Raw genomic sequence first — 56,448 nt, 5'->3', positions numbered from 1 at the left:
GCTGCCGCAGCTGGCGGAGGATGCACTGATCAACACGGAATTACTGCAACCCAAGGTTGCCGTGTCGATCGATGCACGCAACCTGCCCAGCCACCTCACGCGCTTCCCCGAGCTACTCGAAGAAGCCCGTGCGCGGAACATCCAGTGTGACGTGGTGTTCCTGGATGCCGACGAAGACATGCTGCTCAAGCGCTTCTCGGAAACCCGTCGTCGCCATCCACTGACCAATGCCAACCGTTCGCTGGCAGAAGCGATCCGCGTGGAGAGCGAACTGCTGGGGCCAATTGCTGACCTGGCAGACCTGAAGATCGACACCACCAGCCTCAACCTGTACCAACTACGGGACTCGATCAAGCTGCGCCTGCTCAACCAGCCCGAGCCCGGCACAGCCTTTTTGGTCGAGTCGTTTGGTTTCAAGCGCGGCATGCCAGTCGATGCCGACCTGGTGTTCGATGTACGCTGCCTGCCCAATCCCTACTGGAAGCCCGAACTGCGTGAGCACTCCGGCCTCGATCAACCGGTCGCCGACTACCTGGCCGCACAGCCAGACGTCGAGGACATGTTCAATGACATTTCCAGCTACTTGCTCAAGTGGCTACCCCGCTTCGCCGCCAGCAACCGCGCCTACGTCACCATTGCTATCGGCTGCACCGGCGGCCACCACCGCTCGGTCTACATCACCGAACGCCTTGGCCAGTTGCTGCAGCAATCCCTGAAAAACGTCCAGGTCCGCCACCGCGACCTCTAAGCCCAAGGATCCGCCCCACGATGCCCGCCCGCGAAATCACCATCATCAACAAGCTGGGCCTGCATGCCCGGGCGGCAGCCAAGTTCGTCGGCGTTGCCGGCCGCTTCCCCTGCCAGGTACGGGTTGGCCGCGCACCGGACAAGCTGGTGGATGGCAAGAGCATCATGGCGGTGATGATGCTGGCGGCCGGCAAAGGCACACAGGTTCACCTGCTTACCGAAGGTGAGCAGGACAACGACGCCATGGATGCGCTGGTCGAGCTGATCAACAACTTCTTCGACGAAGGCGAATAAGCCGCTTCGATCCAGGTTGACTGTACCGGCGATGAGGTCAGATCAGGACATCGCGGTGTCCATCACCATCATCAGGCAGAACCCGATACAAAGCCCCAGGCTAGCCAGGCGATGGTGGCCGTTGCTGCGTGATTCCGGGATGATTTCCTGGGTAACCACCAGCAGCATCGCCCCCGCCGCACAGGCCAGGCCCAGCGGCAGCAGCAGCTCGGCGATGTTCACCAACCAGGCACAGATCACTGCGGCTACCGGCTCGACCAGCCCAGAAGCGGCACCGATCAGGAAGGCTTTGAAGCGCGGCATGCCCGCCCCCGCCAGCACCAGCGCAATGACCAGCCCTTCAGGCACATCCTGCAAGGCGATGCCCATGGCCAGGCTGTCGGCGTCGGCCATGCCACCACCGGCCGATACGCCAATCGCCATGCCTTCGGGGATGTTGTGCGCGATGATCGCGATGACAAACAGCCAGATGCGCGCGGCAATCACTGGCTGATTGCCGGTGCCGACCAGTGCTTCCGGCGAGGCACCTGACACCTTGAGGTCAACCAGAAACAGGCACAGCGCACCGAACATCAGGCCAAAGCTGATCAGGCCACCCGCGCCCCAAGGGCTGAAACCGATGGATTGAGCGGCGTCCAACCCCGGAATGATCAGGGAAAACGCGGTGGCCGCCAGCATTACGCCAGCGCCGAAGCCCAGCAGCGTATCGGCCAGTGCCACCGGCATGTTGCGAATGACCAGTACCGGTACCGCGCCCAGCGCCGTCCCCAGGGCGCATAATGCGCCGCCTTCCAGCGCACGCAACATGCGCGGTTCCAGGTCCAGCCAGGCAAGGCCACGCGCCACCAGCAGCGCGGCGCCAGCCAGCAAAAGCAAAGTCCCAAGCGCCAGCCGAAACAGGCGCACACTGCTGACAGACATCACCTCAGAGCGCATACCGGTCCGACTCACTTCAGGGCTTCGAGGTAACGGCGTTCCACTTCGGCCCAGTCAATCACGTTGTAGAAGGCACCGATGTATTCCGGACGACGGTTCTGATACTTCAGGTAGTAGGCATGTTCCCACACGTCCAGGCCGAGGATTGGCGTGTTGCCGAGCATCAGCGGGCTGTCCTGGTTGCCACTGCTCTCGACAACGAGGGTTTTCTGCGGCGTTACGCTGAGCCAGGCCCAGCCGCTGCCAAAGCGGGTCAGCGCAGCCTTGGTGAACGCCTCCTTGAAGGAATCGAAACCACCCAGTTGCGAGGCGATGGCCTGCGCCAGCTGGCCGTGTGGCTCACCACCACCTTGCGGCGACATCACCGTCCAGAACAGGCTATGGTTGGCGTGCCCCCCGCCATGGTTGGTCACAGCGCCACGCAGGCTTTCCGGTAGCTGCTTGACTGCACCAACCAGCTTCTCCACGGGCCATTCGGCCCATTCGGTGCCTTCGATGGCGGCATTGAGGCCGTTGACGTAGGTCTGATGGTGCTTGGTGTGGTGAATTTCCATGGTCTGCGCGTCGATGTGCGGCTCCAGCTCATCGTAGGCGTAGGGCAAAGCAGGCAAGGTATGCGGCATGTCATTGAATTCCGTAGGCATGGTTTCTGTGCGCCACGTCTGGCTGGGCAGCGAACGCGCTGGCCCCGGTGCCGTGGCGGTTGAGCAGACGCTCGGTACGTGGGTACTGGCCGTATTCGGCGATAAAACTCAGCAGCTGGGTGTAGGTGCGTCCACTGTGACGCAGGGCTGCGTCACGCAGCCCCTGGGGTAAACGCGCCTCCTGGCTGGCCTGCAACAGCCGCTGGTGAGCGGCGCACAGGTAGTCGGCGCTCTCGTGCGGCTGGTTGAGGCGCAGGTGCAGGTCGGCCAGGTTGTGATGGGCGATGACGAATGCAGCCACCGCTTCGTCGACGTCATGCCAGCGCTCGAACAGCACCTGCGCCAGCGCCAGGGCTTGCAGGTAGTGTTCCCGGGCGTCGACCAACCCGCCTTGTTCGAACAGGCGGTTGGCGGTTTCCGTAGTGCGTTTCCAGTGCTGCATGGTTGTCTCCTGAGCGGCGACGCAGTGTCAGATACCGCCAGCGGTGAGTTTTTCCGGGTCCAGCAGTGCTTCCAGCTGGTCGCGTGACAGGTCGGTGTGCTCCAGCGCCACGTCGATGATCGGGCGGCCCTGCTTGTAGGCGGTCTTGGCGATTTCGGCGGCCTTGAGGTAGCCGATGATCGGGTTCAGCGCAGTGACCAGAATCGGGTTGCGCGCCAGGGCTTCCTTGAGCTTGCCCTCGTTGACCCTGAACGTGGCGATGGCCTTGTCGGCCAGCAGACGGCTGACGTTGGCCATCAGCTCGATGCTTTCCAGCAGGTTGCGGGCGATCACCGGCAGCATCACGTTCAGCTCGAAGTTGCCGGACTGGCCAGCGACAGCGATGGTGGCGTCGTTGCCGATCACCTGGGCAGCAACCATGGCGGTGGCCTCAGGAATCACCGGGTTGACCTTGCCAGGCATGATCGAAGAGCCCGGTTGCAGGCCTTGCAGCTCAATTTCGCCCAGGCCGGCGAGCGGGCCGGAGTTCATCCAGCGCAGGTCGTTGGCGATCTTCATCAGCGCCACAGCAGTGGTCTTGAGCTGGCCAGACAGCGCCACGGCAGTGTCTTGCGAGCCGATCAGGGCAAACAGGTTCTGGCCCGGGGTGAACTCTACCTGGGTCAGGCCGCTGAGCTGGCGGGCGAAACCGGCCGCGAACTGTGGGTGGGCGTTGATGCCGGTACCCACGGCCGTGCCACCCTGGGCCAGCGCCTGCAAGCTCGGCAGGGTCGCCTCGATGTGCGCCTTGGCAGCGTTGATCTGCGCGGCCCAGCCATCCAGCACCTGGCTCATGCGCACCGGCATGGCGTCCATCAAGTGGGTACGGCCGGTTTTCACGTACTGATGCACCTGCACCGACTTGGTCTCGATCACCTGCACCAGGTGGCTCAGGGCCGGAAGCAGTTGTTCGTGCAGGGCCAGTGCAGCACTGACGTGAATGGTGGTCGGGATGATGTCGTTGCTGCTCTGGCCACAGTTGACGTGGTCGTTGGCGTTGACCGCATCACCCAGTACACGGCTGGCCAGGGTGGCGATCACCTCGTTGGCGTTCATGTTCGAGCTGGTGCCGGAGCCGGTCTGGAACACATCCACCGGGAAGTGCTGGATGAAGTCCTCGGCCAGCAGTTGCTCGACCGCCTTGACGATGGCATTGCCCTGCGCGGCAGACAATTGCTCCAGCTCGACGTTGGCCTTGGCGGCAGCCGCCTTGGCCAGCAACAGCGCGCGAATGAACTGGGCCGGCATGCGCTGGCCGCTGACCGGGAAGTTGTCGACCGCGCGCTGAGTCTGGGCACCGTACAGGGCCTGGGCCGGCACCTGCAGTTCGCCCATGCTGTCACGCTCGATACGGGTATCACTCATCATCAAATCCTTGCATCAGTTCATCGGGAGAAATCGACGGCAGCAGGCGGCAATTGGCCAACTGCAGGGCGTAGGGCTGCCAGCGCTGGTTCTGTTCCTGGCGATCGAGATTGCGAAGGTCCAGCAAGGGGCGCCAGGCCTGGTCCAGGCACAGGCAGCGCCAATGCCAGGGCAGCATGCGGTCGCAGGCGGTATCCAGTAACAGGCGCAAGGAGGTCAGGGCCACCGTCCATGGCGAAGTCTCGGTGCAGCACACCAGGTAGCGGCCCTCGGCCAGGTAATGCTCGATCAGGCGCGGCTCGTCGGGTTCGAGCGCACAGCGGATGCGCCGGCTGAGCCAGCGCCAGTTTTCCAGGTAGGGCAGTTCGCGGAGGACGGGTTTCATGAACATCATCGCCGGGTTACTGGATAATGATATTCATTATTAGGTGATAAATAGAATCACTTCAAGAAAAAGGTGATGAAACAAAAACCCGGCGCAGGGCCGGGTCTTCTGATTTGCCAAGGTATCTGGAACGAATCAGCTACCTGCGACAGTCATTCGCTCGATCAGTACCGAACCCGTGTGAATGTTGCTACGGGTTTCGAGATCACTCCCGATCGCGACAATTTGCTGGAACATATCCTTCATATTGCCGGCAATGGTCACTTCCTGCACCGCGTGCTGGATCTCGCCGTTCTCAACCCAGAACCCTGCCGCACCACGGGAATAATCCCCGGTCACCATGTTCAGGCCATGCCCCATCAGCTCGGTGACCAGCAGGCCACGGCCCATGCGGCGGATCAGTGCTGCCTGGTCTTCGACACCATGGCTGACGTACAGGTTATGCACGCCACCGGCGTTGGCAGTACTTGGCAAGCCCAGCTTGCGCCCGGAATACGTGCCCAGCAGGTACGACACCAGCTCGCCTTTGTCGACGAACGGCTTGGCATAGGTGGCCAGACCGTCACCATCGAATGCGGCGCTGCCCAGCGCTCGCGGAATGTGCGGGCGCTCGTCGAGGGTTAGCCAGGAGGGGAACAGGCGCTGGCCAATGGTCCCTTCAAGGAATGACGATTTGCGGTAAAGATTGCCGCCGGAAATGGCCGAGAGGAAGCTGCCGAACAGGCCGCCGGCCAGCTCGGCGGAAAACAGCACCGGCACCTCGCAAGTGGGCACCGGGCGCGCGCCCAGGCGGCTGGCGGCACGCTGGGCAGCGCGTACACCGATACTGCGCGGATCGGCGAGCAGGTTGCCTTGGCGGTTTACGTCATACCAATAGTCGCGCTGCATCTGGCCGTCGCCTTCGGCGATCATGACGCAGCTCAGGCTGTGCCGGGTCGAAGCGTAGCCCCCGATGAAGCCATGGCTGTTGCCATACACGCGGCAGCCCTGGTGGGTATTGAGGGTGGTGCCATCGGCATTGAGGATGCGCGGGTCGGCATCGAACGCCGCAGCCTCGCAGGCCAGGGCCATCTCGATGGCCTTCTCGGGCTCAATGTCCCAGTCGTGATAAAGGTCCAGGTCCGGGATGTCCCGGGCCATCAACGCGGCGTCCGCAAGGCCCGAGCATTCGTCCTCGGAAGTATGCTTGGCAATGGCCAACGCCGCAGCGACGGTTTCGCGGATCGCGTCCGGGCCACTGGCCGAAGTGCTGGCCGAACCTTTGCGCTGGCCAACGTAGAGGGTAATGCCAAAGCCCTGGTCGCGATTGAACTCAACGGTCTCGACCTCACGCTGGCGTACCGTGGTGGACAGGCCCTGCTCCAGCGACACGGCCACTTCGCAGGCACTGGCCCCTTGGCGGCGAGCCTCGGCGATGATTGCCTCGACCTGCTCCTGCAATGCTGGCAGGTCTTTCGGACCTACGCTCTGGACTGCACTCATGGTTCTCTCCACTCAAATTCTGCGTTCGGCGAGGGTCATTCTACGACCGGGCCGGACAAGCGGCCCCCGACTGGTTATCATGGCGGCGATTTCTAGCGGACTGCCACCATGGTTGATTCAAACGACGACGCCTTCGACGGCGAAAAAAGCAAAACCCAGATCAAGCGCGAACTGCATGCGCTGGTCGAACTTGGCGAGCGCCTGACCACGCTCAAGGCCGATACCCTGGCACGCCTGCCGTTGACCGACGAGCTGCGCAAAGCACTGGCTGAAGCCAGCAAGCACACCGCTCATGGCGCCCGTAAGCGCCACATGTCGTTCGTCGGCAAGCTGATGCGCGTACAGGACCTGGATGCCATCCACGCCTTGCTCGAACAGATGGACAGCTCGACTCGCCAGTACAACGAGCGATTCCACAACCTGGAGCGCTGGCGTGACCGGCTGATCGACGGTAACGACGAAGACCTCGAGCGTTTCGTCAACGAGTACCCCGAAACCGATCGCCAGCAAATGCGTTCGCTGGTGCGCCATGCTCAACACGAAAAGGCCCGGAACAAGCCACCTGCCGCTGCGCGCAAGGTGTTCAAGTACATCCGCGACCTCGACGAGTTGCAGCGCGGGTTGCGCTGAACCCTTGGGGGCCGCTTTGCGGCCCCCAAAAGCCATCACGCCCCGGTACCGCCCACGGTAATCGCATCCAGCTTCAAGGTAGGCTGCCCTACCCCCACCGGCACCGACTGCCCGTCCTTGCCGCATGTGCCCACTCCGCTGTCCAGCGCCAGGTCGTTACCGACCATCGACACCCGGCTCATCGCCTCAGGACCATTGCCGATCAGGGTTGCGCCTTTCACAGGTGCAGTAATCTTGCCGTCTTCGATCAGGTAGGCCTCACTGGTCGAGAACACGAATTTGCCGCTGGTGATGTCCACCTGGCCGCCGCCCAGATTGGCGCAGTAGATCCCTTTTTTCACCGATGCGATGATTTCCTGCGGGTCGCTTTCGCCAGCCCGCATGTAGGTATTGGTCATGCGTGGCATCGGCAGGTGTGCGTAGGATTCGCGGCGCCCGTTGCCGGTCACCGCCATGCCCATCAGGCGTGCGTTCAGCTTGTCCTGCATGTAACCCTTGAGCACCCCGTTCTCGATCAACGTGGTGCACTCGGTCGGGGTACCTTCGTCATCGACGCTCAGCGAACCACGGCGGCCCTCAAGCGTGCCATCGTCAACGATGGTGCACAGGCTCGATGCCACTTTCTCGCCGATACGGCCGCTGAAAGCCGAACTGCCCTTGCGGTTGAAGTCACCTTCCAGGCCATGGCCGACAGCCTCGTGCAACAGCACACCCGACCACCCCGAACCTAACACCACCGGCAAGGTACCGGCCGGAGCCGGAATCGCTTCCAGGTTCACCAGGGCCTGACGCAGCGCTTCACGGGCATAGCCCATCACGCGCTCTTCAGTGAAGAAGCGGTAGTCGGTACGCCCGCCACCGCCCTGCCCGCCGCGCTCGCGGCGGCCGTTCTGCTCGACGATGACGCTGACGTTGAAGCGCACCAGCGGACGCACGTCGGCAGCCAGGCTGCCATCGGCCGCCGCAATCAGGATACGCTCCCAAACCCCGGCCATGCTCACACTGACCTGCTGAATTCGCGGGTCCAGGGCACGGGTGGCGGCATCGACACGCTTGAGCAGCTCGACCTTTTCGGCACGGCTCAGTACATCCAGCGGGTTGTCCGCCGCATACAGGGCCGTGACGTCCTGGCTGCGGAAGGCCTGCACCGTACCGTTTTGACCGGCACGGGAAATGGAACGGGCGGCGCGCGCCGCCGAGGTCAGCGCCTCGAGGTTGATTGCATTGCTGTAGGCGAACCCGGTCTTTTCACCGGACTGGGCACGCACGCCCACGCCCTGGTCGAGGTTGAAACTGCCCTCTTTGACGATGCCGTCTTCCAGGGCCCAGGTTTCCGAGATCTGGCCCTGGAAATACAGGTCGGCGGCGTCGATGCCGGGGCCAGCCAACTCACCCAGCACGCTCTGCAGGCTGTCCAGGGTCAAGCCGCCTGGGGCCAGGAGCTGCTCACTGACGGTGGATAACATCTGGCTCATAGTCACTCCGCGGTGTGCGCAGGCCGCAACGCGCCCTGCGAGAAAAAGCGCCGGTGCGATACCACCGGCATGCGCGCCCGAATGGACGCTTGTTCTTCAATGTCGCGCTCGGCAAGCAGTACCGCTTCGCCTTGCGCCTGTTCTGCAACGATGCGCCCCCAAGGGTCGACAATCGCCGCATGCCCATGGGTTTCCCGTGGGCCTGGGTGGGTGCCTCCCTGCGCCGCAGCCAGCAGGTAGCACTGGGTCTCGATGGCTCGGGCGCGTACCAGTACCTCCCAATGGGCCGCGCCTGTCACTGCCGTAAAGGCAGCCGGCGCAGTGATCAGCTCCGCGCCGGCAGCACGCAGTGCGCTGTACAGCTCGGGGAAGCGCAAGTCGTAGCACACGCTCAACCCCAACCGCCCGACCGGCGTGTCAGCCACCACCACCTGAGCACCATGGGCGTAGTCGTCCGACTCACGGTAACGGCCACGGTTGTCGACAACATCCACGTCAAACAGGTGCAGCTTGTCATAACGTGCCGCGATCTCGCCGTGTTCATCGATCAACAGCGAGCAGGCATGGGCCTTGGCCTCGGGCTGGCCGACCGGTGGCAAGGGCAAGGTGCCGGCAACAATCCATAACTTGAGGTCACGGGCGGTGCGTTTCAACCATGGCAGGATCGGCCCTTCACCCAACGCTTCGGCACGGCCGATGGCAGCGGCATCCTTACGGCCCATGGCAGCGAAATTTTCTGGCAGCACGGCCAGCCGTGCGCCGCCCATCGCGGCCTGCTCCAACAGGGCACCGGCACGTTGCAGGTTGGCCAGCACATCGTCCTGGCTGACCATCTGGATTACCGCTGCCTTCATGGGCACTCCTAGCGGGATTTCTCGAAAGGTTTCACAAAGGTGATTCTAGGCTCTTTAACCGGTCCTTCGACACGGTAGTGCACACTGGCAAAGCGCGAAACACGGTCACCGATCAACCGATCGACCAGGAACAAGGCGCCACCTACGGCCGGCGCGCCGACAATCAGTGCCGCCAGCGGCAGGTTGTTGGTCACCGGCAGGCTGACCTGCAGGTTGGCATCAATCCGGTCGCGCACCATGTCCAGGGTCCCATCCAGCTCGAAATTGCTCGACGGGCCGGTCACGCTGATGGGCTCGCGGGTCACATACACCCCGTCACTGGCCACCAGCAGGCCCTTGACCCGGTCATAGGCCAGGCCTTTCTCGAACAGGTCGGAGAAGTCCAGACGCAGGCGTCGGCCAATGGAGTTGAAGTTGAGCAGGCCGAATACCCGCAACGCCTGGGCGCTCCCTTCAACCTCGACGAACTGGCCGGTACGCAGTGCCGCGTCCATGCTGCCCGAGAAGCGCTCCAGCCCGACCGCAGCCGGCGAACCCGGCCAGCGGCCATCCACATCCAGGCGGAAATCGCGGCTGGTCACGGTCGGGGCAAAGCCCCAGGCCTTGAGTACATCGGCCAGGTTCTTGCCGTCCAGGCGCCCTTTGTACCAGCTGCTGGTCTTACCCGTTTCGCCTTCCCAGCCACCGCCGCCGTCGATACGCAGGCCTTTGAAGTCGAGGTCGATATCACTGGCGGTAACACCACGCGCGGTGGGTCGCAACTTGATCGATGCACTGCCGAACAAGTCGTCGCCGCGGTACAGCTTGTCGATGCTCAGGTCCAGCGCCGGGACCTTGCGCGGGTCGAACGAGGCCAGCGGATCGGGGCCATCCTCAGCTTTCGCCTGGGCAGGGTCGGCCGCCGGCAAGCGCAAGGTTTGCATGCGCACCACCATGGGCGATCCTTTGGCATCCGGCACGCGTGCGTTACCTATCACTTCCTTGCTGTCAAGGCGCAGGTCCCAAGCCTGGCCGCCTCGTGCCAGCCTCACCACTGCCTGATTCAGGTCCATGCCAAAGGCTTTCAACTGGCCAATGCTCAGGTCTACGCTTTGCAGGTTTTGCCGCGCGCTGCCACCGGGGTCGTCACCCGCCAAGCGCGCTGCCTGCTCTTGCCAAGGTGCCAGGTCCAAAGCCTCCAGGCGGCCACGTACCCGCAGGCCTTGACCGGCCGGCAGTTGAGCGTTACCGGCGCCGAGCAGCAACTCACCGCGCCCCTGGGCCAGTGCGTTGGCCGGCGCGGCATAGGCAAAGCGGGCAAGGTCGGTGTAGACAGCATCGAAGCGGCGCTCCGGCCCCTGCAGGCTCATACTGAAACGGCTGTCGCGGGTATCCGCCACCGTTTTGCCGAACGGTGCCGGCAGGTCGATCGCCAGGCCCTTGAGGTTGGAGGTGACGCTCAGGCTGTTTTCCCGGCTACCCAGGCTGACCTGTAGCTGGTAAGGCAAGTCGCCGGAGGCCGGCAGGGCCTGCTTGAACTGCAGCCACTCGGTCAACGCCTTGAGCGACACCTGGCCATTGGCATTAATGCGGGTCTGCATCTGGCCAGCCTGGCCTTCAGCAGTGATTTGCGCCGTTACCGGCTTGCCGAAGGCTTGCAGGCTGATGCCCTTGCCGCTCAGGCCTTTGTCGAAATCAAAGCTGAAATCACCCTTCAGGCGGTTCAACTCCAGGCTCGGCGGGGCGACTTTCAGGCGCGCATCGTTGGTGGCGAAGTCCACCTGTACTTTCGGTAGCGGCCCATGGGCCAAGGGGATATCGAGCTTGACCTTGCCCTTCAGCGGCCCTTCACCCTCCCAGCCGGCGAAAATCTCACCGGTACCGATTGGCGCTTCCTTGAGAATCTTCAGCCCATCGCCCAGGGTGCCGTCGAAGTCTCCATCCAGGTACAGGTGGCTGTGCTGATCACCGTCGACATGCGGTATATCGACCGTCACATCGCTGACCTTGGTGTCGAGCAGCACGCCGCGTTGGGCCTTGATGCGCACACCGCTGTCCTCGATGAACACATCGCCATCCACGTGCTGCACCTGCGGCCAGCCAGGCTGGAAGTCCAGGGCGGCATCGCGCACCTTGAAGAACAGGCTGATACTGCGTGCTTCAGGAGCCGCGCCATGATTCAGCGAGCCCTGGTACTGGAAGTAGCCTTCATCCACCGTGCCCTTGACGATGGCGCTGCGCAACCACTCGTCGAGGGCCGGGCTGAGCACCTCGGGCAAGTACTTGGCGGTATAGCGCCCATCGCCTTCGGTCAGGCCGACGCGCAGGTCCATGTAGTCCTCGCGGCCTTCCTCGAACAACAGGCGAATCAGGAAATCACCGGCGATCTTGCCCTCTTCGCCAAGCACCTTGAGGTACGGCGCAATCAGGGTGAAACCGTCTTTGTCCAAAGCCCAGGTCAGGCGTGCATTGGCCTTCTGGTAGTGCCAGGGCTTGGCGAAGATCGGGTACAGATGCAGCATGAACGCCTCGGTATCCAACCGCAGCTCACCATGGCCCAGGTCACCGCTGATGCTGCCGCTGACGTTACCGGCAGCCGGGGCATTGTGATAGGCATCGAAACCGACCTTTTCCAGGTTGGCCTCGAACTGCAGGCGTTTGTCGCCCTCGGCTTTCGGCCGGGCCTCCAACCGCACATTGCGCAGCGCGCCGGTGACTTTCAGGCCATCGACCACGGCCATGACTTTGTCAGGCAACGGCGCCAAAGCATCGATCAGCGGGGTCAAGGGCGTGAGATCGAGCCGGTCGGCCTGCACCCGCCAGTTTTCATCGGCTGCGTTCTCGCCCGGGCGCTGCTGCAACTGCAAGTGCGACTCCCAGCGGGCCTTGTCGATGTCCATGGCCAGGGAGTCGACCACCACATCGAAGCCTTGATCCCGGCGCTGGAACCAGGCGCCCAGGGCCAGGTTGCTCAGCGTGGCAGCTTTGCGCCCGGTATAGGCACCCCGCAGTTCAGGCGCATTAAGCCGCACCACAGCCTGCTGCAACTGCCCTTTTCGCCAATCGACCCAGAACTCCCCACCCGCCCGCAACACGTCAGCTTGCCACTCACCGAGCAGGCGTGGTGGCAACCAGCGCGCCCAGTCACTTTGCGGCAGGCTCAGGTAGGCCTCCACCTGGCCATCACGCCAGGCCTTGGCTGACACACGGCTTTGCAGGTTCAGCGACAGAGGCTGGCCATCAGGCAAGGTGGCGCGCAACTCCAGCACTTGCCGCGAAGCACCCGCCTGCAGGCCGGCGCTGACATAGGTAAGGGTGAGCGGGTCACGCTGCCAGGGGTGCAAGGTGACTTGGCTGTCGAACACATCGACGCGGCCCAATTGACGCAGGCGCTGCAGCAGGTCGGCGGGGTCGAGTGGTGCATCGTCTTTTTTCGGCAGGCCTTCGAGGTTCCAGGCGCCCTGCTCGTTCTCGCGCAAGATCAGTTGCAGGCCGCCCAGCTGAATACGCGCCAGGCGCACTTCACGGGCGGTAAGGCTGGCCCAGACATCAGGCACCACCTTCACGTCATCCAGGCGCAACGCCGTAGCGCCTTCGCCCAGTTGCAGGTCGCGCACCCGCAGCACCGGAGCCAGCCCGCTCCAGCGGCCCTCGAGGGCACCGACATGCACCGGCAGGCCCAGCGCCTGCTCGGCCTTGCTTTCCACATCGGCGCGGTACTCGGCCACCAGCGGCACCAGTTCGCGACCGAGGCTGACATACAGCGCCACCAACACCGCCAACAGGGCGCATAAGCCCAGCCCCCAGCGGGTCAAGGCGACAAGAACGCGGGTCAGACGTCCCATGGCCATGGCCCTCCAAGTCGTTTATCCATGATGGCTGGTAGCGGCAGTTTTGCCAGCCCGACCATCCTGCGGCGTGTTCTGGAAAGCCTCAGAGCAGCACCACGTCGTATTGTTCCTGCGAATACATCGACTCGACCTGGAAGCGAATGGTTCGACCGATGAAAGCCTCCAGCTCAGCGACGTTGCCAGACTCTTCATCCAGCAGGCGGTCGACCACCTTCTGGTTGGCCAGTACACGGTAGCCCTCAGCCTGATAGGCTCGGGCCTCACGCAGGATCTCTCGGAAGATCTCGTAACAAATGGTCTCGGGGGTTTTCAGCTTGCCGCGCCCCTGGCAGGCCAGGCACGGCTCACACAGCACCTGCTCCAGGCTTTCACGGGTGCGCTTGCGGGTCATCTGCACCAGGCCCAGCTCGGTAATACCGATGATGTTGGTCTTGGCGTGATCGCGCTCCAGCTGTTTTTCCAGGGTGCGCAGCACCTGGCGCTGGTGCTCTTCATCTTCCATGTCGATGAAGTCGATGATGATGATGCCGCCGATATTGCGCAGACGCAGTTGCCGGGCGATGGCGGTGGCGGCTTCCAGGTTGGTCTTGAAGATGGTCTCTTCCAGGTTGCGATGGCCGACGAACGCGCCGGTGTTCACATCGATGGTGGTCATCGCTTCGGCCGGGTCGACCACCAGGTAGCCACCCGACTTGAGCGGCACCTTGCGCTCCAGCGCACGCTGGATCTCGTCTTCAACGCCGTACAGGTCGAAGATGGGGCGCTCGCCCGGATAGTGCTCGAGGCGGTCGGCGATTTCCGGCATCAGCTCGCCAACGAACTGCGTGGTTTTCTGGAAGGTTTCCCGCGAGTCGATACGGATCTTCTCGATCTTCGGGTTGACCAGGTCGCGCAGCGTGCGCAGGGCCAGGCCCAGGTCTTCGTAGATAACCGTGGGCGCGCCGCAGGTCTTGATCTGGGTACCAATCTGCTCCCACAGGCGACGCAGGTAGCGGATGTCCTGCAGAATTTCTTCAGCGCGTGCGCCTTCAGCGGCGGTGCGCAGGATAAAGCCACCGGCATCTTTGATGTTTTCGCTTTCCATGCAGCCGCTGACCACCTGCTTGAGGCGATCACGCTCGGCTTCGTCTTCGATCTTCAGCGATATGCCAACATGGCTGCTGCGGGGCATGTACACCAGGTAGCGCGAAGGGATCGACAACTGGGTGGTCAGGCGCGCACCCTTGGTGCCGATCGGGTCCTTGGTCACCTGCACTACCAAGGCCTGGCCTTCGTGGACCAGGGCGGTGATGTTCTCTACCGCCGAGCCTTCGCGCTGGGAAATTTCCGAGGCATGGATGAACGCTGCGCGCTCCAGGCCGATGTCGACGAAAGCCGCCTGCATGCCTGGCAGCACGCGCACCACCTTGCCCTTGTAGATATTGCCAACAATGCCACGGCGCTGGGTGCGCTCGACGTGCACCTCCTGCAGTACCCCGTTTTCCACCACCGCCACGCGTGACTCCATCGGGGTGATGTTGATCAGGATCTCTTCACTCATGGCCGGCTCTCGTCAAAGGTCTTTTGTAATGATGGATGGCGTATGCATTGCTGGCTACCGCAGGTTTGTTACCTCTGGCGTATGCGCCGGCGATTGCCAGCAGGCAACGCCGAACTGGCCAAGCAAATCGGCCGTTTCGCTGAGGGGCAGGCCGACCACCGCCGAGTAGCTGCCGGACAGGCCAGTGACGAACACCGCGCCCAGGCCCTGGATGGCGTAGCCACCCGCCTTGTCCGCCGGTTCGCCGCTGGCCCAGTAGCGCTGCGCTTCATCGTCGCTGATCGCACGGAAGCGCACCTGGCTGGTGACGCACAGGCTTTGAACGCGCTGGCCATCGGTGAGGGCGACGGCGGTCAGTACCTGATGCTCGCGGCCTGACAGGTCGGCCAGCATAGCCAAGGCATCTTCGCGGCTTTCCGGCTTGCCGAGAATACGACCATCGAGCACCACGGCGGTGTCTGCGCCCAGGACGACAGCCGTTCCCTCGACACTGGCCAGGCCGGCGGCAGCCTTGGCCCGGGCCAGGCGTTCGACGTAGGCCGGGGCGCTTTCGTCGGGCAGCGGGGTTTCATCGACGGGGGCACTGACGACGCTGAACGGCACACCGATCTGGGTCAGCAGTTCACGACGACGGGGCGAGCCGGAGGCCAGGTATAGCGGGTTCATGCAGACATCTCCCTGTCAGTGTCGACGTCGCCGTCAGTTGATATGCAAGCGTCGGCGCAGGTCGCGCAGGGCAAAGCTGATCCAAGGCCAGAGCAAGGCACTGATGACCGCCGACCAGACCAGCGCCAGGGTAGGCAGGCGATTACCGGTCAGTGCGCTGAGCCACAGCTGGATCAACTGCGCGATGCCGAAGATCACCAGGATGACCAGGCTCTGCTGCCACATGGGGAACATGCGCAAGCGCTGTTGCAGCGACAGCACCAGGAAGGTTATGAGGGTCAGGATAAGTGCGTTCTGCCCCAGCAAGGTGCCATACAGCACATCTTCGGCCAAGCCCAGCACGAACGCCGTGGTCATGCCAACCTTGTTCGGCACGGCCAGGGTCCAGAACGACACCAGCAAGGCCAGCCACATGGGCCGGAACACTTCCATGAACTGCGGCATGGGCGAGACGCTGAGCAGCAGGCCGATAGCAAAAGTCAGCCAGATGACCCAGCCGTTGTTGCGGCGCGATGCAGGCATCATTGCCTCCGGGTGTGAGCGGGTGCGGCAGGCGCGGCAGCCGGCGTGGCAGGGGCAGCAGCCGGAGCTGCTGGCTGAGCGGCCGGCGCGGCGGGTACGGCCGTCGTGGCCGGTACAACGGGCGCGGTGCTGGCTGGCACGCCCTGCTCGCCCGGGCTTACCGGCTGGCCAGGGGCCGAGGCGCCCTTACGGTCAGCTTCTTCCTGGGCGATAGCTGCATCGGTAGCACGCTGTTCCGGGGTACGCCGGTCACTGAACACCAGCAGCATGTAGCGGCTGCGATTGAGCGCGGCGGTGGGGATGGCGCGCACGATGGCGAACGGCTGGCCGGAATCGTGAATCACTTCGTTGACCGTGGCCACCGGGTAACCTGCCGGGAAACGCTGACCCATGCCGGAGCTGACCAGCAGGTCGCCTTCCTTGATGTCGGCGGTATCGGCCACATGGCGCAGTTCCAGGCGCTCCGGGTTGCCCGTGCCGCTGGCAATGGCGCGCAGGCCGTTACGGTTGACCTGCACCGGAATGCTGTGGGTAGTGTCGGTCAGCAGCAGCACCCGCGAGGTGTAAGGCATCAGTTCGACCACCTGGCCCATGAGGCCCCGGGCATCAAGCACCGGCTGGCCGAGGAACACGCCGTCACGCTCGCCCTTGTTGATCAGGATGCGGTGGGTGAACGGGTTGGGGTCGACACCGATCAGCTCGGCCACTTCGACCTTTTCGTTGACCAGCGCCGAAGAGTTCAGCAACTCGCGCAGGCGCACGTTCTGCTCGGTCAGGGCCGCCAGCTTCTGCAGGCGCCCCTGCAGCAGCAGGGCCTCGGTCTTGAGCTTTTCGTTTTCGGCGATCAGTTCGTTGCGGCTGCCGAACTGGCCGGCCACACCTTGCCACGCACGCTGCGGCAGGTCGGTGATCCAGTACGACTCCATCAGTACCACGCCCATCTGGCTGCGCACGGGTTTGAGCACGTCAAAACGCGCGTCGACAACCATCAACGCGACCGACATCACCACCAGAACGAGCAGGCGAACGCCCAGCGAAGGGCCCTTGGAGAAAAGCGGTTTAATGGGCCGTTCCTCGTGGACGACTCAGGAGGTCATTGGACATGGGACAACGCACCAGCCTGGTTGCGGGTTGACGGATACGGCGCCCTGAACGGGCGCCAGCCCAGCACATACAGGTAGCACTGTGCGTACTACCTGTAAACCGGGCGCTCGCGAACAGCAAGTGGGATCACTCGCTGGAGAGCAGGTCCATCGCGTGCTTGTCCATCATCTCCAGAGCGCGACCGCCACCACGGGCGACACAGGTCAGCGGGTCTTCGGCGACGATCACCGGCAGGCCGGTTTCCTGGGCCAGCAGCTTGTCGAGGTCACGCAGCAGCGCGCCACCACCGGTCAGCACCAGGCCACGCTCGGCGATGTCCGAAGCCAGCTCGGGCGGCGACTGCTCCAGGGCGCTCTTGACCGCCTGGACGATGGTCGCCAGCGATTCCTGCAGCGCTTCGAGCACTTCGTTGGAGTTCAGGGTGAAGGCACGCGGTACGCCCTCGGCCAAGTTACGGCCACGCACGTCGACTTCGCGCACTTCGCCGCCCGGGTAGGCAGTACCGATTTCCTGCTTGATGCGCTCCGCGGTGGACTCACCGATCAGGCTGCCGTAGTTGCGGCGCACGTAGGTGACGATGGCTTCATCGAAGCGGTCGCCGCCAACGCGGACGGATTCGGCATAAACCACGCCGTTCAGCGAGATGAGGGCGATTTCAGTGGTACCACCACCGATATCGACGACCATCGAACCGCGGGCTTCCTCAACCGGCAGGCCGGCACCGATGGCGGCAGCCATGGGTTCTTCGATCAGGAACACTTCACGGGCACCGGCCCCCAGGGCCGACTCGCGAATGGCGCGGCGCTCTACCTGGGTCGACTTGCACGGCACGCAGATCAGCACACGCGGGCTTGGCTGCAGGAAGCTGTTCTCGTGAACCTTGTTGATAAAATATTGCAACATTTTTTCGCACACGCTGAAGTCGGCGATGACGCCGTCCTTCATCGGACGAATGGCAGCAATATTGCCAGGCGTACGGCCCAGCATGCGTTTGGCTTCGGTACCGACGGCGACAACGCTTTTCTGGTTGCCATGGGTACGGATGGCAACAACCGAGGGCTCATTCAGGACGATACCGCGCTCACGCACGTAAATAAGGGTGTTGGCAGTACCCAGGTCGATGGAAAGATCGCTGGAAAACATGCCACGCAGTTTCTTGAACATGGGAAAGTGACCCTGGGGAAAGCGTGGGTAAAAAAGTGCGGCAAACTCTAACAATGGCAGGGATTTTGGGCAAGGAGCCAATATGTTAAATTGGCTGTTTTTCCGAGCACGCCAGCAGAAATTCGCGGCCGTTAGACCGTCAGAAAGCTGACATGTTCCTCACTGCGGACCCAAATTCCGTTCTTTGTTTCCCCTGGAGATCCCCATGGCGCTTGAACGCTGCGACGTGGAAAAGATCGCCCATTTGGCCCGCCTGGGCCTGAATGATGGCGAACTGCCACGCATTACTGACGCCCTGAACAGCATTCTCGGGCTGGTTGACCAGATGCAAGCGGTCGATACCACTGGCATCGAACCCCTGGCCCACCCCCTGGAGGCCAGCCAGCGCCTGCGCCCCGACCAGGTCACCGAAAGCAACCAGCGTGATGCCTACCAGGCAATCGCGCCATCGACCGAAAGCGGTCTGTACCTGGTTCCCAAAGTCATCGAGTAAGGGATAGAGCCTGCCATGCATCAATTGACCCTGGCCGAGATCGCCCGCGGACTCGCCGACAAGTCGTTTTCTTCCGAAGAGCTGACCGGCGCCCTGCTGGCGCGCATCAAGCAGCTCGACCCTCAGATCAACAGCTTCATCAGCGTCACCGAAGACCTGGCCCTGGGCCAGGCGCGTGCCGCCGACGCCCGTCGCGCCGCTGGCGAAACCGGCGCGCTGCTGGGTGCCCCCATCGCCCACAAGGACCTGTTCTGCACCAACGGCGTGCGCACCAGCTGCGGCTCGAAGATGCTCGACAACTTCAAGGCGCCGTATGACGCCACCGTGGTCGCCAAGCTGGCCGAAGCCGGTATGGTCACCCTGGGCAAGACCAACATGGACGAATTCGCCATGGGGTCGGCCAACGAATCCAGCCACTACGGCGCGGTGAAGAACCCGTGGAACCTCGAACACGTTCCGGGCGGCTCGTCGGGTGGTTCGGCCGCTGCCGTGGCTGCACGCCTGCTGCCGGCCACCACCGGCACCGACACCGGCGGCTCGATCCGCCAGCCGGCAGCACTGACCAACCTCACCGGTCTCAAGCCGACGTACGGTCGCGTTTCGCGCTGGGGCATGATCGCCTACGCCTCCAGCCTCGACCAGGGTGGCCCGCTGGCCCGCACTGCCGAGGACTGCGCCCTGCTGCTGCAAGGCATGGCCGGTTTCGACGCCAAGGACTCCACCAGCATCGAAGAGCCGGTGCCGGACTACAGCGCCAACCTCAACGCCTCGCTGCAGGGCCTACGCATCGGCCTGCCGAAGGAATACTTCGGCGCCGGCCTCGACCCGCGCATCGCCGACCTGGTCCAGGCCAGCGTCAAGGAGCTGGAAAAGCTCGGCGCCGTGGTCAAGGAAATCAGCCTGCCGAACATGCAGCACGCCATCCCGGCCTACTACGTGATCGCTCCGGCTGAAGCCTCCTCCAACCTGTCGCGCTTCGACGGCGTGCGCTTCGGCTACCGCTGCGAAGCACCGAAGGACCTCACCGACCTGTACAAGCGCTCCCGTGGCGAAGGCTTCGGCGTTGAAGTACAGCGCCGTATCATGGTTGGTACCTACGCCCTGTCGGCCGGCTACTACGACGCCTACTACGTGAAGGCGCAGCAAATCCGCCGCCTGATCAAGAACGACTTCATGGCCGCCTTCAACGACGTCGACCTGATCCTCGGCCCGACCACGCCAAACCCGGCCTGGAAGCTTGGCGCCAAGAGCAGCGACCCGGTCGCCGCCTACCTGGAAGACGTCTACACCATCACCGCCAACCTGGCGGGCCTGCCGGGCCTGTCGATGCCGGCCGGCTTCGTCGACGGCCTGCCGGTCGGCGTGCAGTTGCTGGCGCCGTACTTCCAGGAAGGTCGCCTGCTCAACGTCGCGCACCGCTACCAGCAAGTGACCGACTGGCACACCCGCGCCCCCAACGGCTTCTGAGGAATTCACACATGCAATGGGAAGTTGTGATCGGGCTGGAAATCCACACTCAGCTCGCCACCCAGTCGAAGATCTTCTCCGGCAGCGCCACCACCTTTGGCTCCGAGCCGAACACCCAGGCCAGCCTGGTTGACTTAGGGATGCCTGGCGTACTGCCGGTGCTGAACCAGGAAGCCGTGCGCATGGCGTGCATGTTCGGCCTGGCCATCGATGCCGAAATCGGCAAGCGCAACGTGTTCGCGCGCAAGAACTACTTTTACCCGGACCTGCCCAAGGGTTACCAGATCAGCCAGATGGACCTGCCGATCGTCGGCAAGGGCCACCTGGACATCGCCTTGGAGGACGGCACCATCAAGCGCATCGGGGTCACCCGCGCGCACCTTGAGGAAGACGCCGGCAAGAGCCTGCACGAAGACTTCAGCGGCTCCACCGGCATTGACCTGAACCGTGCCGGCACACCACTGCTGGAAATCGTCTCCGAGCCGGACATGCGCAGCGCCAAGGAAGCCGTGGCCTACGTCAAGGCCATCCACGCACTGGTGCGCTACCTGGGCATCTGCGACGGCAACATGGCCGAAGGCTCGCTGCGTTGCGACTGCAACGTGTCGATCCGCCCGAAAGGCCAGGCCGAATTCGGCACCCGCTGCGAGATCAAGAACGTCAACTCGTTCCGCTTCATCGAGCGCGCGATCAACAGCGAAATCCAGCGCCAGATCGACCTGATCGAAGACGGCGGCAAGGTGGTGCAAGAAACCCGCCTGTACGACCCGAACAAGGACGAAACCCGCTCCATGCGCAGCAAGGAGGAAGCCAACGACTACCGTTACTTCCCCGACCCGGACCTGCTGCCGGTGGTCATCGAGGACAGCTTTCTCGAAACCGTCCGCGCCGGCCTGCCGGAACTGCCCCCGCAGAAGGTCGAGCGCTTCCAGAGCCAGTACGGCCTGTCGGCCTACGACGCCAACGTGCTGGCGTCCAGCCGCGAACAGGCCGACTACTTCGAAGAAGTGGTCAAGATCGGTGGCGATGCCAAGCTGGCCGCCAACTGGGTCATGGTCGAACTGGGCAGCCTGCTGAACAAGCTGGGTGTCGAAATCGACCAGGCGCCCGTCAGCGCCGCACAACTGGGTGGCATGCTGCTGCGCATCCGCGACAACACCATCAGCGGCAAAATTGCCAAGACCGTGTTCGAGGCCATGGCTGCCGGTGAAGGCGACGCCGACAGCATCATCGAGAGCAAAGGCCTGAAGCAGGTCACCGACACCGGTGCGATCGACAAGATGCTCGACGAGATGCTGGCAGCCAATGCCGAGCAGGTCGAACAGTACCGCGCGGCCGATGAAGCCAAGCGTGGCAAGATGTTCGGCTTCTTCGTTGGCCAGGCAATGAAAGCGTCCAAAGGCAAAGCCAACCCGGGGCAGGTGAACCAATTGCTCAAGGCCAAGCTCGAAGGGTGATTGTTTTACCCCTGTAATGCTGCGAGGGCTTCGCCCTCGTTCGCGGCTAAAGCCGCTCCTACAGGTACGGCGCCGCTCTCAAGGGCTGCGCCGTACCTGTAGGAGCGGCTTTAGCCGCGAATGGCCGCACTGGAGAGCACCTGACTTGCTAAAACGATCCCTCGGCACCCTGGCCCTCTTCGCTTTCCTGGCCGGCTGCGCCAGCCACGACATCGACCCACGCGGTTATGACAAAACCGGAACCGCCTCCTATTACGGTTCACGCCACCACGGCAAACGCACCGCCAGCGGCGAACCCTTCAACCAGCATGGCCTTACCGCCGCCCACCGCAGCCTGCCTTTCGGCACCCGCGTGCTGGTGACCAACCTGGCCAACCAGCGCAGTGTGGTGGTACGCATCAACGACCGTGGCCCACATACCCGCGGCCGGCTGATCGACCTGTCACGCGCCGCCGCAGAAAAAATCGGCATGCTCCGTAGCGGAACAGCGCGCGTGCGAGTACAAGGGCTTAGCGACTGACGCGACAGGAGTCCGACCATTTTCGACCTGGCTACCCTACCCACCTTCAGCCTCCTGCAACTGGGCATCGCCCTGGTGTTGCTGGTGGGCGGCGCCGAGTTGCTGGTGCGCGCCGCGCTGCGCCTGGCCCAGCGTCTTCACGTACGCCCGCTGATCATCGGCCTGAGCCTGGTGGCCTTCGGCAGTACCGCGCCACAACTTACCGTAAGCTTGCAGGCTGCCTACCAGGGCGCGCCGGATGTGGCGGTGGGCAGCGTAATCGGCAGTAATATCTTCAACGTGCTGGTCATTCTTGGCCTGGCCGCGCTGATCATTCCCCTGCGCGTGTCGCGCCAACTGGTGCGCCTGGACATTCCGCTGATGATCATCGCCAGCGGCCTGGTCTATGCGCTGTCTGCCAACGGCCACTTGGGCCGGGTTGAAGGAGGGCTGTTGCTGCTGGGTCTGGGCGGTTACCTGGCGATGCTCTGGCACCAGTCACGCCACTATGCCCGTACCTACCCTGCCCCGGACAGCGCAAAAACCGGTGCCGGGCGTTTCTGGTCCGGCACGCTGCTGCAGGTGCTGGCCGGCCTTGGCTTGCTGAGCCTGGCGGGCCACCTGCTGCTGGAGGCCGCTGTGGAGGTTGCCACCGACCTGGGCCTGTCCGAGCGCATCATTGGCCTTACCGTTGTCGCCATCTGCACCTCCCTGCCTGAACTGGCCGCCGCACTGATTGCCGCCCTGCGCGGCGAACGGGAAATTGCCGTGGGTACAGTGATCGGCAGCAACCTGTTGAACCTGCTGGCTGTATTGGGCCTGACCGCACTCGTCACGCCCGAGCCCCTGTCGATCTCACCCAACGCGCTGTCTTTCGACCTGCCGGTGATGCTTGGCGTTGCGGCACTGAGCCTGCCGGTGTTTTATTCCGGCTATCGCGTCACCCGTGCCGAAGGCCTGGTATTCCTTTGCCTGTACCTGGCTTATGGCCTGCACGTAGCGGCCTTTACCATGGGCATGCCGCTGGCTGGTCGTCTTGAGCATTTGATGCTGTTCTATGTACTGCCGGTACTCGCCATGGTGTTGCTGTTCACCACCGTGCGCGCCTGGCGCCGCCAACACTAAGGAAAACAACATGGCTGATAGCAACAAGACCGGCGAACAGATTCGCCGCCAGGTAATGGGCGATGCATTCGTCGACCGCGCACTGGGCAATGCCACCGACTTTACCCAGCCGCTACAGGACTTTGTCAATGAACATGCCTGGGGCAGCGTATGGGCCCGCGCGGGGCTACCACTGAAGACCCGCAGCCTGATTACCCTGGCCACGCTGACGGCACTCAAGTGCCCGCAAGAGCTCAAGGGGCATGTGCGCGGGGCATTGAACAATGGCTGTACGGTGGAGGAGATTCGCGAGGCATTGCTGCATTGCGCAGTGTATGCGGGAGTGCCGGCGGCGATTGATGCCTTCAGGGCGGCACAGGAAGTGATCGACAGCTATCAGTAGTTGCCTGTACCGGCCTCTTCGCGGACAAACCCGCCAAGAGGCCGGCACTGTCTTACCTGGCTTGGCGAGCCTTCTTCATCTTGAAGGCCACCCACAGCACCAGGATCCACCCCGGGATCAGCATCACCGAGATGCGGATCGGCGGCGTCAGGTACATCACCACCAGAATCAGCACGATGAACGCCAGGCACAGGTAGTTGGTCAACGGGTGCCCCCAGCTCTTGTAGAACGGGGTAATGCCGGCGGCCAGCTTGGCCTTTCGGAATTTCAGGTGGGTAATACTGATGCTCGCCCAGTTGATGACCAATGCCGACACCGCCAGGGCCATCAGCAAGCCAAAGGCCTCACCCGGCATCAGGTAGTTGATCACCACGCACAGGCCGGTCGCAAAGGCCGAAACACCCAATGCAGTCAGCGGCACACCGCTGCGGCTCACTTTCAGCAATTGACGCGGCGCGTCACCCTGGCTGGCCAGGCCGAACAGCATGCGGCTGTTGGCATACACACAGCTGTTGTACACCGACAGCGCGGCCGTCAGCACCACGATGTTGAGGATGGTCGCCACCAGGTCGCTGTCCAGCTCGTGGAAGATCATCACGAACGGGCTGCCGCCCTGCACCACCTTCTGCCACGGGTACAGCGACAGCAGTACCGCCAGGGCACCGATGTAGAAGATCAGGATGCGGTAAACCACCTGGTTGGTGGCCTTGGGAATGCTCTGGCGAGGGTTGTCAGCCTCGGCAGCGGTGATGCCCACCAGCTCCAGGCCACCGAACGAGAACATGATCACCGCCAACGCCATCACCAGGCCAGTGACACCGTTAGGGAAGAAGCCGCCGTACTGCCACAGGTTGGCCACGCTGGCATCCGGGCCGCCATGGCCGCTGCTCAACAGCCAGGCGCCAAAGCCGATCATGCTGACGATAGCCACCACCTTGACCAGGGCGAACCAGAACTCCATCTCGCCGTAGACCTTTACCTGGGTCAGGTTGATGAGGTTGATCACCACGAAGAAGATCGCTGCCGTCGCCCAGGTCGGGAACTCTGGCCACCAGTACTGCACGTAGATGCCCACCGCAGTCAGTTCGGCCATGCCGACCAGCACGTACACCACCCAGTAGTTCCAGCCCGACACGAAGCCGGCGAACTCGCTCCAGTACTGGTGGGCGAAGTGGCTGAAGCTGCCGGCAACCGGCTCTTCCACCACCATTTCGCCCAACTGGCGCATGATCAGGAAAGCCATCAGGCCGGCGATGGCATAGCCCAGCAGGACGGAAGGGCCTGCCAGCTGGATGGTCTGGGCGATGCCCAGGAACAAACCGGTGCCGATGGCCCCGCCCAGCGCGATCAACTGGATATGGCGATTCTTCAGCCCGCGCTGTAACCGCTCGGGCGTGCTCTGGTCTTGCATGAAGTGTCCTTTAGCTCAGTGAGGCTGTGTTTTTGTGTTGTTTGCAGTCAAGGATCTAGATCCATCCGCCCCACTGCAAGATGAAAATGCCGATATTGGTGGTGATCGCCGCCATTAGCGTGGTAATCACGATGATCGACGCTGCCAGCTCATGGTTACCATTGGCCGCTCGCGCCATCACATAGCTGGCGGCTGCGGTCGGGCTGCCGATGTACAGGAACAGGATACCCAGCTCCGCCCCCCGGAAACCGCACAACCATGCACCGAGGGTACCGAGCAGTGGCAGCCAGACCATCTTCACCAGGCTGGCATCGATGGCCAGCCTGCCACTGTCGCGCAACGCCGCCAGCGACAGTGTGCCGCCAATGCAGATGAGCGCCAGCGGCAGGGTCATCTGCGCCAGGTAATCGCCCGAGGTCAGCAGCCAGTTGGGCAGCGGCACCTGGCCGTAGGCCATGGGCGTGGCGACCAAAACGCTGATGATCAACGGGTTGCTGAAAATGCTCTTGCAGATGCTCCACGGGTCGGACTTGAGGTCCGGGCTGTACACCGCCAGTACCACTGCCGACAGCGAGTTGTACATGAGGATGACCAGGCCGGCGAGCACCGCCCCCAAGGAGATACCATAGTCACCGTACAGGCTGGCGGCCAAGGCCAGGCCGATCACGCCGTTGTTGCCGCGAAACGCGCCCTGGGTATAGATGCCTCGCTCTGCCAGCGGGCTGCGCCAGATGGCCAGGCCCCAGGCGATGGCGAAACCGACCAGAGTGGCGACGATGAAGTAGAGGATGACACCCGGTTTTACCGCTGAGGCCAGGTCGGCGTGGTAGATGCCGAGGAACAGCAGCGCCGGCATGCAGACGTTGAACACCAGTTGCGAGGCGACGCGGTTGAAGTTGTCATCGATCAGATGGATGCGTTTGAGCAGTACGCCCATGAACAGCATGGCGAAGACCGGTGCCGTGATGTTCAGCGTCTGGATAAGAAGGGCGAGCATGCGCAAGCGATCCTGGAGGGGGGTTGCCGTTAGGGGGCTAATGATACGCCAACGGCTGGGATTTGCGGGGATCGAGCGCGATAAAAGGAATTGTCTTTGAGATTATCCAATGCCTGTACCGGCCTCTTCGCGGGCGTGCCCGCGAAGAGGCCGGTACAGGCCCTGCAAGAATCAGCGCCGAACCGGCCGCTTCTGCAATTTGCGCTGCAAGGTACGCCGGTGCATGCCCAGCGCCCGTGCAGTGGCCGAGATGTTGCCCTCGTGCTCATTCAATACGCGCTGGATATGCTCCCACTGCAGGCGGTCGACCGACATCGGGTTTTCTGGCACCAGGGTATCCAGGTCGGTGTGCTCCGACAACAGCGCCGCCAACACGTCATCGGCGTCGGCCGGTTTGCACAGGTAGTTGCAGGCGCCCCGCTTCACCGCCTCCACCGCCGTGGCAATACTCGAGTAACCGGTCAGGATCACCACGCGCATTTCCGGGTCCAGCTCCAGCAGCTTGGGCAGCAGCACCAGGCCCGAGTCGCCGTCCATCTTCAGGTCCAGCGTGGCGTAATCCGGCAGGTCCTGCTGGGCCAGGATCAAGCCCTCCTCGGCAGAACTGGCAGTGCTCACGCGGAAACCGCGGCGGCTCATGGCCCGGGCCATGACCCGGGTGAAGGTGGCATCGTCGTCCACCAGCAGCAGGTGCGGCAGCTCTTCGCTTTCGACCTGGTTTTCTTCGCTCATCATTCATCTCCTCGCTTGCCATAGGGCAGGCGCAGTTCGGTCAGGGTGCCACCCTGTTCATGACTATAGAGTTTCACCGAACCGCCCGCACGGGTCACGCTGGCCTTGCTCAAGAACAGGCCAAGGCCGAAGCCTTTGCCCTTGGTGGTAATGAAGGGTTTGCCGATGGCTTCGGCAATGGCCGGCGGCACGCCCGGGCCGTGGTCACGGATGCTGATGACGATGTCGTGGGCATCCCAGTCCAGGCGCACTTCCAGGTCATCGGGGCAGGCATCGGCGGCATTGTTCAACAGGTTCAGCAACGCCTGGGTCAGGTCCGGTGGCGGCGTCAGGCGCGGCACTTTGCCGTCGCGCAGGCGCTGGAAGCGGTAACTGGCTTCCGGGCGCATCAGGTGCCAGCGGTTCAGCGCCTCGTCCAGCCAGGCAGTCACGTCCTGCTCCACGATCGCCAGGCGGCGGTTGGCTTCGGCGGCGCGCACCAGCTGCTGCAAAGTCTCTTTACACAGTTTTACCTGGTCCTGAAGGATCTGCAGGTCTTCTTGCAGCAACGGGTCAGCGTGGTCTTGGCGCATTTCATTCAGTAGCACGCTCATGGTCGCCAACGGCGTGCCCAGTTCATGGGCGGCGCCAGCGGCCTGGGTGGCCACGGCCAGTAGCTGCTCGTCTCGCAGGCTTTCTTCCCTGCGCTCGGAACGCAGTTGCTCCTGGCGGCGCAGCTCTTCGGCCATGCGCGCAGCAAAGAAGGTGATCACCGCAGCGGCCAGGGCAATACTGAGCCACATGCCGTACACCTGCATCTTGTCCCGCGCCATCGGCAGGCCTTCGAGCGGGTAGAACTGTACCAGCAGCAGGCTGTAGGCCGTCAGGGCGATGCCCGAAAGAATCAGCGAATACAGCCACGGCAAAGTCACCGCAGCAATCGCCAGCGGTACCAGGTAATACGACACGAACGGGTTGGTCGAGCCACCGGAGTAATACAGCAAGGCACTGTGGATCAGCAGGTCGCAGGCCAGCTGCAGGGCATATTCCATTTCGGTGACCGGCAGCGACAGGCGCAGGCGCAGGGCCGTGAAGGCGCACAGCAGCGAGGACAAGGCCAAGGTGCCAGCCAGCGACAGCCAAGGTAAAGGCAGCAGTTCGGTCCAGTAGGCAACGCCCACGGAGCCTGCCTGGGCAGCCAGGACCAGGACCCGAATGACGGTCAGGCGCCAGAGGTTCTGGCGGGTAGCAGACAGCGGTTGTTCGGCGGCGAGCATGAGCTCTCCTGATGAGTGCTCCAGAAAAATCGGCTGGAGTATACCGAAGCCGGGCGCCTCGCTGCAGCGATGCGGCAAAGCGCCACACTTTGTCACAGGTTCATGATGGCACTTTTGAACCCACTACACTGTTGCCGGTCACATGGGCCATGCGTGGAATGGATGACCAGACCCCACGCCTTTTATTGCCAAGGAGTACCACATGCAAATCCCTCGTCGCGGCGCCGCCCTTGTCCTGTCTTGCGGCCTGCTCGCCAGCCTGCCGGTGCTGGCTGCCGATGAACCGCGTTACAACCAGGTATCGCTGCGTGCCGAAGTCAGCAAGGAAGTGGCGCGTGACCTGATGGTCGTGACCCTGTACAGCGAAGCGCAGAACACCGACCCGGGCAAGCTCGCCAAGCAGATCACCGAAACCATGAACAAGGCCGTGCAGCAGTCGCGCCAGGTCAAGGACGTGAAGATCAGCCAGGGCAGCCGCAACAGCTACCCGGTCTATGACAGCAAGGGCCAGAAGATCACCGGCTGGCGCGAGCGCGCCGAGCTGCGCCTGGAAAGCGCCAACTTCCCGGCCCTGTCCCAGCTTACCGCCGACCTGCTGCAAGAACTGAAAATGGGCGGCATGGACTTCTCCATTGCCCCGGCCACACGCAAGGCCAGCGAGGATGCACTGCTCAAGGACGCAGTCGATGCCTTCAAGGCGCGTGCGCAACTGGCCACCGAGGCGCTGGGCGGCAAGGGCTACAAAGTGGTCAGCCTGAACCTCAACAGCAGCGGCTACCCGCGCCCGTACCTGCGTAGCGCACCGATGGCAATGAAGGCCATGGGGGCTGACGAGGCGGCGCCAGCGCCGGATATCGAGGCGGGTACCAGTGAAGTGAGCATGAATGCCGATGGCTTGATCGAAGTGCAGATGCCGTAAAAGCTACGAACTCGCTGTGGGAGCGGCCTTGCCGGGGCGCTCCCACAAAGACCGCGCCCACCTTCAATTTTGCGATTTCAGACATTTCCTACGCACCACTAAGGTGCTTCCTACATTTAATCCCGCCTCGAAACATCCTGCAAAATGCCATCATTTTGCCTGCGCAAACGTTTAACTTCGTCGAAAGTTATACCGATGCGACATCCATGTACGAACGTACCACCTTTCTGGCGCCAACTATCCTTCTACCTGTTGCATTGGGAACATCCCCTGCATAAGTATCCGCAGGTCGGCTCACGAGGCCACCTCATCCGAAAAATGACAACAATGAGGCCACCATGCTCAAACACGCAGTCATTCCGTTCCTGCTGGGTGCAGGCTTGCTCACCGGCGCACCGTCGGCGCTTGCCGCGTCCAACCTGGTGTTCTGCTCCGAAGGCAGCCCGGCCGGTTTCGACCCGGGGCAATACACCACCGGGACCGACTTCGACGCCTCGGCCGAGACCGTGTTCAACCGCCTGACCCAGTTCGAACGCGGCGGTACAGCAGTCATCCCGGGCCTGGCGACCAAATGGGAAGTGTCCGACGACGGCAAGACCTACACCTTCCACCTGCGTGAAGGCGTCAAGTTCCACACCACCGACTACTTCAAGCCCTCCCGCCCCTTCAACGCCGACGACGTGCTGTTCACCTTCAACCGCATGCTCGACAAGGACCACCCGTTCCGCAAGGCCTACCCCACCGAGTTCCCGTACTTCACCGACATGGGCATGGACAAGAACATCGCCAAGGTTGAGAAACTCGACGAGCACACGGTGAAGTTCACCCTCAACGAAGTCGACGCCGCGTTCATCCAGAACCTGGCCATGAGTTTCGCCTCCATCCAGTCCGCCGAATACGCTGACCAGTTGCTGAACAACGGCAAGGCGGCCGACATCAACCAGAAGCCGATCGGCACCGGCCCGTTCGTGTTCAGCAAGTATCAAAAAGACGCGCAGATCCGCTTCAAGGGCAACAAGGACTACTGGCAACCCGATGACGTGAAGATCGACAACCTGATCTTCGCCATCACCACCGACGCCTCGGTGCGCATGCAGAAGCTGAAGAAGAACGAGTGCCAGGTCACCCTGTTCCCCCGCCCGGCCGACATCGAGCCGCTAAAGGCCGACAAGAACCTGCAAATGCCACAGCAGGCCGGCTTCAACCTCGGCTACATCGCCTACAACGTGATGGACAAGATCAAGGGCAGCAATGAGGCCAACCCGATGGCGCAGCTGAAAGTGCGCCAGGCGCTGGACATGGCGGTGGACAAGAAGAAGATCATCGAGTCGGTCTATCAGGGCGCCGGCCAGTTGGCCGTCAACGCCATGCCGCCGACCCAGTGGTCGTATGACGACAGCATCAAGGATGCGCCATACGACCCCGAAAAGGCCAAGCAACTGCTCAAGGAAGCCGGCATCAAGGAAGGTACTGAAATCACCCTGTGGGCCATGCCCGTGCAACGCCCGTACAACCCCAATGCCAAGCTGATGGCCGAGATGTTGCAATCGGACTGGGCCAAGATCGGCATCAAGGCAAAAATCGTCAGCTACGAATGGGGCGAGTACATCAAACGCTCCAAAGGCGGCGAACAGGGCGCGATGCTGATTGGCTGGAGCGGCGACAACGGCGACCCGGACAACTGGCTGGGCACCCTTTACGGCTGCGATGCGGTCGATGGCAACAACTTCTCCAAATGGTGCTTCAAGCCCTACGACGACCTGATCAAGCAGGCCAAGGCCACCTCCGACCAGGCCAAGCGCACCGAGCTGTACCAGAAAGCACAGCACATACTCAAGGAGCAGGTACCGATCACCCCGATCGCCCACTCCACCGTGTACCAGCCAATGAGCGCCAAGGTGAAGGACTTCAAGATCAGCCCGTTTGCGCTGAACTCCTTCTATGGCGTCAGCGTGGAAAAATAGGGTAACTGCGGCACCCGCACAATAGCGGGTGCCTTCCCCCATCACCTCTTCATGTCGTCCTGCGGCTACCCGCCGCGGGGTAGGCGAACTGTTGCCGTCATTCGTACCCCGAGGCGGTGCAAACAGATGAAAAAGGACTCGCCATGCGCCACGCTACTTGCCTATCGACCCTGCTAGCCCTCGGACTGCTCAGCCAATCCCCGGCCCTGCTGGCCAACAACCTGGTGTTCTGCTCCGAAGGCAGCCCTGCCGGCTTCGACACCGCCCAGTACACCACCGCCACCGACAACGACGCCGCCGAACCGATCTACAACCGCCTGGTGGAGTTCGAGCGCGGCGGCACCGCCGTACACCCTGCCCTGGCGACGCACTGGGAGGTATCGGACGATGGCCTGCAGTACACCTTCCACCTGCGCGAAGGGGTGAAGTTCCACAGCAACAAGGCCTTTAGCCCGAGCCGTGACTTCAACGCCGACGACGTGCTGTTCACGTTCAATCGCATGCTCGACAAGGGCCATCCGTTCCGCAAGGCCTACCCCACCGAATTTCCCTATTTCATCAGCATGGGCCTGGACAAGAACATCGCCAAGGTGGAGAAACTCGACGAGCACACGGTGAAGTTCACCCTCAACGAAGTCGACGCCGCGTTCATCCAGAACCTGGCCATGAGTTTCGCCTCCATCCTCTCTGCCGAATACGCCAACCAACTGATGGCCAGCGGTCGCCCCAGCGACATCAACCAGCAGCCCATCGGCACCGGGCCGTTCGTGTTCCAGCGTTACCAGAAGGATTCGCAGATCCGCTACAAGGGCAACAAGGATTACTGGGCACCGAATGAAGTGAAGATCGACAACCTGGTGTTCTCGATCAACATCGACCCCTCAGTGCGTATCCAGAAGCTGCGCCGCAACGAATGCCAGGTCACCCTGCACCCACGCCCGGCCGACCTGCCGGCACTCAAGGCCGACAACAAGCTGCAGGTGCTGCAGCAGCCGGGCTTCAACCTCGGCTACATCGCCTACAACACCCAGCACCCGCCATTCGACCGCCTGGAAGTACGCCAGGCGATGGACATGGCGGTGAATAAGACAGCCATCATCCAGGCGGTGTATCAGGACTCCGGCCAACAGGCGGTCAACGCCATGCCGCCCACCCAGTGGTCCTATGACGAAAGCCTCAAGGACGCACCCTACGACCCGGAAAAGGCCAAACAGCTGCTCCAGCAGGCAGGGGTCAAGCCTGGCACCGAGATAACCCTGTGGGCCATGCCCGTACAGCGCCCGTACAACCCTAACGCCAAGCTGATGGCTGAAATGCTCCAGGCCGACTGGAGCAAGCTCGGCTTCAAGGTGCGCATCGTCAGCTATGAATGGGGCGAGTACATCAAGCGCATGAAAAGCGGCGAGCACGACATCGCCCTGATCGGCTGGACCGGTGACAACGGCGACCCGGACAACTGGCTGGGCACCCTCTACAGCTGCGATGCCATCGGCAGCAACAACTACTCGCTGTGGTGCGACCCGCAGTACGACAGCCTGGTCAAGCAAGCCAAGCAGGTTACCGACCGCACCCAGCGCACCGCCCTGTACCAGCAGGCCCAGCAGCGGTTGAAGCAACAGGTGCCGATTACCCCGGTTGCGCATTCCAAGATTAACCAACCGCTCAGCGTCAAGGTTTCCCAGTTCAAGGTCAGCCCGTTTGGGCGCAATGATTTTTCCGGTGTGAGTGTTGATTAAGCGTTAGCCAGTACCGGCCAACACAACGCCCCCGATTTAGCCCGGTGATCCCGCGGCAACCCTGGCAACACCGCAACAACCATCCGGCCCACAAGGCCGGCAATAACTAGAAAAGAATGGGAGCTTCAACCTTGAGAGTATTCACCTTGACCGCACTGGCTTTATCCATCAGTGCCTTATCCACCGTGGCGCAGGCCGACCCGCAAAGCCAGGAATACATTCCACTCACCCTCAAAGCCAGCAGCGAGCAGGCACAAGCCAGCGGCTTCATCGACGGCCAGAGCCTGTCCGGCACCACGCGCAACTGGTACGCCCGCGAGCGCGGCGCCCGCGCCCCGCTGTGGCGCTACTACAAAAGCGACGGCACCCGCCACGCCACCCACAGCCGCGAAAACTGGCTGCAGGGCACCATCCTCAACTACAGCTCCGGCTTCACCCAAGGCACCGTAGGCTTTGCCGTCGAGGCCGCCGGCTATAACGCCATCGCCCTGCAACAGAGCCGCCAGGCCGTCGCCGGCCCCAACAACCGCACGCTCACCCACAGCGATGGCGACCCCATCGGCCAGTGGAGCAAGCTGGGCTTGGGCAATATCAAGGCGCGCGTGTCCAACACCACCCTTACCCTCGGCCGTCAGTCGGTGGACACGCCGATGATCGCCTACATCGGCAACCGCGCCCTGCCGTCGAGTTTCCAGGGTGCGTTCCTGCACAGCGCCGAGTTCGAAAATCTCAGCTTCGACGCGGGCACCTTCGACCGCGTCTCGCCGCGTACCGAGCAAAGCCTCAGCAAATTCCGCAGCGAATACAGCGCCACCGGCGTAGAAACCGACCGCGCCAGTACCGCCGGCATCAACTACCAGCCGTTCAAGAGCCTGAGCACCAGCCTGTACGCCACCAAGGTCGACGACTTCTGGAACCAGTACTACTTCGGCGCCAACCACATGCTGGGCGACAGCGCGGTACTCAGCCTGAGCACCGGCCTGAACTACTACAAGACCGTAGACGCCGGCAGCCAGAAAATGGGCAAGATCGACAACGACGTCTACAGCCTGTCGCTCGACCTGACCCATCAGGCCCACACCCTCGGTGCCTCCTGGCAGCAGGTCAACGGCAACGAGTACTTCGACTACCTGCACGAGACCAACGGCATCTACCTGGCCAACTCGCTGCTGTCGGACTTCAACGGCCCCAACGAAAAATCGCTGAAGATCTCCTACGTACTGAACATGGCGCCCTATGGCGTGCCGGGCCTGAAGTTCAACCTGTACAACGCCCGTGGCTGGGGTATCGACGGCACCCATTACCGTGGCACGGCCTACGACGTGAATGGCCTGGACGGCGAAAACCACTACGAGTGGGGCATCGGCACCAGCTATGCGGTGCAAAGCGGGCCGCTGAAAGACACCAGCATCCGCGCCACCTATACCGCGCACCGCGCCAGCAAGGCACAAGGTGACGGCAGCCTCGACGAGTTCCGGGTGGTGACCACCATTCCATTCAACATTCTCTGACCGCTGGCGCCACGGCCCGTTTCGCTGCGGGCCGTGGCAGCTACGCTGGAATCAATGCAAGCCGGGAGTCCGTGACCCATGCAGAGCGCTTTCATCAAATCGATACCGTTACGCCTTGCCCTGGCCGCGCTGGTGCTGAGCAGCGCCACGCAGCTAGCGGCCAAACCGCTGGTGGTGTGTACCGAGGCCAGCCCGGAAGGGTTCGACGTTGTGCAGTACGCCACCGGCGTCACGTTCGATGCCACCGCCGAAACGCTGTTCAATCGCCTGGTCGACTTCAAGCCAGGTACAACCGACATCGAGCCAGCGCTGGCCGAACGCTGGGACATTTCCCAAGACGGCCTGACCTACACCTTCCATTTGCGTCAGGGCGTCAAATTCCACAGCACCGACTACTTCACCCCCACGCGCACGTTCAACGCCGACGATGTGCTATGGAGCCTGCGCCGTCAGCTCGACCCTGCGCACCCTTGGCATGACAAGACCAGTGTCGGTTACCCGTATTTCGAAAGCATGGCCTTCAAGAGCCTGCTCAAGTCGGTGGACAAGACTGACGACCACACCGTGGTGATCACCCTCACCCGGGCCGAAGCACCGTTCCTGCGCGACATGGCCATGGGCTTCACGTCGATCTATTCCGCCGAATACGGCGACCAGTTGCTCAAGGCCGGTAAAACCGCCGAGCTGAACAGCAAGCCGATCGGCACCGGCCCGTTCATCTTCCAGCGCTACAACAAGGACGCCCAGGTCCGCTTCAAGCCCAACCCGGACTACTTCCGGGGCAAACCGCCGGCCGATGCCCTGGTGTTCGCCATCGCGACCGACAGCAACGTGCGCCTGCAGAAGTTGCGCGCCAACGAGTGCCAGATCGCGCTGTACCCCAAGCCGGAAGACGTACCGGCGATCAAGGCCGCCCCCAGGCTCAAGGTGGCCGAGACCGAAGCGCTGGTCACCGGCTACATCGCCATGAATACCGAGCACAAATACCTCAGCGATGTGCGCGTGCGCAAAGCCATCGACATGGCCTTCGACCGCCAGGCCCACGTTGACCAGCTTTTTGGCAAAGGCAATGCGCTGGTCGGCGTGAACCCTTATCCACCGACCATGATCGGTTACAACACCCGTAACCAGAACCCGCCACGCGACCTCGACAAGGCGCGCGCGCTGCTCAAGGAAGCTGGCGTGCCGCAGGGCACGGTGATCACGCTGTTCACCCGCAACGGCGGCGGCATGACCAATCCTAACCCGCGGCTCTCCGCCGAAATGCTGCAGGCTGACCTGAAGCAGATCGGCCTGAAGCTGGATATCCGCGTGATGGAGTGGGCCGAAATGCTGCGCCGCGCCAAAAAGGGCGAAGCCGACCTGGTGTCCACCGGCTGGGCCGGCGACAACGGCGACCCCGATAACTTCCTCACCCCGCTGCTGAGCTGCGAAGCGGCGAAGAACGGCGAAAACTACGCCCGCTGGTGCAACCCGAAATTCCAGGAGCTGATCACCCGCGCCCGCGAAGTGATCAACGACGACGAACGTGCAAGGCTCTATAGCGAGGCATTGAAGGTGTACGATGACGACCAACCCTGGATCAGTATGGCCCACCCCAAGGTGTTCGTGGCCATGCGTGACAACGTGGAGGGCTACGTGATCAGCCCTCTGACCAAAAATAACTTCGCCACCACCAAGGTGAAGTAGAACAACTACGACCGCCGGCAACCCACACGGGGACCGGCGGCACTGCCGTGGCGTGCTACTGGCCGCACGGTCTGAAGAGGTAACCCCGACAATGTTGAGCTTTATTGCCCGGCGCCTGGGCCTGCTGATACCGACCTTTTTCGGCATCACCTTGCTGACCTTCGCGCTCATACGCCTGATCCCCGGCGACCCGGTGGAAGTCATGATGGGCGAGCGCAGGGTCGACCCCGAAATGCATGCCCAGGCCATGGAACGCCTGGGCCTGAACAAACCACTGCCGGTCCAGTACCTGGACTACGTGGGCAAGCTCGCCCAAGGTGACCTGGGTGAATCGCTGCGTACCCGCGAAAGCGTGTGGAGCGAGTTTCTCACCTTATTCCCGGCCACCCTGGAACTGGCCTTCGCCGCCCTGCTGTTCGCCGGCATCGTCGGCCTGCTGGCCGGGGTGATCGCCGCGCTCAAGCGCGGTTCGCTGTTCGACCATGGGGTGATGGGTATTTCCCTGGCCGGCTACTCGATGCCGATCTTCTGGTGGGGCCTGATCCTGATCATGTTCTTCTCGGTGAGCCTGGGCTGGACCCCGGTGTCCGGGCGCATCGACCTGCTCTACGACATCGAGCCCAAAACCGGCTTCATGCTGATCGACACGCTGCTCAGTGATGAGGAAGGCGCGTTCAAGGACGCGGTGATGCACCTGATATTGCCGGCCATCGTGCTCGGCACCATCCCGTTGGCGGTCATCGCCCGCATGACCCGCTCGTCGATGCTCGAAGTATTGCGCGAAGACTACATCCGCACCGCCCGCGCCAAAGGCCTGTCGCCAGCGCGCGTGGTGTTCGTGCATGGCTTGCGCAATGCCTTGATCCCGGTGCTGACCGTGTTCGGCCTGCAGGTTGGCACATTGCTGGCCGGTGCGGTGCTGACCGAAACAATCTTTTCCTGGCCGGGCATCGGCAAATGGCTGATCGAAGCCATCGGCGCCCGTGACTACCCCGTGGTCCAGAACGGCATCCTGTTGATCGCCTGCCTGGTGATCCTGGTCAACTTCGTCGTGGACATTCTCTACGGCCTGGCCAACCCACGCATCCGTCATCAGCGCTGAGGCCCTTGCCATGACTAGCCCGATTCCCAAACCCGTGTCGCCGGCCAGCCCGGTGGACCAGAGCCTGCTCTACCCCTCGCCCTACAAAGAGTTCTGGCAAGCCTTCGCGCGCAACAAAGGCGCTGTAATGGGCCTGGCCTTCATGTGCCTGGTGGTGTTCTGTGCGCTGTTTGCACCGTGGGTCGCCCCGCATGACCCCAGCGAGCAGTACCGCGACTTCCTGCTGACACCGCCCGTGTGGCTGGAGGGCGGCACCTGGCAATTCATCCTCGGCACTGACGAGCTGGGCCGCGACCTGCTTTCACGCTTGATCCAGGGCGCGCGGCTGTCGCTGCTGATCGGCCTGTCGTCTGTGGTGATATCGCTGATCCCGGGCATCCTGCTGGGCCTGCTGGCCGGCTTTTTCCCGCAATTGCTCGGCCCATCGATCATGCGTCTGATGGACGTGATGCTGGCCCTGCCCTCGCTGCTGCTGGCGGTGGCCATCGTTGCCATCCTCGGCCCAGGCCTGATCAACACCGTCATTGCCATTGCCATCGTTTCCCTGCCCTCCTACGTGCGCCTGACCCGTGCCGCCGTGATGGGCGAGCTGAACCGCGACTACGTGACCGCAGCACGCTTGGCCGGTGCCGGGCTACCACGGCTGATGTTCGTCACCGTGCTGCCCAACTGCATGGCACCGCTGATCGTGCAGGCAACCCTCAGCTTCTCCTCGGCGATCCTCGACGCCGCTGCCCTGGGTTTCCTCGGCCTCGGTGTACAGCCGCCAACCCCGGAGTGGGGCACCATGCTGGCTTCGGCCCGTGACTACATTGAGCGCGCCTGGTGGGTGGTGAGCCTGCCTGGCCTGACCATTCTGCTCAGTGTGCTGGCAATCAACCTGATGGGCGACGGCCTGCGCGATGCGCTGGACCCGAAACTCAAGAACGCCGCCTGAGGAGAACGCCATGTCACTGTTGCAGATCAACAACCTGAACGTGCGCTTCGGCGACGCCACGGCGGTACCGGTGGTCGACGGCCTGGACCTGACGGTAGAAGCGGGCGAAATCCTGGCCATCGTCGGCGAATCCGGCTCGGGCAAATCGGTCACCATGATGGCCTTGATGGGCCTGATCGACGCCCCCGGGCGCATCACCGCCGACGCCCTCACCTTCGATGGCACCGACATGCTCAAGCTCAGCGGCCGCCAACGGCGCAAGGTGGTGGGCAAGGACATCGCCATGGTCTTCCAGGACCCGATGACCGCGCTCAACCCCAGCTACACCGTGGGTTACCAGATCGAGGAAGTGCTGCGCCAGCACCTGGGCCTGAAGGGCAAGGCCGCGCGCCAGCGTGCCCTGGAGCTGCTGAAAAAAGTCGAGATCCCGGCAGCGGAAAGCCGCCTGGATGCCTACCCGCACCAGCTGTCCGGCGGCATGAGCCAGCGTGTGGCGATTGCCATGGCCATTGCCGGCGAGCCCAAGCTGCTGATCGCCGACGAACCGACCACCGCACTGGACGTGACCATCCAGGCGCAGATCATGGAGCTGCTGGTCAACCTGCAGAAGGAGCGCAACATGGCGCTCATTCTGATCACACACGACCTCGCCGTGGTCGCCGAAACCGCCAGGCGCGTGTGCGTGATGTACGCCGGCCAGGCGGTGGAAGTAGGCCAGGTGCCTGAGTTGTTCGACGTGCCTGCCCACCCCTACAGCGAAGCCTTGCTGGCAGCGATCCCCGAGCACAGCATCGGCGCCGAACGCCTGGCCACCCTGCCCGGCATCGTCCCCGGCCGTTACGACCGCCCTGTCGGCTGCCTGTTGTCGCCGCGCTGCCCCTATGTGCAGGACAACTGCCGCCACCAACGGCCGCCCCTTGATCCCCAGGCGTACAGCCTGGTGCGCTGCTTCTACCCGCTGAACCAGGAGGTGGCGTAATGACCGTCGTTCTATCCGCCCGGGAGCTGACCCGGCATTACGAAGTCTCCCGCGGGCTGTTCAAAGGCCATGCGTTGGTCCGTGCGCTGAATGGTGTGTCGTTCGAACTGGAAGCCGGCAAGACCCTGGCCGTGGTTGGCGAGTCCGGCTGTGGCAAATCGACCCTGGCCCGCGCACTGACCCTGATCGAAGAGCCGTCCTCCGGCTCGCTGCAAATCGCCGGCACCGAGGTGAAAGGCGCCAGCAAGGCTGAGCGCAAGCAACTGCGCCGCGACGTGCAGATGGTGTTCCAGAGCCCCTACGCCTCGCTCAATCCCCGACAGAAGATTGGTGACCAATTGGCCGAGCCACTGCTGATAAACACCTCGCTGAGCAAGGCCGAGCGGCGTGAAAAAGTGCAGAAGATGATGGAACAGGTCGGCCTGCGCCCCGAGCACTATCAGCGTTACCCACACATGTTCTCCGGGGGCCAGCGCCAACGTATCGCCTTGGCCCGAGCGATGATGCTGCAACCGAAGGTGCTGGTAGCGGACGAGCCGACCTCGGCGCTGGACGTGTCGATCCAGGCGCAGGTACTGAACCTGTTCATGGACTTGCAGAAGGAATTCAACACCGCCTACGTGTTCATCTCGCACAACCTGGCGGTGGTGCGACATGTGGCCGATCAGGTGCTGGTGATGTACCTCGGGCGACCGGCGGAAATGGGGCCGAAAGAGGATATCTACGAGAGGCCGTTGCACCCGTATACCCAGGCGTTGCTGTCGGCAACTCCCACTATTCACCCGGACCCGCTGAAGCCGAAGATCCGCATTGCCGGGGAATTGCCCAACCCGCTCAACCCGCCGGATGGGTGTGCGTTTCACAAGCGGTGCCCGTATGCGACCGAGCGCTGTGCCAAGGAGGTGCCGGCGTTGCGGCAGGTGAGTACGCGGCAGGTGGCTTGCCATTATGCGGAGCAGTTTCTGTAGATGACCGGGGGCGCTTTGCGCCCCATTCGCAGCCTTATGCTGCGAGAGGGCCGCAAAGCGGCTCTTTCGGTCAATGCATGAAAATGGCGATCAGGATGATGACCGGAATCGGTACCCCAAGCATCCAGAGCAGTATCGAGCGCATGTCGGTTCTCCTTGCTTAACGTTGAATGGTGCGATGGGCGACGTATTCGCCTTCCAGCCACTGCACCTGGTCACGACGGCGACCACCATAAAGCGCTGCAAGGCTGGCGAAGAAGGCGCCACACAGCAGTGCTACAAAGGTCCACAGCGCGGTCCATGCAGCAGCCTTCGCGGCAGCCTCAGCCGCTTGCTTGGCCTGCAGCTTGAGCTGTTGCACCTGGGCCATCACCTGGTCGACGCGGGCCTCTGCTTCGGGTTGGGTCAAGCGGGTGCGTTGCGCCACCAACTGCGCCAGGTAAGCGCGGTCTTCAGGCGCAAGTGCACCGTCACCTGCCAGGCCCTTGGCCAGAATGCGCGCCGCTACCCCATTGGCAGCGTCCTCGCTCACCGGCGCAGGGCCGTCACCACGGAACAGGCTGTCGACGTAATACCCCATCGAATCCTTATCGGCATTGGCAGCCGCCGCGCCACCGGCAGCAGCACTCATGCCAACCACTTGCGTCGCCGCGCTGGCTCCAGCACCTACCAGGTTGCCCGCCGTACCCAGGACCAGCATCGCAGCTACCAAGGTGGCGACTGCCCAGGACAGGAACCCATGGGCGGTGTCGCGGAAGTACACTTCATCGCCATGCAAGTTGGCCCACTTCACACGCAGCCTGCCGGCGATATACCCGCCCAGGCCAGAAGCGATGATCTGCGTCAGCAACAGCCAGATGATGGTGGAAACCGCCAGCGTTTCCGCGCTCGCGCCCTCGTTGGCCCAAGGTGAAGTGGCGGCAAAGCCCAAGCCCGCACCCAGCACCACCAATATCAAGGATAAAGCGGCCGCCGCAGCAGCACCCGCGAAGATGGCCGCCCAGGAAACACCTGAGCGGCCTTGAGTATCGAAAACGGAGGAGTCGGCAGAGGGGATCATGATATGTGCGCCTATGTATGTTGTTAGCGAGAAGTCCATTCGCGCAGTAACCGTTGCAGAGGCTGTGCCATTCATTACAAAAAATTACTTACATAAAAATCAGATAGTTAGTGAATTCTTCGATTTAAGAATCGTGCAAAAAGCGCGAGTGGCGCTCCGGCATCAGGTGTTCTGCAATATTGTGGCCTTTACGCCGGCGAGGCATGATCTGGCAATGACGCTCCCTGACGACTCCGCCCAGACCCCGCTCACCGCTGACACCGTGCTGCGCTACCACCTGTGCTGGAAGCATCGTGACCTGGACGGGGTCATAGCGCTGTACCACCCCGACATCCAGTACCACGACTTTTTCCAGAACCGGGTGCTTGGCTACGTTGAGATGCGCGACTACGTACGCGCCTGCCTGCCCCATGAAGCCGGCGAAGACATCGTTCACAGTGACCGCATCCGCGTCGATGGCTGCACCGCGTTCATCCAGTACCAGGTCACGGTCCAGGGTGGCGATGGCCTGGTGGCGTTCCAGTCCAGCGAGGCGATCACCGTCAAGGACGGCCTGATCTGGCGGGTCAACGAATACGCCACGCTGGTTCGCCAGAACAGCAGCGGGCGCACCAGTACCGGCCCGCGCCCTGCCACCAGCCGCCTGGGGTTGTCACCACGGCAACTGTCGACCATGGCCCAGGACCTGGAACACTACTTCCAGCGCCAGCGCCCCTACCTGGACCCGGAGCTGGACCTGCAGCAGGTCGCCGACGCCAGTGGTTACAGCCGCAACCAGATTTCCTACCTGCTCAACCAGGTGCTTGGGCAAAGCTTCTACCGCTACGTCAACCAGGCTCGCTTGCAACACCTGATGGCCAGCCTGGACGACGACAGCGTCGAGGCAACGATTGACGAGTTGGCGTTCAGCGCCGGCTTCAACTCACTGTCAGCGTTCTACAAGTGCTTCCGGGAACACACCGGCCTCACGCCCAAGGCGTACCTGAAGCAAATTTCCCTGCGTGCACGCACGTAAGACAGCCGCCCGCACAGCCCACTAGGATCGCCCACAAACCTTGACGGATGTGGAGCCCAACCCGATGCAACCCCTGCGCACGCTCAGCCTGTGGATGGACCAGCTCGACGAGCCACTGTGCGCTCGCCCGGCCCTGCGTGAAGACCTGGTTGCGGACGTGTGCATCATCGGTGCCGGCTACACCGGCCTGTGGACTGCCTACTACCTCAAGCGCCAGGCCCCGCAGCTGAACGTCGCGGTGATCGACGCCAACATCGCCGGTTTCGGCGCCTCCGGGCGCAACGGCGGCTGGCTGATGGGCAACCTGCTGGGCGAAGACCGCCTGCTGGCCACCCTGTCGCCACAACAGCGCCGCGCCAGCATCGACCTGCTGCACGGCATTCCCGATGAAGTACAGCGTGTGCTGCAACGCGAAGGCATCGACTGCGACTACCGCAAAGGCGGCGTGCTGTACTGCGCCGCACGCTACCCGGAGCAGGAACGCAGCCTGCGCGCCTACCTGGACGATCTGTATCGCCAAGGCATGACCGAAGACGACTACCGCTGGCTGCGCCCCGAGCAACTGGACGCCCAACTGCGGGTCAGCAATGCCTTTGGCGCCATCTACAGCCCGCACACCGCGACCATCCAGCCGGCCAGACTCGTGCGCGGCTTGGCTCGGACAGTGGAGGCGATGGGCGTGCCGATCTATGAAAACACGCCGGCCATCGATTGGCAGCCCGGCGAGGTGCGCACGCCGCTGGCACGGATTCGCTGCCAGTGGGTAGTGCCCGCCGTGGAAGGTTACGCTGCCAGCCTGCCGCCACTGGGCAAACATCAGTTGCCCGTACAGAGCCTGCTGGTCGCTACCGAACCACTGCCGGACTCGACCTGGGAGCAGATCGGCCTGAGCCAAGGCCAGGCCTTCAGCGAAAGCAGCCGCCAGGTCACCTATGGCCAGCGCACCGCCGACAACCGCCTGGTATTCGGTGCCCGCGGAGGCTATCGCTTCGGCGGCCGACTGCGCGAAAACTTCAACCTCGACGCGCAAGAAATCGAACTGCGTCGTTACCTGTTCAGCGAGCTTTTCCCGCAACTGAAACACGTACGCATCACCCACTCCTGGGGGGGCAACCTGGGCATGGCCCGACGCTTCCGCCCGCACATGCTGTGCGACCGCCAGCGCGGCATCGCCCTGGCTGGCGGCTACGGCGGCGAAGGTGTCGGCGCCACCAACCTGGGCGGGCGCACACTTGCAGCGCTGATCCTCAACCAGCACAACGAACTGACCGCACAGCCCTGGGTGCTCGACAACCGCCCGGTTTCCAGCCTGGCCAGCTGGCCACCCGAACCCTGCCGCTGGCTGGGCTACAACGCCATCATCCAAAGCTTCGTCCACGAGGACCGGACCCTCGCCAACCCCGCCAGCGCGCCCTGGAGGCGGCGCCTGGCCAGCTCGCTTGCGGACTTCATGGAAGGCTTCATGCACTGACTTCCCTTTCCCATACACAGGATCCACCGGTCATGAGCATCCCCCAGTTCAAGAACACTGACAGCGCCGTGCTCGACAGCAGCAACCCGGTCGCGGTACCGCTCGGCGAACCCGTAGCCGTGACGTCGGTCACCTGCGTGGAGCGCAGCGACGGCGTGGAAACCGGCATCTGGGAATGCACCCCCGGGCGCTGGCGCCGGCAGATCGTGCAACAGGAGTTCTGCCACTTCATCAAGGGCCGCTGTACCTTCACCCCCGACGGTGGCGAGCCCCTGGTCATAGAAGCCGGAGACGCATTGATGCTACCGGCCAACAGCACTGGCACCTGGGACATCCAGGATACCGTGCGCAAGACCTACGTCCTTATCTTCTGATCCGCTGATCGCCTGCCTTCGATAACAACAGACAAAGCAAGGTAACCCCGACATGCGCACGCTCCTTCTCGCTCCCCTGATGCTGGCCGCCAGCGTGGCCGGCGCCGCCGAAACGGTAAAGATCTACAACTGGTCCAGCTACGTCGCCCCCGACACGCTGAAAAACTTCCAGCAGGCCAGTGGCATCGTGCCCACCTACGACGTGTACGACAGCAACGAAACCCTCGACAGCAAGCTGATGACCGGCAACTCCGGCTACGACGTGGTGTTCCCCTCCAACCATTTCATGGCCCGGCAAATCCAGGGCAAGGCCCTGAAGCGCCTGGACAAGTCGCAGTTGCCCAACTGGCAAAACCTCAACCCGGTGCTGCTCAAGGCACTGGAGGTAAACGATCCGGGCAACCAGTACGGCTTCCCTTACCTGTGGGGCAGTACCGGCATCGGCTACAACATCGACAAGGTCAAGGCGGTGCTCGGCGACAATGCACCGGTTGATTCGTGGGACCTCATCTTCAAGCCCGAGTACATGAGCAAGCTGAAAAGCTGTGGCGTTGCCGTGCTGGACAACGGTCCTGAACTGCTGCCAATTGCCTTGCACTACCTGGGCCTGCCACACCATAGCCAGAACCCGGCAGACTACGACAAGGCCAAGGCGCTGCTGATGCAGGTACGCCCGTACATCAGCTACTTCCACTCATCGAAGTACACCGGCGACCTGGCCAACGGCGACATTTGCGTGGTGGTAGGTTTCTCGGGGGATGTGCTGCAGGCGAAGAACCGTGCCGAAGAGGCGAAGAACGGGGTGAAGGTGGGCTACTCGATCCCCAAGGAAGGCGCGCCCATGTGGTTCGACATGGTGGCCATGCCGGCGGATGCTCCGGATGAAAAAGCCGGGTATGCCTACATGAACTACCTGCTGCAGCCGGACGTGATGGCCAACATCAGCAACCATGTGCAGTACGCCAACGGCAACCTGAAGGCGGACGGGCTGGTGGATCCCGCGATGAAGGGTAATACGATGATTTACCCAAGCGAGGATGTGATGGGCAAGCTGTATGCGCTGGAGGCGATGCCGGCGAAGATCGACCGCATTCGCACGCGGATCTGGACCAGTATCAAAGCCGGGAATTGAAAAGGGGCCGCTTGGCGGCCCCATTCTCAATTATCAGTGATGCTCGCGGGTAGCGCGGAATTTGATGTCCGGCCAGCGCTCTTCCATCAGCGACAGGTTGACCCGGGTAGGCGCCAGGTAGGTCAGGTGACCGCCACCGTCGATGGCCAGGTTTTCCATGGCCTTGGTCTGGAATTCCTCAAGCTTCTTCTTGTCGTCGCAGCTGATCCAGCGGGCCGACCACACGGTGATCGGCTCGTAGGCGCACTCGACCTTGTACTCTTCCTTCAGGCGGCTGGCGACCACGTCGAACTGCAGCACACCGACCGCACCGAGGATGATGTCGTTGCTACGCTCCGGGAAGAACACCTGGGTAGCACCTTCTTCAGCCAGCTGCTGCAAGCCCTGGCGCAGCTGCTTGGACTTCAGCGGGTCCTTGAGGCGCACGCGACGGAACAGCTCCGGGGCGAAGTGCGGGATACCGGTGAAGCCCAGCGCTTCGCCTTCGGTGAAGGTGTCACCGATCTGGATGGTGCCATGGTTGTGCAGGCCAATGATGTCACCGGCAAAGGCCTCTTCCAGCTGTTCACGCTCGGAGGAGAAGAAGGTCAGCGCATCGCCGATACGCAGGTCCTTGTTCAGGCGCACGTGGCGCATCTTCATGCCCTTCTCGTACTTGCCCGAGCAGATGCGCATGAAGGCGATACGGTCGCGGTGTTTCGGGTCCATGTTCGCCTGGATCTTGAACACGAAGCCGGTGAACTTCTCTTCCACAGGCTCGACGGTACGCTCGTGGGCAACGCGGCCCAGCGGGCGCGGCGCCCAGTCGACCACGGCGTCGAGCACGTGATCCACACCGAAGTTGCCCAGCGCCGTACCGAAGAACACCGGGGTCAGCTGCCCGTTGATGAACTCTTCCTGGTTGAACTCATGGCAGGCGCCCTGCACCAGCTCCAGCTGCTCGACAAACGAGTCGTACTGGTCACCCAGGTGTGCGCGGGCTTCGTCCGAGTCCAGCTTCTGGATGATCTTGGCTTCGGTGCGCTCATGGCCGTGGCCAGGGGTGTACACCACGATGTAGTCGCCGGTGAGGTGGTACACGCCTTTGAAGTCGCGGTAGCAACCAATCGGCCAGGTGATCGGCGCGGCCTTGATCTTCAGTACGGCTTCGATCTCGTCCAGCAGTTCGATCGGGTCGCGGATGTCACGGTCGAGTTTGTTGATGAAGCTGACGATCGGCGTATCGCGCAGGCGGCACACGTCCATCAGGGCGATGGTACGCGGCTCAACCCCTTTACCGCCGTCGAGCACCATCAGCGCCGAGTCCACTGCGGTCAGGGTGCGGTAGGTGTCTTCCGAGAAGTCTTCGTGGCCGGGGGTGTCGAGCAGGTTGATCATGTGCTCGCGGTACGGGAACTGCATCACCGAGGTGGTGATGGAGATGCCGCGCTGCTTCTCCATTTCCATCCAGTCGGAGGTGGCGTGGCGGTCGGACTTGCGCGACTTCACGGTACCGGCGACGGCAATGGCCTTGCCCATCAGCAGCAGCTTCTCGGTGATGGTGGTCTTACCGGCGTCGGGGTGGGAAATGATTGCGAAAGTGCGGCGCTTCGCGACTTCGGCGGCCTGGTTGGTCATGGGAAATCGCCTGACTGGGGGATTTAAAAGGGGCGATATCATACCTGAAGTTGGGCGGGGACGAAAATCTGATCCCCGCCCGCTGGTCAATCACGCGCGTTTTGCCTGATCCTCACAAAAACCGTCAAGCGTGACAGGAGGCCGGCCGGGCATATGTACAACGAGTTCCAATGTCCCACCCAAGGCCTCCACATAGCTGCGCAGGGTGGATATCAACATGTCACTCCTCTTCTCCACTTTCGAAACATTGCCCTGACGAATATCGAGACGCTCCGCCAACTCTTCCTGCGTGATATCCAACTGCCTGCGCAATGCTTGCATGGTCATTTCTTCACGGATCAGTTCCCGACCGCGTGCTTCCACCCTCGCCCTGCGCTCAGGTGAAAGTTCGTTCATGACGTCATCGAGTGTTTTCATCGTTCAACCTCTGGACAGGTGCCGCTCAAAACGTGCGTCGGCACGGTCGATCAGGCTCCGGTAAAACCTACGCTCGTTGATGCCTGCCCTTGTCTCCCGCGACCAACAGCAACGCGCATCGAGATGGGTCAAAAGCGAACGCTACGCGCCACACACCATCGCCGACGCTGAACCGCAACTCTTTCATGTTCGCGTGCCTTGAACCCTTCAGGGTATCCACACGAGGTCGCCCTAAAGCCGGGCCGCGGCATGCAAGCAGGTGGAGGTGAGCCAACAGTTCATCCTGAACCTCCATTGCCAACCTCCCGAACTCGACTGTGAATTCTGGGCACATCCCTATAGACCACACAACAAAAATACCTCCGAGAGAATATTCCCTCAAGGAAATTATCGAGAAACTTCAAAGGGAATATTGCTTGGCGAGACAAGTGGCTTGATAGCAGGTAATTCAACGCCTTGATGTAAGAATTGCGCTTATTTTTCGCGTGAATTTTCTATTGCTCCAGTGATTAACGCTGGCCAAATGCCGCCTCAGATGGGAACCTTTACACCCACGGAGACGTCCACTCCCCTGCAACCCGCTTCGGTTGGGGATCGGTTTCATCAGCATTTTCGGGCCCGACGGGGTTCGGCTCATGGCCTGATCGCAGCCTTCGGCGTGTATCAAGCTGCTACTCGCGAACACACCATCCGCCGCCAGGCCTGGCCGGCAAAAAAGAAGTGTGCTCGCCGACTACACAAGGAGTCCGCCTGTGGCAAAACGCTACGGAAAAGGGCTGTTGGGATGCGCCATCGTGCTCGTCATCCTGGCCCTGCTGATCCACTGGATCGGCATCGACACGATCACGCGTTATCGCGACGATCTTGGGTTCTACCTGCAAGCGCACCTGGTACTGGTGCTGGCTTCGATGGCGGCGGCGTTGGCCGTGGGCATCCCCGCTGGCATTGCGCTCAGTCGACCGCACCGGGTCGACAAAGCCGAGCGCTTCATGCAGTTCTTCAACGTTGGCAACACCATCCCTCCCCTGGCCGTTCTGGCCATCGCCCTGAGTATTCTGGGCATCGGCGCCGGGCCTGCGATCTTCGCACTGTTCCTCGCCTCTCTCTTGCCCATCGTGCGCAACACCTACGAGGGCCTGAAAAACGTCCCCGCCTCGCTCAAGGAAGCCGCCACCGGCATCGGCATGACCCCGCGCCAGCAACTCTGGCAGGTGGAATTGCCCAACGCCGTGCCGATCATTGTCGGCGGTGTTCGCGTGGCCCTGGCGTTGAACGTGGGCACCGCGCCCCTGGCTTTCCTGATCGGTGCCAACAGCCTGGGCAGCCTGATCTTCCCCGGCATCGCCCTGAACAACCAGCCACAGCTGCTGCTGGGCGCCGCGTGCACCGCGCTGCTGGCCCTGGTGCTGGACGCAGCGGTGAGTTTCTCCAGCAAGCGCTGGCTGGAACGTGGCCTGGCCCAATAAGGATAGGGAACGTATGAAGAAAAGAATCGCCTTGCTGCTGGGCGCGGCCCTGCTGTTCGCAGGATTTGCCCAAGCAGCTGAAAAACCGCTGGTGCGCATCGGCGCGCGGGTATTCACCGAACAGACCGTGCTCGCCGAAATCACCGCGCAATACCTGCGTGCCAATGGCTTCGACGTGCGTGTCACCACCGGCCTTGGCAGCAACATCGCACGCCAGGCCCAGGAGACCGGCCAGCTCGACCTGATGTGGGAATACACGGGCGTGTCGCTGGTGTCGTATAACCACATCGACGAGCGCATGCCCAACGCCGAAGCCACTTTCGCCAGGGTAAAGGCACTGGATGCCAAGAAGGACCTGATCTGGCTGACCCCGTCGAAGTTCAGCAACACCTACGCACTGGGCCTGCCCCGCCAAGTGGCCGAAGCCTACCCGCAGGTGAACACCATCAGCGACCTCAGCCAGGTGCTGCATGACGAAAGCCAGCGCACCCACCTGGTGGCGCTGGACACCGAGTTCGCCAACCGCCCCGACGGCCTGGTCGGCCTGCGCGAGATGTACGGCCTGCCGCTGGACCGTCGCAACATCCGCCAGATGGACGGCGGCCTCGTCTACACGGCCATGCGCAACAACCAGGTGTTCGCTGGCTTGGTGTATACCACCGATGGCCGCCTGAACGCCTTCGACCTCAAGCTGCTGAAAGACGACAAACACTACTTCCCGGACTACACCGCCGCCCCGGTGGTGCGCAAGGCGGTGCTCGACGCCAACCCGCAACTGGCCGGCCTGCTCAAGCCGCTGGCCGAGCAGCTGGATGACGAAACCATGCGCCAGCTCAACGCCAAGGTCGACGTCGAGCACCAGAACCCGACCGCCGTCGCCGCCGCCTTCCTGCGTGAACACCCACTGAACAGCGAGGGCCAGCCATGAACCTGATCGATACCTTCAGCCACCTGGACTGGGCCCAGGTGCTGCAACTGACCTGGCAGCACATCATGCTGGTGGGCATAGCAGTAGGCCTGGCGATCCTCGTCGGGGTGCCGCTGGGCATTCTGATGACGCGCTTCCCGGCCCTCGCTGGCCCATTGCAGGCCAGCGCCACGGTGCTGCTCACCATCCCCTCCATTGCCCTGTTCGGCCTTCTGCTGCCGTTCTACTCCAAATTTGGCCAAGGCCTTGGACCACTCCCGGCGATCACTGCCGTGTTCCTCTATTCGCTGCTGCCAATCATGCGCAACACCTACCTGGCCCTGACCAACGTCGAGCCCGGCATCCGTGAAGCCGCACGCGGCATCGGCATGACCTTCGGCCAGCGCCTGCGCATGGTCGAGCTGCCCATCGCCGTGCCGGTGATCCTCGCCGGTGTGCGCACCGCCGTGGTCATGAACATCGGCGTCATGACCATCGCCGCCACCATCGGCGCCGGCGGCCTGGGTGTGCTCATCCTCACCTCCATCAGCCGCAGCGACATGTCGATGCTGCTGGTCGGCGCCGTGCTGGTCAGCCTGCTGGCGATCATTGCCGACCTGCTCCTGCAAACCCTGCAACGTGCCCTGACTCCAGAAGGACTGCGCTCATGATCGAACTGAAGAACCTCAGCAAAACCTTCAACGTCAACGGCAAGGACGTGAAAGCCGTCGACGCGGTAAACCTCACCGTCAACGAAGGGGAAATCTGCGTGTTCCTCGGCCCCTCGGGCTGCGGCAAAAGCACCACGCTGAAAATGATCAACCGCCTGATCACCCCCACCTCCGGCCAGGTGTTCATCAACGGCGAAGACACCAGCGGCCTGGACGAAGTGACCCTGCGCCGCCGCATCGGCTACGTGATCCAGCAGATCGGCCTGTTCCCCAACATGACCATCGAGGAGAACATCACCGTGGTCCCGCGCCTGCTCGGCTGGGACAAGCAAAAATGCCACGAGCGTGCGCGCGAGCTGATGCACATGATCAAGCTGGAGCCCAAGCAGTACCTGCAGCGCTACCCGCGTGAACTGTCCGGTGGCCAGCAACAGCGCATCGGCGTGATCCGCGCGCTGGCAGCCGAGGCCCCGGTGCTGCTTATGGACGAACCCTTCGGCGCGGTCGACCCGATCAACCGCGAGATGATCCAGAACGAGTTCTTCGAGATGCAGCGGGCGCTGAACAAGACGGTGATCATGGTCAGCCACGACATCGACGAAGCCATCAAGCTGGGCGACAAGATCGCCATTTTCCGCGCCGGCAAGCTGCTGCAGCTGGACCACCCGGACACCCTGCTGGCGCATCCGGTGGATGACTTCGTGAGCAACTTCGTAGGCCAGGACAGCACGCTGAAACGCTTGCTGCTGGTGCGTGCCGAGGATGCCGCAGACAACGCGCCGTCGGTGAGCCCGGAGACGCCGGTGAGCGATGCGCTGGAGCTGCTGGACGAGCACGACCGCCGCTACGTAGTGGTGACCGATGCACAGAACAAGGCGCTGGGTTATGTGCGCCGACGCGACATGCACCGCCAGCAAGGCACGTGCGGGGACTTCCTGCGCCAGTTCAATGCCACGGCTTCGCATGATGAGCATTTGCGCATCCTGCTGTCGCGGATGTACGAATTTAATAGGGCGTGGTTGCCGGTGCTGGATGCCGAGCAGGTGTTCTTGGGCGAGGTGACGCAGGAGTCGATTGCGGCTTATCTGAGTTCGGGTAGGTCGCGGGGGGCGAAGACCAGTATCGTTTCGCCGGCTGAGGCGGTGGCTTCGTAATCGCCGGGGGCGCGTTGCGCCCCGGCAATTTCAGATCAGAACCCTACACTGGCCTGCACATAGAAGGTGCGCGGCTCACCCACATAAATGCCGGCATTGTTGTCGCTGGAACGGGTGAAGTACTGCTTGTCGAACAGGTTCTTCACCCCCGCCGCCAACTTCAGATTGGACATCTCTGGCCCGAACTCATACCCGCCACGGGCATGCCAGGTCACATAACCCGGAATATCGCCATACTGCCCATCGGCACTCGGCTCGGTGATGTAGTCACCATTGAAGCTGCCGTCGGCGTTGATCCCGGTGCCCGGCGCACGCTGCTTGGATTGGGCGTAGGCATCCAGGTTCCAGGTCCAGCGGTTGACCTCGTAACGCACGCCGGCAGTGGCCACCTGGCGTGAGTAGAACGGCAGGTCACGGCCCTTGAAGCCGGGAATCTCGCCTTCATAGGTGGCGCGGGTGTAGGTGTAGCCGCCGTTCACCGACAGGCCTTCGAAGCGCGGGTCCAGCCCGGCCAGGTCATAACGAACCGACGCTTCGATACCCTGGTGCTTGGTGGCGCCCAGGTTGGTCCAACCCACATCGTTGCTGATGTACTGCAACTCGTCATCGAAGTCGATGTAGAACGCCGTCAGCTCACCGGCGAAACCACCATTGTCATACCGCGTACCGATCTCGTAGGTCTTGGCCTTTTCCGGCTCCAGGCCATTGGCCGTGCTGTTGCCGGTGCCGCCCTGGCCCAGCTGGAAGTACTGCAGGCTGCCGAACGAGGTCTCGTAGTTGGCGAACACCTTCCAGGCATCGGAGATGTGGTACATCACGCTCAACGCTGGCAGCGGCTCGTTGCTGGTAATGCTGCGCTTCTTCTCGGCCACCGGGCGGTTGTTGGCGCCCAGCACCGGGCGGTCGCGCCAGTCGGTGTTGATGTGCTCGAAGCGGATGCCTGGGGTGATGGTCCAGTTGCCGACATCGATCTTGTCGTCGATGTAGTAGGCGCTGGCCTCGGTGCCGCCACTGCGGTCCTGGAACACGTGGCCGTCCGAAGTCGGGGTCTGGGTCGGCACATTGTCGATCAGCGCCAGACGGGTCGACTGCTCGCGCATGGCTTCTTTCAGGTAGCGGTAGCCGACGCTGACTTCCTGGGTGGTCGGGCCGGCGAAGAAGATCCGCGACACACGTGGCTCGATGGCGAAGGTGTGGTAGTTGCGCGGGTACGATGACAGGGTCTTCATGTCACGCGAGGCGATGGCGCTGCCGCGGTAGCTGTCGGTGTAGTAGGTCAGCACTTCGAACTGGGTGGCATCGTCAAGCTGGCGCTGCCACTTGAACGACACGTCCTTGCGGCGACCGGCGAAGTAGTCGTAATCGCGCAGCGACTGGTACGGGTTGCTGTCGTACTGGGCCTGGGTCAGGCCACCGGGCATGTCGGCGCGGCCATCGTAGTAGTGGAAGTTGAGCCAGAACTCGTCGACATCGGTCGGCGCCCAGTGGGTCTTGAGGATAACGTCGTCGATGTCGTTGCCGTTGTTGCTTTCACGGTAACCGTTGCCGTTGACGCCGGTATACAGCAGTGCCACCCCCATGCCGTTGTCTGCCGTGCCGCCGACGAAGGCCGACTCGGTGTGCTTCCAGCCGCCGTGCTGGGAGGTTTCCAGGGTGGTGGACAGCTCTGCCGAGGCCTTTTCCGGAATTGCCCGGGTGACGAAGTTGATCACCCCTCCCACGTTCTGCGGGCCATAACGCACCGAGCCTGCGCCACGTACCACGTCGATGCTGTCGAGGTTGCCCGAGGAAATCGGCGCCATCGACAGCTGAGGCTGGCCATACGGCGCGAACGCGGCCGGGATGCCGTCGATCAACACGGTGGAGCGCGGCGACAGGCGCGAGGTCAGGCCGCGCACGCCCACGTTCAGCGACAGATCGCTGCCGCCAGTGCCGTTGGAATCCTGCACCTGCACACCCGGGATGCCACGCAGCACATCGCGAACGTTCATGGCGCCCTTTTCCACCATCGCCTCGCGGCGCACCACGGTGCGGGCGCCGGGGTGGTTCTGCACCACGCTCTGCTGCGCATCGCCCAGCCAGTCACCGACTACCTTGATGTCGGTGGGCGCCAGCTCCAGGCTGCCACTGCCCAGGTCAAGGGTAGTCGGCAGCGGCTTTACCACAACGGTGTCCTGGGACACCTCGAAGGTCAGCCCGCTACCTTGCAGCAACTCTTGCAGCGCTTGCACCGGCGCCAGGTTGCCAGACACCGCCGGGGCCTGCTTGCCAGCCACCAACTCGGGGCTGAAGAACAGTTGCAGGTTGGTCTGCTGGCCAAGCTGGCTCAGCGCCGATCCCAGCGGCTGGGCCTGGATCTGGATGGTGTTGCCGGCCTGTGCAGCCTGGCTGTTGACGGCCACGGCACTGACCGCCAGGGCCAGCGCCAGGGCGGGCAAACGTGGGAAAGGTTTGTTGTTGTTCACGTCGTCGAAACATCCTGAATGCGGAATAAACGCCAACTGCGTGCAAATGGAAATGCTTGGCAGTTGCAGCTGGCGAGGAAGACGAACGAGTGGAAAAAAACCTGAATCTATTTCGCAATTATTTCGCGGGAGCCGTCTTCATGGGCCTTGATGGCCACCGGCAGGATGCTCGGCAAGGCCCGCAGCAGCGCGTCGGTGTCGTCGGTGCTGAAAGTGCTGGAAAGGCGCATCTGGGCGACTTTGCCCGGGGCAACCCGCAACGGTTGGCTGCGGTAGCGCGAGGCTTCAGCCACTACCTCGGCCAAGGTCGCATTATCGAACACCAGCTTGCCCTGGCGCCAGGCGGTCACAGCGGCAGCATTGACTGCGTAAGGTGCGGTGACCGCGCCTTGAGCGTCTATTTGCGAACCCTGCCCGGCCGTAAGCTGCGCAAGTGACGCTCCCTTGCCCTGCACACGCACCGAACCCTGCTCCACCGCTACCCGCGTGCTGGCCGGGTCCAGGCGAACGTCAAAGCGGGTACCGGTTACCGTCACACGGCCCTGGGCGGTGTCGACCACGAACGGCCTGGCGCTGTCGTGGGCGACGCTGAACATCACCTCCCCGGCGCTCAGGCGGATATGCCGCTGTCCGGCGCTGAAATCGACCTGCACCTGTGTGTTGCCATTAAGTTCCAGGTGCGTGCCATCCGGCAACTCAACCTGGCGGCGCTCGTTAAAGGCAGTCTGCAGGCTGTCCTGATGGTTCAGTTGCTGGTAGTGCCAGCCGGCCCAGCCCAGCCCCAACGCCAACACCGCAACACTGGCGGCCAAGGCCTGACGCACAAAGCGCCGACGAGGCAGCTGCTGCACCGGTTCCGGCTGGCACAGCGCTTCAAGGCGCTGGCGTGGAATGAAGCTGGCGGCCTGCCAAACGCGACTGAGGTGTTCGTACTCTTCCCGGTGGCGCTCGTCGCTCGCCAACCAGGCACGCAACTGTTTCTGCAGCCCGGCATCCCGAGGCGCATCCTGCTCGCGGGCGAACCATGCGGCCGCCTGCTCGCGGACGGTATCGGTACCGTGCTGTTTCATCGAAAAGGTCTCCTGACGCTTCATGCCGACACATCCACATGTTCACGCAAGTGCCGGAGCGTGCGGATCATATACTTTTCGACCATGTTCTTGCTCAACCCCATGCGCTCGGCGATTTCGGCTTGGGTAAGGCCTTCGAGCTTCTGCCAGATGAACACCTGCCGGCAGTTGAGCGGCAGCTCGGCCAGTGCCCGCTCGACGCTGTCGGCCAGCTCCAGGGCTTGCACGTAGGCCTCCGGGTCGCCACTGCCGCTACCGCCATCGTCGAAAGCTTCCAGTTCCAGGGCCTGGCGGCGGTCTTCGCGGCGCAAGCCATCCACGACAATGTTGCGTGCGGTCTGGTGCAAGTAGGCACGCGGCTGCTCAACCTGTTCGCGCGGGTTCTCCAGTACCCGGACAAAGGCATCGTGGGTGAGGTCCTCGGCCTGCTGACGACTGCGCAGTTTGCGCGTCCAGGTGCCGATCAGCTCATGGTAATGGTCGAGGAAGCCTTTGTGTCCGGACACGGTCGGGGGTCATCAGGAAGGCAGACAAGGGTGCGAATAGTAATGTTTCTCATCAAAACCAGCAAATCCGCCAGTCGGTAACAAAAAATTTATCAGCCATTTCCTGTACGTGGGTACCAGGAAAATGTGGCCATAAATATGAACACCCCTGGCCCTTTCGCGGGTAAACCCGCTCCCACAGGAATGGCGAAAACCCTGTAGGAGCGGGTTTACCGGCGAAGGCCCCAATGCGGTCTATTCCACAATTTTTTACGCTTGAAACATCGTGGGGAACATCAGCCGGTCACATGGGTCGTCTATTCAAATGGCTGGTCGTCGATCCACGCCGATCACGCCCGGATTACCTGTTGATTCTGCATTCTTCACGCCCTAAAGTGCGCGCCGAACGTCCATGCTGGAAACGATCCATCCGGCTCAAGTACTGAGTAGGCGAACCAAAGTGGGGATACGGAGGACGTTCAGTTTGCAGCCACTTATTCTTTCAGTTTGCCCATGGAGTCCCTGAGCATGTCGATCCAGGTCGAAGACTATTTCGCGCGTGACACCTTCCAGAAAATGAAGGCGTTCGCCGACAAGCAGGAAACCCCGTTCGTACTCATCGATACCCAGATGATCAGCCAGGCCTATGACGACCTGCGCGCCGGTTTCGAATTCGCCAAGGTGTACTACGCGGTCAAGGCCAACCCGGCCGTCGAAATCATCGACCTGCTCAAAGAGAAAGGTTCGAGCTTCGACATCGCCTCGATCTACGAGCTGGACAAAGTGCTGGGCCGTGGCGTCAGCGCCGACCGTATCAGCTACGGCAACACCATCAAGAAGTCCAAGGACATCCGCTACTTCTACGAGAAGGGCGTGCGCCTGTACGCCACCGACTCCGAAGCCGACCTGCGCAACATCGCCAAGGCCGCACCGGGCTCGAAAGTGTACGTGCGTATCCTGACTGAAGGCTCGACCACGGCTGACTGGCCGCTGTCCCGCAAGTTCGGCTGCCAGACCGACATGGCCATGGACCTGCTGATCCTCGCCCGCGACCTGGGCCTGGTGCCTTACGGCATCTCCTTCCACGTGGGCTCGCAGCAGCGCGACATCAGCGTGTGGGATGCTGCCATTGCCAAGGTCAAGGTGATCTTCGAGCGCCTGAAGGAAGAAGATGGCATCGAGCTCAAGCTGATCAACATGGGTGGCGGCTTCCCGGCCAACTACATCACCCGTACCAACAGCCTGGAAACCTACGCTGAAGAAATCATCCGCTTCCTGAAGGAAGACTTCGGTGACGAGCTGCCGGAAATCATCCTGGAGCCAGGCCGTTCGCTGATTGCCAACGCCGGTATCCTGGTCAGCGAAGTGGTGCTGGTGGCGCGCAAGTCGCGTACCGCAGTC

At 62.6% G+C, this 56,448-nt stretch carries 52 protein-coding genes (2 of these 52 only partly in view); 27 read left to right on the top strand and 25 right to left on the bottom strand.

From position 1 onward, the window contains the following. Both rapZ and D906_RS18225 read left to right on the top strand, forming a co-directional pair. A protein-coding gene (gene rapZ / locus D906_RS18230; RefSeq protein WP_016713140.1) for an RNase adapter RapZ crosses the window boundary here: on the top strand, positions 1-748 show its 3' portion. It extends 107 nt beyond the left edge of the window; 748 of the gene's 855 nt are visible here — the last part of the coding sequence; its start codon lies off the left edge, out of view; the stop codon is at positions 746-748. Positions 749-768: 20 nt separating this feature from the next. Then, entirely contained in the window at positions 769-1,041 is a 273-nt protein-coding gene (locus D906_RS18225; RefSeq protein WP_016713141.1) for an HPr family phosphocarrier protein, read from the top strand. A 42-nt stretch (positions 1,042-1,083) separates the two neighbouring features. Here the strand turns inward: D906_RS18225 and D906_RS18220 are convergent, their stop codons facing one another. The 6 genes from D906_RS18220 to pmbA form a co-directional block, all read right to left on the bottom strand. After that, a complete protein-coding gene (locus D906_RS18220; RefSeq protein ID WP_019099455.1) occupies positions 1,084-1,977 on the bottom strand; it encodes a ZIP family metal transporter in 894 nt (297 codons plus the stop codon). Positions 1,978-1,988: 11 nt separating this feature from the next. Continuing rightward, the gene (locus D906_RS18215; RefSeq protein ID WP_027615482.1) at positions 1,989-2,600 is read right to left on the bottom strand and encodes a superoxide dismutase; all 612 of its coding nucleotides are present in this window, start codon (positions 2,598-2,600) and stop codon (positions 1,989-1,991) included. Position 2,601: 1 nt separating this feature from the next. Beyond that, complete coding sequence (locus D906_RS18210; RefSeq protein WP_019099453.1) at positions 2,602-3,063, bottom strand: hypothetical protein; 462 nt, start codon at positions 3,061-3,063, stop codon at positions 2,602-2,604. Between the two features lie 27 nt (positions 3,064-3,090). Next, positions 3,091-4,467 (bottom strand): lyase family protein, encoded by a 1,377-nt coding sequence (locus D906_RS18205; RefSeq protein WP_025753786.1) that lies wholly within the window; start codon positions 4,465-4,467, stop codon positions 3,091-3,093. Beyond that, complete coding sequence (locus D906_RS18200) at positions 4,460-4,861, bottom strand: hypothetical protein (RefSeq protein WP_019099451.1); 402 nt, start codon at positions 4,859-4,861, stop codon at positions 4,460-4,462. Before D906_RS18200 ends, D906_RS18205 begins: the two co-directional genes overlap by 8 nt. 126 nt (positions 4,862-4,987) lie before the next feature. Then, positions 4,988-6,334, bottom strand: coding sequence for a metalloprotease PmbA (gene pmbA, locus D906_RS18195; RefSeq protein WP_019099450.1), 1,347 nt, complete (start codon positions 6,332-6,334; stop codon positions 4,988-4,990). 108 nt (positions 6,335-6,442) lie between these two features. Here pmbA and yjgA point away from each other — a divergent pair, with 108 nt between their 5' ends. Continuing rightward, positions 6,443-6,964 (top strand): ribosome biogenesis factor YjgA, encoded by a 522-nt coding sequence (gene yjgA / locus D906_RS18190; protein ID WP_016713148.1) that lies wholly within the window; start codon positions 6,443-6,445, stop codon positions 6,962-6,964. Positions 6,965-6,999: 35 nt separating this feature from the next. Here yjgA and tldD read toward each other — a convergent pair whose 3' ends face one another. The 8 genes from tldD to mreB form a co-directional block, all read right to left on the bottom strand. Beyond that, the gene (gene tldD, locus D906_RS18185) at positions 7,000-8,439 is read right to left on the bottom strand and encodes a metalloprotease TldD (RefSeq protein ID WP_016713149.1); all 1,440 of its coding nucleotides are present in this window, start codon (positions 8,437-8,439) and stop codon (positions 7,000-7,002) included. A gap of 2 nt (positions 8,440-8,441) precedes the next feature. Next, a complete protein-coding gene (locus D906_RS18180; protein WP_019099449.1) occupies positions 8,442-9,293 on the bottom strand; it encodes a carbon-nitrogen hydrolase family protein in 852 nt (283 codons plus the stop codon). A gap of 8 nt (positions 9,294-9,301) precedes the next feature. Further along, positions 9,302-13,123 (bottom strand): YhdP family protein, encoded by a 3,822-nt coding sequence (locus tag D906_RS18175; RefSeq protein WP_027615481.1) that lies wholly within the window; start codon positions 13,121-13,123, stop codon positions 9,302-9,304. 82 nt (positions 13,124-13,205) lie between these two features. Continuing rightward, positions 13,206-14,663, bottom strand: coding sequence for a ribonuclease G (gene rng, locus D906_RS18170; RefSeq protein WP_016713152.1), 1,458 nt, complete (start codon positions 14,661-14,663; stop codon positions 13,206-13,208). Positions 14,664-14,717: 54 nt separating this feature from the next. Then, positions 14,718-15,329 (bottom strand): nucleoside triphosphate pyrophosphatase, encoded by a 612-nt coding sequence (locus tag D906_RS18165; RefSeq protein ID WP_019099447.1) that lies wholly within the window; start codon positions 15,327-15,329, stop codon positions 14,718-14,720. 33 nt (positions 15,330-15,362) lie between these two features. Continuing rightward, positions 15,363-15,851 carry a rod shape-determining protein MreD gene (mreD, locus tag D906_RS18160; protein ID WP_016713154.1) on the bottom strand — a complete coding sequence of 163 codons (489 nt, stop codon included), beginning with the start codon at positions 15,849-15,851 and terminating at the stop codon, positions 15,363-15,365. After that, positions 15,851-16,855 (bottom strand): rod shape-determining protein MreC, encoded by a 1,005-nt coding sequence (gene mreC, locus D906_RS18155; protein ID WP_025753791.1) that lies wholly within the window; start codon positions 16,853-16,855, stop codon positions 15,851-15,853. Before mreC ends, mreD begins: the two co-directional genes overlap by 1 nt. Before the next feature lie 226 nt (positions 16,856-17,081). After that, entirely contained in the window at positions 17,082-18,119 is a 1,038-nt protein-coding gene (gene mreB / locus D906_RS18150; protein WP_003255163.1) for a rod shape-determining protein MreB, read from the bottom strand. 205 nt (positions 18,120-18,324) lie between these two features. Here mreB and gatC point away from each other — a divergent pair, with 205 nt between their 5' ends. The 6 genes from gatC (at position 18,325) to D906_RS18120 (ending at position 23,542) form a co-directional block, all read left to right on the top strand. Next, positions 18,325-18,612, top strand: coding sequence for an Asp-tRNA(Asn)/Glu-tRNA(Gln) amidotransferase subunit GatC (gatC, locus tag D906_RS18145; protein WP_003255165.1), 288 nt, complete (start codon positions 18,325-18,327; stop codon positions 18,610-18,612). Between the two features lie 15 nt (positions 18,613-18,627). Next, entirely contained in the window at positions 18,628-20,079 is a 1,452-nt protein-coding gene (gatA, locus tag D906_RS18140; RefSeq protein WP_025753792.1) for an Asp-tRNA(Asn)/Glu-tRNA(Gln) amidotransferase subunit GatA, read from the top strand. 11 nt (positions 20,080-20,090) lie between these two features. After that, the gene (gene gatB / locus D906_RS18135) at positions 20,091-21,536 is read left to right on the top strand and encodes an Asp-tRNA(Asn)/Glu-tRNA(Gln) amidotransferase subunit GatB (protein ID WP_016713158.1); all 1,446 of its coding nucleotides are present in this window, start codon (positions 20,091-20,093) and stop codon (positions 21,534-21,536) included. Between the two features lie 145 nt (positions 21,537-21,681). After that, on the top strand, positions 21,682-22,056 hold the full coding sequence (locus D906_RS18130; RefSeq protein WP_019098690.1) for a septal ring lytic transglycosylase RlpA family protein: 375 nt from the start codon (positions 21,682-21,684) through the stop codon (positions 22,054-22,056). Positions 22,057-22,116: 60 nt separating this feature from the next. Beyond that, on the top strand, positions 22,117-23,160 hold the full coding sequence (locus D906_RS18125) for a calcium/sodium antiporter (RefSeq protein ID WP_025753793.1): 1,044 nt from the start codon (positions 22,117-22,119) through the stop codon (positions 23,158-23,160). Positions 23,161-23,170: 10 nt separating this feature from the next. Continuing rightward, entirely contained in the window at positions 23,171-23,542 is a 372-nt protein-coding gene (locus D906_RS18120) for a carboxymuconolactone decarboxylase family protein (protein WP_025753794.1), read from the top strand. 52 nt (positions 23,543-23,594) lie between these two features. Here the strand turns inward: D906_RS18120 and D906_RS18115 are convergent, their stop codons facing one another. From D906_RS18115 to D906_RS18100, 4 genes are all read right to left on the bottom strand, one after another. Further along, entirely contained in the window at positions 23,595-24,953 is a 1,359-nt protein-coding gene (locus D906_RS18115) for an amino acid permease (protein WP_019098687.1), read from the bottom strand. Positions 24,954-25,008: 55 nt separating this feature from the next. Further along, entirely contained in the window at positions 25,009-25,950 is a 942-nt protein-coding gene (locus tag D906_RS18110; RefSeq protein ID WP_025753795.1) for an AEC family transporter, read from the bottom strand. Between the two features lie 171 nt (positions 25,951-26,121). Continuing rightward, the gene (locus D906_RS18105) at positions 26,122-26,682 is read right to left on the bottom strand and encodes a response regulator transcription factor (RefSeq protein WP_003255244.1); all 561 of its coding nucleotides are present in this window, start codon (positions 26,680-26,682) and stop codon (positions 26,122-26,124) included. Beyond that, complete coding sequence (locus tag D906_RS18100; protein WP_019098686.1) at positions 26,682-27,938, bottom strand: ATP-binding protein; 1,257 nt, start codon at positions 27,936-27,938, stop codon at positions 26,682-26,684. Before D906_RS18100 ends, D906_RS18105 begins: the two co-directional genes overlap by 1 nt. Positions 27,939-28,140: 202 nt before the next feature. Here D906_RS18100 and D906_RS18095 point away from each other — a divergent pair, with 202 nt between their 5' ends. The 9 genes from D906_RS18095 to D906_RS18055 all read left to right on the top strand — a co-directional run bounded on the left by D906_RS18095 (position 28,141) and on the right by D906_RS18055 (position 39,743). Beyond that, the gene (locus D906_RS18095) at positions 28,141-28,857 is read left to right on the top strand and encodes an SIMPL domain-containing protein (protein ID WP_016713165.1); all 717 of its coding nucleotides are present in this window, start codon (positions 28,141-28,143) and stop codon (positions 28,855-28,857) included. A gap of 338 nt (positions 28,858-29,195) precedes the next feature. After that, a complete protein-coding gene (locus D906_RS18090) occupies positions 29,196-30,821 on the top strand; it encodes an ABC transporter substrate-binding protein (RefSeq protein ID WP_025753796.1) in 1,626 nt (541 codons plus the stop codon). A gap of 143 nt (positions 30,822-30,964) precedes the next feature. Next, on the top strand, positions 30,965-32,557 hold the full coding sequence (locus tag D906_RS18085) for an ABC transporter substrate-binding protein (protein ID WP_027615480.1): 1,593 nt from the start codon (positions 30,965-30,967) through the stop codon (positions 32,555-32,557). A gap of 131 nt (positions 32,558-32,688) precedes the next feature. Beyond that, entirely contained in the window at positions 32,689-34,068 is a 1,380-nt protein-coding gene (locus tag D906_RS18080) for an OprD family porin (protein ID WP_027615479.1), read from the top strand. 78 nt (positions 34,069-34,146) lie between these two features. After that, the gene (locus tag D906_RS18075; protein ID WP_027615478.1) at positions 34,147-35,757 is read left to right on the top strand and encodes an ABC transporter substrate-binding protein; all 1,611 of its coding nucleotides are present in this window, start codon (positions 34,147-34,149) and stop codon (positions 35,755-35,757) included. Positions 35,758-35,848: 91 nt separating this feature from the next. Beyond that, entirely contained in the window at positions 35,849-36,859 is a 1,011-nt protein-coding gene (locus tag D906_RS18070; RefSeq protein ID WP_012316108.1) for an ABC transporter permease subunit, read from the top strand. Between the two features lie 10 nt (positions 36,860-36,869). Continuing rightward, positions 36,870-37,796 (top strand): ABC transporter permease subunit, encoded by a 927-nt coding sequence (locus tag D906_RS18065; protein ID WP_019098681.1) that lies wholly within the window; start codon positions 36,870-36,872, stop codon positions 37,794-37,796. A gap of 10 nt (positions 37,797-37,806) precedes the next feature. Further along, positions 37,807-38,775 (top strand): ABC transporter ATP-binding protein, encoded by a 969-nt coding sequence (locus D906_RS18060; protein ID WP_016713171.1) that lies wholly within the window; start codon positions 37,807-37,809, stop codon positions 38,773-38,775. Beyond that, a complete protein-coding gene (locus D906_RS18055; RefSeq protein WP_019098680.1) occupies positions 38,775-39,743 on the top strand; it encodes a peptide ABC transporter ATP-binding protein in 969 nt (322 codons plus the stop codon). Before D906_RS18060 ends, D906_RS18055 begins: the two co-directional genes overlap by 1 nt. 160 nt (positions 39,744-39,903) lie before the next feature. Here D906_RS18055 and D906_RS18050 read toward each other — a convergent pair whose 3' ends face one another. Further along, entirely contained in the window at positions 39,904-40,803 is a 900-nt protein-coding gene (locus tag D906_RS18050; protein ID WP_026020443.1) for a hypothetical protein, read from the bottom strand. Positions 40,804-41,017: 214 nt separating this feature from the next. Between D906_RS18050 and D906_RS18045 the strand changes: the two genes are divergently transcribed. From D906_RS18045 to D906_RS18030, 4 genes are all read left to right on the top strand, one after another. Continuing rightward, on the top strand, positions 41,018-41,818 hold the full coding sequence (locus D906_RS18045; protein WP_019098678.1) for a nuclear transport factor 2 family protein: 801 nt from the start codon (positions 41,018-41,020) through the stop codon (positions 41,816-41,818). A gap of 64 nt (positions 41,819-41,882) precedes the next feature. Continuing rightward, positions 41,883-43,289: an FAD-binding oxidoreductase gene (locus D906_RS18040; RefSeq protein ID WP_026020442.1), complete on the top strand. Its 1,407-nt coding sequence runs from the start codon at positions 41,883-41,885 to the stop codon at positions 43,287-43,289. Between the two features lie 32 nt (positions 43,290-43,321). Next, positions 43,322-43,663: a cupin domain-containing protein gene (locus D906_RS18035; RefSeq protein WP_027615477.1), complete on the top strand. Its 342-nt coding sequence runs from the start codon at positions 43,322-43,324 to the stop codon at positions 43,661-43,663. A 52-nt stretch (positions 43,664-43,715) separates the two neighbouring features. Then, a complete protein-coding gene (locus tag D906_RS18030; RefSeq protein WP_027615476.1) occupies positions 43,716-44,795 on the top strand; it encodes a polyamine ABC transporter substrate-binding protein in 1,080 nt (359 codons plus the stop codon). A gap of 33 nt (positions 44,796-44,828) precedes the next feature. On the opposite strand, the gene D906_RS18025 is transcribed toward D906_RS18030, so the two are convergent. The 3 genes from D906_RS18025 to D906_RS18015 form a co-directional block, all read right to left on the bottom strand. Continuing rightward, positions 44,829-46,412 carry a peptide chain release factor 3 gene (locus tag D906_RS18025; protein ID WP_016713179.1) on the bottom strand — a complete coding sequence of 528 codons (1,584 nt, stop codon included), beginning with the start codon at positions 46,410-46,412 and terminating at the stop codon, positions 44,829-44,831. Between the two features lie 90 nt (positions 46,413-46,502). Then, positions 46,503-46,829, bottom strand: a complete 327-nt coding sequence (locus D906_RS18020; protein ID WP_019098676.1) for an XRE family transcriptional regulator — start codon at positions 46,827-46,829, stop codon at positions 46,503-46,505. A 67-nt stretch (positions 46,830-46,896) separates the two neighbouring features. Beyond that, positions 46,897-47,124, bottom strand: coding sequence for a type II toxin-antitoxin system RelE/ParE family toxin (locus D906_RS18015; RefSeq protein WP_232062845.1), 228 nt, complete (start codon positions 47,122-47,124; stop codon positions 46,897-46,899). 457 nt (positions 47,125-47,581) lie between these two features. On the opposite strand from D906_RS18015, the gene D906_RS18010 reads away from it, so the two are divergent. Genes D906_RS18010 through D906_RS17995 form a run of 4 tightly spaced genes read left to right on the top strand, consistent with a single transcriptional unit; the run spans position 47,582 to position 51,027 of the window. Then, positions 47,582-48,295, top strand: coding sequence for an ABC transporter permease (locus D906_RS18010; protein WP_016713180.1), 714 nt, complete (start codon positions 47,582-47,584; stop codon positions 48,293-48,295). Positions 48,296-48,308: 13 nt separating this feature from the next. Beyond that, on the top strand, positions 48,309-49,223 hold the full coding sequence (locus D906_RS18005) for a glycine betaine ABC transporter substrate-binding protein (RefSeq protein WP_016713181.1): 915 nt from the start codon (positions 48,309-48,311) through the stop codon (positions 49,221-49,223). After that, a complete protein-coding gene (locus tag D906_RS18000; RefSeq protein ID WP_016713182.1) occupies positions 49,220-49,873 on the top strand; it encodes an ABC transporter permease in 654 nt (217 codons plus the stop codon). Before D906_RS18005 ends, D906_RS18000 begins: the two co-directional genes overlap by 4 nt. Then, complete coding sequence (locus D906_RS17995; protein WP_019098675.1) at positions 49,870-51,027, top strand: betaine/proline/choline family ABC transporter ATP-binding protein; 1,158 nt, start codon at positions 49,870-49,872, stop codon at positions 51,025-51,027. The genes D906_RS18000 and D906_RS17995 overlap by 4 nt, the downstream gene beginning before the upstream one ends. A 35-nt stretch (positions 51,028-51,062) precedes the next feature. Here D906_RS17995 and D906_RS17990 read toward each other — a convergent pair whose 3' ends face one another. The 3 genes from D906_RS17990 to D906_RS17980 form a co-directional block, all read right to left on the bottom strand. Next, entirely contained in the window at positions 51,063-53,492 is a 2,430-nt protein-coding gene (locus D906_RS17990) for a TonB-dependent receptor (protein ID WP_019098674.1), read from the bottom strand. Between the two features lie 107 nt (positions 53,493-53,599). Further along, the gene (locus D906_RS17985) at positions 53,600-54,562 is read right to left on the bottom strand and encodes a FecR family protein (RefSeq protein ID WP_016713185.1); all 963 of its coding nucleotides are present in this window, start codon (positions 54,560-54,562) and stop codon (positions 53,600-53,602) included. A gap of 20 nt (positions 54,563-54,582) precedes the next feature. Next, the gene (locus D906_RS17980) at positions 54,583-55,068 is read right to left on the bottom strand and encodes a sigma-70 family RNA polymerase sigma factor (protein ID WP_019098673.1); all 486 of its coding nucleotides are present in this window, start codon (positions 55,066-55,068) and stop codon (positions 54,583-54,585) included. Positions 55,069-55,575: 507 nt separating this feature from the next. Between D906_RS17980 and D906_RS17975 the strand changes: the two genes are divergently transcribed. Beyond that, positions 55,576-56,448, top strand: partial view of a type III PLP-dependent enzyme gene (locus tag D906_RS17975; protein WP_016713187.1) — the 5' portion only. 291 nt of this gene lie beyond the right edge of the window; the window shows 873 of its 1,164 coding nt (coding positions 1-873); its start codon is at positions 55,576-55,578; the stop codon falls past the right edge of the window.

The organism is Pseudomonas sp. LAIL14HWK12:I1 (assembly GCF_003202095.1).
GTDB classification, from domain to species: domain Bacteria; phylum Pseudomonadota; class Gammaproteobacteria; order Pseudomonadales; family Pseudomonadaceae; genus Aquipseudomonas; species Aquipseudomonas monteilii.
Note: the sequence above shows the minus strand (reverse complement) of the source record. Positions and strands in the feature narration are given on the sequence as shown.

Excerpts from the sequence above, each read along its gene's own strand:
- D906_RS18060 (WP_016713171.1), top strand. The coding sequence starts at position 37,807 with ATGTCACTGTTGCAGATCAACAACCTGAACGTGCGCTTCGGCGACGCC.
- rng (WP_016713152.1), bottom strand. The coding sequence starts at position 14,663 with ATGAGTGAAGAGATCCTGATCAACATCACCCCGATGGAGTCACGCGTG.
- D906_RS18225 (WP_016713141.1), top strand. The coding sequence starts at position 769 with ATGCCCGCCCGCGAAATCACCATCATCAACAAGCTGGGCCTGCATGCC.
- D906_RS18200 (WP_019099451.1), bottom strand. The coding sequence starts at position 4,861 with ATGATGTTCATGAAACCCGTCCTCCGCGAACTGCCCTACCTGGAAAAC.
- D906_RS18025 (WP_016713179.1), bottom strand. The coding sequence starts at position 46,412 with ATGACCAACCAGGCCGCCGAAGTCGCGAAGCGCCGCACTTTCGCAATC.
- D906_RS18115 (WP_019098687.1), bottom strand. The coding sequence starts at position 24,953 with ATGCAAGACCAGAGCACGCCCGAGCGGTTACAGCGCGGGCTGAAGAAT.
- D906_RS18110 (WP_025753795.1), bottom strand. The coding sequence starts at position 25,950 with ATGCTCGCCCTTCTTATCCAGACGCTGAACATCACGGCACCGGTCTTC.
- D906_RS18220 (WP_019099455.1), bottom strand. The coding sequence starts at position 1,977 with ATGCGCTCTGAGGTGATGTCTGTCAGCAGTGTGCGCCTGTTTCGGCTG.
- D906_RS18000 (WP_016713182.1), top strand. The coding sequence starts at position 49,220 with ATGAACCTGATCGATACCTTCAGCCACCTGGACTGGGCCCAGGTGCTG.
- mreB (WP_003255163.1), bottom strand. The coding sequence starts at position 18,119 with ATGTTCAAGAAACTGCGTGGCATGTTTTCCAGCGATCTTTCCATCGAC.
- mreD (WP_016713154.1), bottom strand. The coding sequence starts at position 15,851 with ATGCCTGCATCGCGCCGCAACAACGGCTGGGTCATCTGGCTGACTTTT.
- D906_RS18045 (WP_019098678.1), top strand. The coding sequence starts at position 41,018 with ATGACGCTCCCTGACGACTCCGCCCAGACCCCGCTCACCGCTGACACC.
- D906_RS18085 (WP_027615480.1), top strand. The coding sequence starts at position 30,965 with ATGCGCCACGCTACTTGCCTATCGACCCTGCTAGCCCTCGGACTGCTC.
- D906_RS18030 (WP_027615476.1), top strand. The coding sequence starts at position 43,716 with ATGCGCACGCTCCTTCTCGCTCCCCTGATGCTGGCCGCCAGCGTGGCC.
- D906_RS18035 (WP_027615477.1), top strand. The coding sequence starts at position 43,322 with ATGAGCATCCCCCAGTTCAAGAACACTGACAGCGCCGTGCTCGACAGC.
- D906_RS18205 (WP_025753786.1), bottom strand. The coding sequence starts at position 4,467 with ATGAGTGATACCCGTATCGAGCGTGACAGCATGGGCGAACTGCAGGTG.
- gatA (WP_025753792.1), top strand. The coding sequence starts at position 18,628 with ATGCATCAATTGACCCTGGCCGAGATCGCCCGCGGACTCGCCGACAAG.
- D906_RS18100 (WP_019098686.1), bottom strand. The coding sequence starts at position 27,938 with ATGCTCGCCGCCGAACAACCGCTGTCTGCTACCCGCCAGAACCTCTGG.
- D906_RS18090 (WP_025753796.1), top strand. The coding sequence starts at position 29,196 with ATGCTCAAACACGCAGTCATTCCGTTCCTGCTGGGTGCAGGCTTGCTC.
- mreC (WP_025753791.1), bottom strand. The coding sequence starts at position 16,855 with ATGTCGGTCGCGTTGATGGTTGTCGACGCGCGTTTTGACGTGCTCAAA.
- D906_RS18165 (WP_019099447.1), bottom strand. The coding sequence starts at position 15,329 with ATGAACCCGCTATACCTGGCCTCCGGCTCGCCCCGTCGTCGTGAACTG.
- D906_RS17985 (WP_016713185.1), bottom strand. The coding sequence starts at position 54,562 with ATGAAACAGCACGGTACCGATACCGTCCGCGAGCAGGCGGCCGCATGG.
- D906_RS18210 (WP_019099453.1), bottom strand. The coding sequence starts at position 3,063 with ATGCAGCACTGGAAACGCACTACGGAAACCGCCAACCGCCTGTTCGAA.
- D906_RS18005 (WP_016713181.1), top strand. The coding sequence starts at position 48,309 with ATGAAGAAAAGAATCGCCTTGCTGCTGGGCGCGGCCCTGCTGTTCGCA.
- D906_RS18215 (WP_027615482.1), bottom strand. The coding sequence starts at position 2,600 with ATGCCGCATACCTTGCCTGCTTTGCCCTACGCCTACGATGAGCTGGAG.
- D906_RS18095 (WP_016713165.1), top strand. The coding sequence starts at position 28,141 with ATGCAAATCCCTCGTCGCGGCGCCGCCCTTGTCCTGTCTTGCGGCCTG.
- D906_RS18015 (WP_232062845.1), bottom strand. The coding sequence starts at position 47,124 with ATGGAGGTTCAGGATGAACTGTTGGCTCACCTCCACCTGCTTGCATGC.
- D906_RS18040 (WP_026020442.1), top strand. The coding sequence starts at position 41,883 with ATGCAACCCCTGCGCACGCTCAGCCTGTGGATGGACCAGCTCGACGAG.
- D906_RS18105 (WP_003255244.1), bottom strand. The coding sequence starts at position 26,682 with ATGAGCGAAGAAAACCAGGTCGAAAGCGAAGAGCTGCCGCACCTGCTG.
- gatC (WP_003255165.1), top strand. The coding sequence starts at position 18,325 with ATGGCGCTTGAACGCTGCGACGTGGAAAAGATCGCCCATTTGGCCCGC.
- tldD (WP_016713149.1), bottom strand. The coding sequence starts at position 8,439 with ATGAGCCAGATGTTATCCACCGTCAGTGAGCAGCTCCTGGCCCCAGGC.
- gatB (WP_016713158.1), top strand. The coding sequence starts at position 20,091 with ATGCAATGGGAAGTTGTGATCGGGCTGGAAATCCACACTCAGCTCGCC.
- pmbA (WP_019099450.1), bottom strand. The coding sequence starts at position 6,334 with ATGAGTGCAGTCCAGAGCGTAGGTCCGAAAGACCTGCCAGCATTGCAG.
- D906_RS18055 (WP_019098680.1), top strand. The coding sequence starts at position 38,775 with ATGACCGTCGTTCTATCCGCCCGGGAGCTGACCCGGCATTACGAAGTC.
- D906_RS17995 (WP_019098675.1), top strand. The coding sequence starts at position 49,870 with ATGATCGAACTGAAGAACCTCAGCAAAACCTTCAACGTCAACGGCAAG.
- D906_RS18180 (WP_019099449.1), bottom strand. The coding sequence starts at position 9,293 with ATGAAGGCAGCGGTAATCCAGATGGTCAGCCAGGACGATGTGCTGGCC.
- D906_RS18175 (WP_027615481.1), bottom strand. The coding sequence starts at position 13,123 with ATGGCCATGGGACGTCTGACCCGCGTTCTTGTCGCCTTGACCCGCTGG.
- D906_RS18020 (WP_019098676.1), bottom strand. The coding sequence starts at position 46,829 with ATGAAAACACTCGATGACGTCATGAACGAACTTTCACCTGAGCGCAGG.
- D906_RS18070 (WP_012316108.1), top strand. The coding sequence starts at position 35,849 with ATGTTGAGCTTTATTGCCCGGCGCCTGGGCCTGCTGATACCGACCTTT.
- yjgA (WP_016713148.1), top strand. The coding sequence starts at position 6,443 with ATGGTTGATTCAAACGACGACGCCTTCGACGGCGAAAAAAGCAAAACC.
- D906_RS18050 (WP_026020443.1), bottom strand. The coding sequence starts at position 40,803 with ATGATCCCCTCTGCCGACTCCTCCGTTTTCGATACTCAAGGCCGCTCA.
- D906_RS18075 (WP_027615478.1), top strand. The coding sequence starts at position 34,147 with ATGCAGAGCGCTTTCATCAAATCGATACCGTTACGCCTTGCCCTGGCC.
- D906_RS18065 (WP_019098681.1), top strand. The coding sequence starts at position 36,870 with ATGACTAGCCCGATTCCCAAACCCGTGTCGCCGGCCAGCCCGGTGGAC.
- D906_RS18120 (WP_025753794.1), top strand. The coding sequence starts at position 23,171 with ATGGCTGATAGCAACAAGACCGGCGAACAGATTCGCCGCCAGGTAATG.